This is a genomic window from Streptomyces sp. NPDC101110, assembly GCF_044759525.1.
Taxonomy (GTDB): domain Bacteria; phylum Actinomycetota; class Actinomycetes; order Streptomycetales; family Streptomycetaceae; genus Streptomyces.
Genome location: NZ_JBIVZM010000015.1, coordinates 227,558 through 268,438 on the forward strand (window position 1 = coordinate 227,558; position 40,881 = coordinate 268,438).

Here is a 40,881-nt window from a genome sequence, read left to right on the forward strand (position 1 = left end):
CGCCAGACCCACGCCAACCTCGAGATCATCATCAGCGACGACCATTCCACGGACGAGACCCCGGCGGTGGCCCAGCGGCTCGCGGCCCGGGACCCCCGTGTCCGGCACCTCCGTCTGGAGCGGAACAGCGGCGGCTGCAGCGCCCCGCGCAACCGTGCCCTGCAGATCGCGCGGGCGCCGTTCCTGATGTTCCTCGACAGCGACGACGAACTCCCCGCCAACGCCGTGGAGCTGCTGCTCGCCGCGCACCGGGAGCACGAGATCGACTTCGCGATGGGCGCGGTGCAGCGGATCCGGGTGGACAACGGCCGCCGCTCGACGTGGATGCCGCACCTGGTCGCCGAGCGGCGCACGCTCGACGGCATCGAGGCCGACCCGCGGCTGTTCTTCGAGCACCTGTCCACCAGCAAGATGTACGCCCGCGCCTTCCTCGACCGGCACGAGCTGCGCTTCCCCGAGGGCATCCACTACGAGGACCAGCTGTTCACGGCGCAGGCGTACTGCCTGGCCAAGAGCTTCACGATCGTCCCGGAACCGGTCTACCGCTGGTACGTGGCGCCCTTCGCGGCCTCCGAGGCGGCCTCGCTGTCGAACCAGCGGCACAAGCTCGCCAACGTGCGGGACCGGATCCACGTCCAGCACCTCATCGACGCGTTCCTGGCCGAGAGCGGGCACGAGTCGCTGCGCGAGGACAAGGACCACAAGTTCCTCAAGCACGACTTCCGGATGTACGCCGGTGACCTGCCCTACCGGGACGACGCCTGGCTGACGTCCTTCGCGGACCTCGTCACCCCCTACCTCGACACACTCACGCCGGCCGCGTTCGCCCGCCTCCCGCGCATCGAGCGCGTCGTCATCCAGCTGGTCCGGGACCGCCGCCTGGCGGAGGCGCGCCTGGCCGCCCGGGGTCTGGGCCACACGGTGGGCCCGAGGCGCGTGACCTCCGACGCGGCGGGCCGCACCTACTGGGGAGACCGGGTCCCCGAGTCGGAGTGGTCCCGCCGCGAACTGGACGTGTCCGATCTGGAGTTGGAGACCCGTCCCTTCCCCGACACGCAGTTCCGGCACGAGATCCAGGAAATCACCCGGGGGCCGGGCGCCTCGATCGACCTCACGATCCGCACCTACGACCCGGCGCTGCGCCTCCCCGTCGGCCCTCAGCGCGCGACGCTTCTCATCTCGCCCGGGGGCCGCCGCCTCCAGGTCCACTTCCGCCTCTCCCCCGTCCGCCCCGGCCTCTTCGAGGGCCACGTCCACCTGGACCTCGCAGCGGCCGCACTCCCCCTGCACGGCTTCGCGGGGATCCGCCACCCCCTGCTCCGCCTCCACCACCAGGGCCTGTCCCACACGGGCCTGCTGCTGGCCCCCCTGTCCTTCCCGACCCTGACGACACGCATCCCGTCCCACCACCTGACGGTGGAGCCGGAAGGCCACGGCCCGGGCCGCCTCCAGGTCCGCTGGGAGCCGACGGGAGTGACGGCCCGCCTGATCCGCCCGGCGGTACGCAGGGTGGCCGGCCCAAGGGTGAAGAGGGCCGCGCGCCTGGTCGCAAGCGCGCTCAGGTAGCCCCGCGTCCCGCCCCGGGGGCACCGGCGCACCCGGCTCCTCCTCCCCCGCCCGGGCCACCGGGTCCGCGTATACGAGGAAGCGCCCCGGGCCGGAGCCGGCCCGGGGCGCTGTCACGCCGTCGTCGCCTCGCCTACGAGTGCGTGCGCAGCAGCGTCCTCATCGTGCGCATCGCCACCGACAGGTTGGCGAGGTCGAACGCGTCGGACCCCTGGATCTCCTCCAGGGTGGAGCGGGCGCGGCCGAGGATCGCCGCGTTCTTCTGCTCCCACGCCTTGTAGCGCTGCTCGGGCGTCGAGGTGCCGTTGCCGACCGCCAGGACGTCGGCGGTCAGCGCCGCGTGCGCCGCGTACAGGTCCTCGCGGATCGCCGCGCGGGCCATGGACTGCCAGCGGTCGGCGCGGGGCAGCTCGATGATGCGGTCCATGAGCTGAGTGATGCGCAGCCGGTCGGCGAGGTCGTAGTAGACCTCGGCGACATCCATCGGCTCCCGGCCCATGCGGTCGGCGATGGAGACGATGTCGAGCGTCGGGAAGGCCGAGGAGAAGCCCGCCACCCGGGTGGCGAGGTCCTCCGGGACGCCCGCGCCCGTCAGCTCGTCGTAGATCTTCTGGTACCACTCGAGGTCGGCACCGCGCAGCAGCTTCGGCAGCTGCCCCCAGACCTGTTCGACCCGGTCGGCGAAGAAGTCGACCGTCCCGGCGAGCTCCAGCGGCTGCGGCCGGTTGTTGAGCAGCCAGCGCGTGCCGCGCTCCACCAGGCGACGCGCGTGCAGCCGGATGCGGGTCTGGACCTCGGCCTCGACCTTGTTGTCGAGCGCCTCGACCCCGTCCCACACCGGGGACTGCCGGAAGATCGCCCGGGCCGCGGTCTGCGCCCGCACGATCTCCTCCAGCGAGGCACCCGTCTCCTCGCGCAGCCGGTGCAGATACGTCGTACCGCCCGTGTTCACCGTGTCGTTGACCAGCACGGTCGTGGTGATCTCACGGCGCAGCGGGTGGCAGACGAGGTGGTCGGGGTACTGCTCGCGCAGCTCCTTCGGGAAGTACGCGTGCAGCAGGGTGCTCAGGTACGGGTCGTCCGGCAGCGAGGTGTGCAGCAGCTCCTCGGCGACCGTGATCTTCGTGTACGCCAGCAGTACGGCCGTCTCCGGGCCGGTCAGGCCCTGGCCCTGGGCGAGCCGCTCGCGGATCTGCCGGTCGGTGGGCAGGAACTCCAGCGCCCTGTCGAGGTGTCCCTCCCTGACCAGGTGCTTCATGAAGCGCTGCTGGGCGTGGAGCATGGCGCTGGACTGGGCGAGGGCGTTGGCGATCGCGGTGTTCTGCGCGTAGTTGTTGCGCAGCACCAGACGGCCGACCTCGTCGGTCATCTCGGCGAGCAGCTTGTTGCGCTGCTTGACGGTCATGTCGCCGTCCCTGACCAGGCCGTTGAGCAGGATCTTGATGTTCACCTCGTGGTCGGAGGTGTCCACGCCCGCGCTGTTGTCGATGGCGTCGGTGTTGATCCGGCCGCCCTGCAGTGCGAACTCGATCCGGCCGAGCTGGGTCAGTCCCAGGTTGCCGCCCTCGCCGACGACCTTGACGCGCAGGTCCTTTCCGTCGACGCGGATGGCGTCGTTGGCCTTGTCGCCGACGTCCGCGTTGGACTCGGCGGAGGACTTGACGTACGTGCCGATGCCGCCGTTCCACAGCAGGTCCACCGGCGCGTGGAGGATGGCCTTCATCAGGTCGGCCGGGGTCAGCTTGGTGACCTTGGCCTCGATGCCGAGGGCCTCGCGGATGTGCGCGTTGACGGGGATCGCCTTGGCCGTGCGCGGGAAGATACCGCCGCCGGCCGACAGCAGCTCGGTGTTGTAGTCCTCCCAGCTGGAGCGGGGCAGCTCGAACAGGCGGCGGCGCTCGGCGTAGGAGGTGGCGGCGTCCGGGTCCGGGTCGATGAAGATGTGCCGGTGGTCGAAGGCGGCGACCAGGCGGATGTGCTCGGAGAGCAGCATGCCGTTGCCGAACACGTCACCGGACATGTCTCCGATGCCGACGACCGTGAAGTCCTCGGTCTGGCAGTCGACGCCCATGTCACGGAAGTGCCGCTTGACCGACTCCCAGGCACCGCGGGCGGTGATGCCCATGCCCTTGTGGTCGTAACCGGCGGAGCCGCCGGAGGCGAAGGCGTCACCGAGCCAGAAGTTGTAGTTCTCGGCGACCCCGTTGGCGATGTCGGAGAACGTCGCCGTGCCCTTGTCGGCGGCGACGACCAGGTAGGTGTCGTCCTCGTCGTGCCGGACGACGTCCGCCGGGGGCACGACCTCGCCCGCGACCATGTTGTCGGTGATGTCGAGCAGCGCCGAGATGAACGTCTTGTAGCTGGCGACGCCCTCGGCCATCCACGCGTCGCGGTCCACGGACGGGTCCGGCAGCTGCTTGGCGACGAAGCCGCCCTTGGCGCCGACCGGCACGATGACGGTGTTCTTCACCATCTGCGCCTTGACCAGGCCGAGGATCTCCGTGCGGAAGTCCTCACGCCGGTCGGACCAGCGCAGGCCACCGCGCGCGACCTTGCCGAAGCGCAGGTGCACGCCCTCGACGCGCGGCGAGTACACCCAGATCTCGAACGCCGGGCGGGGCGCCGGCAGGTCGGGGATGGCCTGCGGGTCGAACTTCATGGAGACGTAGTCGTGCGGCTTGCCGCCCGCCGCCTCCTGGAAGAAGTTGGTCCGCAGCGTCGCCTTGATGACCGTCAGGAAGGACCGGAGGATCCGGTCCTCGTCGAGCGAGGCCACCTGGTCGAGGGCCGCGTCGACCTCCTCCAGCAGCGCGTCCACGATCTCGTGGCCCGCGCGCTGCCGGTCCGGCGACATCCGCGCCTCGAACAGGGAGACGAGCAGGCGGGTGGTGTGGACGTTGTTGCGGAGGGTGTCCTCCATGTAGTCCTGGCTGAACGTCGACGCCGCCTGGCGCAGGTACTTCGCGTACGCCCGCAGCACCATCGCCTGGCGCCAGGTCAGCCCGGCGCTCAGCACGAGGGCGTTGAAGCCGTCGTTCTCCGCCTTGCCGGTCCAGGTGGCGGCGAAGGCGTCCTGGAAGCGCTCGCGGGCGTCGTCGCCGAAGTAGTCCCCGCCGCCGTTGGCACGGGGCATGCGCAGACCGAAGTCGTAGATCCAGGCCACGCTGCGGTCCGAGCAGCGCAGCTCGTACGGCCGCTCGTCGACGACCTCGACGCCGAGCCGGTTGAGGACCGGCAGGACGGCCGAGAGGGAGATGGCGTCGCCCGTGCGGTAGATCTTGAAGCGGCGCTCCTGTGGGGCGGCGCCCACGGGCTCGTACAGGCTGAGCGCGAAGTCCTTGTCCGCCTCGGCGTTCAGCTGCTCGAGGTGGACGAGGTCGGCGACCGCGGCACGCGGGTTGTGGTCGGCCTTGTAGCCCTCGGGGAAGGCGTGCGCGTACCGGCGCATCGCCTCGGCCGCGTGCTCCTCGCCGAGCTCGGCGTTGAGAGCCTCGGCGAAGGCGTCCTCCCAGGAGCGGGCGGCCTCCACCAGCCGGGCCTCGATGCGCTCCTTGTCGGAGTCGGACAGCTCCGGCAGCTCGGTGCCCTGCGGGACCCGGACCACGAAGTGCAGACGGGACAGGATCGACTCGGTGTTCCAGGCGGTGAAGTCGACGCTGATGCCGCCGAGCTCCTCCTTCAGGATCTCGATGATCCGCAGGCGGACGGCCGTGGTGTAGCGGTCGCGCGGGAGGTAGACGAGGGCGGAGTAGTAGCGCCCGTACTCGTCCTGGCGCAGGTAGAGCCGCAGACGGCGGCGCTCCTGGAGGTACAGCACGGAGGTGACGATGGCGCGCAGCTCGTCGGCCGGGGTCTGGAACAGCTCGTCGCGCGGGTACGTCTCCAGGATCTGCAGCAGGTCGCGCCCGTCGTGGCTGTTGGGCGAGAACCCGGCCTGCTCCAGGACCTCCTCGACCTTGCGCCGGATGACCGGCACGCGGCGCACGGACTCGGTGTAGGCGGCGGACGAGAACAGCCCGAGGAAGCGCCGCTCGCCGATGACGTTGCCGTCCGCGTCGAACTTCTTGACGCCGATGTAGTCCAGGTACGACGGCCGGTGCACGGTCGCCCGGCTGTTCGCCTTGGTCAGCACGAGCAGCTTGTGCTCGCGCGCCTTGACCCGGGCGTCGGCGGGCAGCCGCTCGAACGACGGGCTGACCGGGTGGCTCTCCTCGGCCGCGTGGTGGGGGTCCGAGCGCAGTATGCCGAGCCCGGTGCCGGGGACGGCGGCCAGGGAGTCGTCGTCGCGCAGCTGGTACTCGCGGTAGCCGAGGAAGGTGAAGTGGTCGTCGGCCAGCCAGCGCAGCAGCTCACGGGCCTCCTCGACCTGGGGCCCGGGCAGGTCGCCGGGGATGGGCTCGTCCGGCAGCCCCTCCGCCAGCCGGGTCGCCGCGTCCCGCATCTTGCCCCAGTCCTCGACGGCCTCACGGGCGTCGGACAGCACACGCAGCAGGTCGGCGGTGATCTGCTTCAGATCGGCCCGGTCGGTCTCCCGGTCGATCTCGACGTGGATCCAGGACTCGACGTGCGCGTCGTGCGGAAGGTCTCCGGTCGCCCGGGTCGACAGCACCTCGATGAGCTTGCCGGTGACATCGCGCCGTACGACGAACTGCGGGTGGATGACGACGTGGATCCCGCGTCCCTGCCGGGTCAGCTCGTTGGTGACGGAGTCGACGAGGAAGGGCATGTCGTCGGTGACGACCTCGACCACGGAGTGGCTGCAGGTCCACCCGTTCTCTTCCACCGTGGGCGTGTGCACCCGGACGTTGGCGGTGCCCTGGGGGCGGTTCTCGGCCAGCCGGTAGTGCGATACGGCGGCTCCGAAGACGTCGACCGGGTCGCGGTCGGTCAGGTCCTCCGGGGCCGTGTGCAGGTAGTAACGCTGGAGGAACGTGAGGAGGGCCTCCCGGTCCGGTGCCTTCTGGGCGTCCGGGGTCTCCTCGCCCGTCGACCCGGTCGGTAGGTGCCCCCCGACCGGGCTGTTCTCAGCTACCCGGGCGGCCCTCTCGAGCAACTCGGCCTTGGCTTCGTCCAGCTTGGTCTGCATTGTCCTCTGGCTCCTGTCGCGCGCCGTTGCGTGACGTAGAAGGAAGTACGGCCTCTGCGCTCACGGCCTCACGTCCTGACACGGGGTATCCGGTCTGTTCCGACGCTATGCCGCGAGGCGAGATGAGCGGGGGTGTCTGAGCCATTCTTGAGCTGGGCCACCGGTGTGACGCTGCTCTCCGAGACGCCTGAATCCTGGTGGTGCTCGGCGTCCCGGGAGTCCTCGATGTCACGTCCCGCCCGCGAGGACCAGCGACTGCCGCCCGGTCACGGATGTCGTCCGTGCTCTCCGGGCGCAGGGCAGGGACGACGATGTCCCCGCGAACTATCGCGCTGATCACGCCACCAAGGCTATCGCTCATCACTGGGGCTCCGTCATGAGCCGTATGTGTACAAAACCAGCCCTGGAAGTTTGACGTTCTGCACAGTGCCGCTACGCGTTTCGGCCAGGCATGGGTCAGGCGGCGAGCCGCTCCGCCTCGGCGACCGCTTCCTCCAGCGTGTCCACGACCGGCACGCCGACGGCTTCCAGGCTCACCCTGCTGTGCGACCCGCCGGTGTACAGCACGGCCCGTGCCCCGACATGCAGAGCGGCCACCGCGTCGTCCGCGGCATCCCCGATCACCACGGTCCGCTCCGGCGCCACTCCGCTCAGCGACGCCAGGTGCCGCACCATGTGCTCGGCCTTGCTGCCCCCGGACGGCCCGGTGCGCCCGTCCACCCGTATGAAGTGCGGCTCGATGCCGAACCCCCGCACCAGCGGAACCAGCTCCTCGTGCACGTACATGCTCAGGAGCGACTGACTGCGCCCCGCAGAGCACCAGCCGGCCAGGAGCTCCACGGCCCCCGCCGTCAGCCCGCACGACGTCCGGTGCTCGGCGTAGTACCGGTGGAAGATGTCGTCCATCGTCTCCCACTCGGCCTCGGTCGGCAGCCTTCCCATGAGCCGCTCATAGAACTTCGGCACCGGGACGCAGTACAGCTCCCGGTACTTCTCCAGCGTCAGCGGCTCCAGGCCCAGCTCGGCGAAGGCCGCGTTGGTCGCTCCGATGATCGCGTCGATGTCGTGGAACAGCGTCCCGTTCCAGTCCCAGACGATGTGCGCGCCCGTCTTCATCCCCATGCCCGAAAACGTACCCGCCCCCACTGACAATCAAGAGAACGGCGCCGCAACGACGCCCCTCGCCGGTTCAGTCCCCGCGGCCCACCAGGTTGGCGATCTCCTGCGTGGCGAACCACAGCAGCTCGTGGTCCTCCGCCCCGTCCACGACGGACTGCGCGTTGTCGTCCCCGCCGTCCGCCGCCGCCAGCGCCTCGGCGGCGGCCGTCACATCGGCCTCCGCGTCCGCGGCGTCGACGTGCACCGACGCCGCCTTGCCCAGGGGCACCGGACCCGCGACCCGGACCTCGCCCGGCGCGGCCGGATCGAGTCCGCGGCCGGGATCCGCGCTCGCGGCCCGGTCGGCGACGTCGAGGGCGATCACCACCCGGCGCCGCGGCGCGTCGGGCTCGGCCGCCAGCAGGCGCAGCGAGGCGAGCGCGGCCCGGCCGAGCGCGGCGTACTCCAGCTCCTCGATGTCGTCGGAGACGTACCACTCGCGCAGCCCGGGCGTCACGGCGTAGGCGACGAACGGCCCGGTGCCCAGCTCACCCGTCTTGTACGCCTCGGCGAGACCGGGGAGGGTCAGGGGCACGTAGACACGCATGGCTGGCCGCTTTCGTGGTCGTGGACGGAGGGCTCGGCACGGCTCCGGAGGGTGTTCGGGAACGGCTCCGGAGGGTCTTCAGGATACGTGCGGGGCGTCCCCTTTCGAGTCCCGCCCCGTGCGCCCGGACCCGTCCACCCCCGTCCCGCGATTCACCCGGCACACCCGCGCACCCACGGGCCCCACGCGATCGACATCACCCGGATAGGTGAACATCCCCGCGCCCGCCACCCGCACCGCGCTTCCTTGCCGCCGCCCCCGTCGGCCCCGTACAAGATCAGCGACCCGAAGTTACTCCCCGGTACCCACCGGACCCACGAAACGGGGGCCCCATGCACAAGGTCATGACCAGGACCCGCCCGAACACGACCTCCACCACACCCGGCCGCACAGCACCCCGTCCGCCTCTGAGCGGCGAGCCCGGCACTCCGGGCAGCACGGCGGGCGCGCCCCCGCGTTCTCCCGGTGGCGGCCGTGCACGGCCTCCTGCTGCGGGCGGGCGGCCGCCCGCCTCCGTCCGTGCCAGGGCGTCCCGTACCCGCCCGGCGGACACCCGCCCGCCCTCCCTCCCGGCGACCCGCACAGCGCCGCGCCGGACCACGCAGGCACCCGGCTCCCCGGCCCGCCCGGACGCCTCCACCACGGCCATCCCACGCGTCCCGGCCCACCCGGACGCCTCCACCACGGCCATCCCCCGCGTCCCGGCCCACCCGGACGCCTCCACCACGGCCACCCCCCGCGTCCCGGCCCAGGAGCCCAGCCCCGCGCCGATCCGCCGGCCCCTGCCCACCGACGTCTTCGCCGACCTCCTCGTGGCCGTCCTGAGCGGCCACCGCCCCGTGCACTCGATGCTCCGCCACACCCGCGGCCGCGCCTACGACGAGCTGGCCTGGCTGGCCGAACGCGGCCCCTTGCGCACCCGCGGGGCCCGCCCCGTCGTCCGCGACATCGGCTGGTGCGAACCCCGGCCGGGCGCCATCGAGGCCTTCGCCCGCATCGGCGCCGGCGACCGGCTGCGGGCCATGGCCTTCCGCCTGGAACTGGGCCAGGACCTCCGCTGGCGCTGCACGGCGGTCGAACTCGGCGGCCCCCGCCCGCCCCGCCAGGAGACCGACTGAGGCCGATCGAGACCGGACCCGCCCGGAGTCCGATGAGGTCTGTCCAGACCGGGCTCGTCCGGTGCGCGGCTGAGCCTGACGAGACCGGACCGTCCAGAATCCGACTCATGCCGGTCGAGACCGGGCCCGTCCGAATCCGACTGGACCTGTCCGGGCCCCGCCCATGACGAAGGGCCGGACACCCGCAGGTGTCCGGCCCTCCTGCCGCTACGCGGCAACCGTCACTTCTTGCGGCGACCCCGGCCCCGCGCCTGCTTGCGCCGCTCGGCACGCGTCAGACCGTCGGCCTCGGAGCGCACCGGCTCGCCGTCCTCGGTGAAGTCGCCCTCGATGGTGCCGCCCTCACCGTCGACCGTCGGCGCGGAGAAGTGGAGGTTGCGCCGCTGCGGGACGTCGAGCCCCTTGGCGCGGATCTCCGGGCGGGAACCCGCCTGCGCCGGCACCGCGTCCTGCTTCTCCAGGTCGGCCACCGGCTTGGTGTCCTCGACCGGGACCTCCTCGACCTGCTGCTCGACCTGGACCTCCAGGTTGAACAGGTAGCCGACGGACTCCTCCTTGATGCCCTCCATCATCGCGGTGAACATGTCGAAGCCCTCGCGCTGGTACTCGACCAGCGGGTCCTTCTGGGCCATGGCACGCAGGCCGATGCCCTCCTGGAGGTAGTCCATCTCGTAGAGGTGCTCGCGCCACTTGCGGTCCAGGACCGACAGCACGACCCGGCGCTCCAGCTCCCGCATGATCTCGGAGCCGAGCTGGTCCTCACGCGCCTGGTACTGATCGTGGATGTCGTCCTTGATGGAGTCGCCGATGAACTCGGCGGTCAGCCCGGCACGGTCGCCGGCCGCCTCCTCCAGCTCCTCGATCGAGACGTTGCACGGGTAGAGCTGCTTGAAGGCGCCCCACAGCCGGTCGAGGTCCCAGTCCTCGGGGAAGCCCTCGGCGGTCTCGGCCTGGACGTAGGCGTCGATGGTGTCGTCCATGAAGTGCTGCACCTGCTCGTGCAGGTCCTCGCCCTCCAGGACGCGGCGCCGCTCGCCGTAGATGACCTCGCGCTGGCGGTTGAGGACCTCGTCGTACTTCAGGACGTTCTTACGCGTCTCGAAGTTCTGCTGCTCGACCTGCGACTGGGCGGAGGCGATCGCGCGGGTGACCATCTTGTTCTCGATCGGCACGTCGTCCGGGACGTTCGCCATCGACATCACGCGCTCGACCATCTGGGCCTTGAACAGGCGCATCAGGTCATCGCCGAGGGAGAGGTAGAAGCGGGACTCGCCCGGGTCTCCCTGACGGCCGGAACGACCGCGCAGCTGGTTGTCGATGCGCCGCGACTCGTGCCGCTCGGTGCCGAGCACGTAGAGCCCGCCGAGCTTCTCGACCTCGTCCTTCTCGTTCTTGACGGCCTTCTCGGCACGCTCGAGCGCCTCGGGCAGGGCGTGCGCCCACTCCTCGATGTGCTCCTCGGGGTCGAGGCCGCGCTGGCGCAGCTCCGCCTCTGCGAGGTCCTCGGGGTTGCCGCCGAGCTTGATGTCCGTACCACGGCCGGCCATGTTCGTGGCCACCGTGACGGCGCCCTTGCGGCCGGCCTGGGCGACGATCGTCGCCTCCCGGTCGTGCTGCTTGGCGTTCAGCACCTCGTGCTGGATGCCGCGCTTGCTGAGCTGCTGGGAGAGGTACTCGGACTTCTCGACGGAGGTCGTGCCGACGAGGATCGGCTGGCCCTTGCGGTGCTTGTCCTCGATGTCGTCGACGACCGCCTCGAACTTGGCGACCTCGGTCCGGTAGATCAGGTCCGACTGGTCCTTGCGGACCATCGGCCGGTTGGTCGGGATCGGCACCACGCCGAGCTTGTAGATCTGGTGGAACTCGGCGGCCTCGGTCATGGCCGTACCGGTCATGCCGCAGAGGCCGGGCTGTTCCTTGCCGTTGTGGTCGTGGCGCTTGTAGAGGCGGAAGAAGTTCTGCAGCGTGATCGTGGCGAGCGTCTGGTTCTCGTCCTTGATCGGCACCGCTTCCTTGGCCTCGATGGCCTGGTGCATGCCCTCGTTGTAACGGCGGCCCGCGAGGATACGTCCGGTGTGCTCGTCGACGATCATGACCTCGTCGTCGATGATGACGTAGTCCTTGTCCTTCTTGAAGAGCTCCTTGGCCTTGATGGCGTTGTTCAGGTAGCCCACCAGCGGGGTGTTCACCGACTCGTAGAGGTTGTCGATGCCCAGCCAGTCCTCGACCTTGGCGACACCGGACTCGTGGATGGCGACCGTGCGCTTCTTCTCGTCGACGTCGTAGTCGCCGGTCTCCTCGATGCCCTTGAGCGGCTGACCGGCCTCGCCGCGCTTGAGGCGCTTGACCAGCTTGGCGAAGTCTCCGTACCACTTGGTGGCCTGGTCGGCCGGGCCGGAGATGATCAGCGGCGTACGGGCCTCGTCGATGAGGATGGAGTCGACCTCGTCGACGATGGCGAAGTTGTGGCCGCGCTGGACGAGCTCGTCCTGGGACCACGCCATGTTGTCGCGCAGGTAGTCGAAGCCGAACTCGTTGTTCGTGCCGTAGGTGATGTCGCAGGCGTACTGCTCGCGGCGCTGAGCCGGCGTCATGTTGGCGAGGATGCAGCCGACCTCGAGCCCCAGGAACCGGTGGACGCGGCCCATCATCTCGGAGTCGCGCTCGGCCAGGTAGTCGTTGACCGTGATGATGTGGACGCCCTTGCCGGACAGCGCGTTCAGGTACGCCGGCAGCGTGCCGACGAGGGTCTTGCCCTCACCGGTCTTCATCTCGGCCACGTAGCCCATGTGCAGGGCCGCGCCACCCATCATCTGCACGTCGTAGTGACGCTGGCCGAGGACGCGCTTGGCGGCCTCCCGGACGGTGGCGAACGCCTCGGGCAGCAGGTCGTCCAGGGTCTCGCCGTCGGCGTAGCGCTGCTTGTACTCATCGGTGAGGGCGCGCAGCTCGGCGTCGGAGAGGTCGACGAAGTCCTCTTCGATGGAGTTGACCTGGTCCGCGATGCGGTGCAGCTTGCGCAGGATCTTGCCTTCGCCTGCACGCATGATCTTCGAGAGGACGGACACGGGGGTTGGTCTCCTTGCCGGTCGGGCCTGGGACGGTCGGTTACCACTTGACTTACTGAGCAACGGCCATCGTATGCGAGGACCCCGCCGCGCCGGGAGGGCCTGCCGCGACGGCGACCGTCCGCTGCTTCAAATCTGATTCACGTCTGCTTCAAAGGGGACAACGTGCGGCGCCCCCGGATAGTGCCGCACCTCCGAATCGAATTGCACAAAGCGTGACCACCCCCTCACGAGACGCAAACAGATGGCTCCGGGGCCCGCCGCCCAGCAGAATCGGCCGATGGACCCCGTCACCCTCATCACGGACCGCCTCGTGCTGCGCCCGGTGGGCGCGCAGGACACCGACGCGGTGTACGACGCCTGCCAGGACCCAGACATCCAGCGCTGGACCACGATCCCCTCCCCCTACCTGCGCGAGCACGCCAGGAGCTTCACGGAGCAACTCGCCCCCGACGGCTGGGCGGACGGCTCCATGTTCACCTTCGGCGTCTTCCTGCACTCCGGAGAGCTGGCGGGCATGCTCAGCATCACGATGCGCGCCCTGGGCATGGGCGAGATCGGCTTCTGGGCCGCGAAGCAGCACCGCGCCAACGGCTACGTCACCGAGGCCGCCCTCTCGGCCTGCCGGTGGGCCTTCACGCACGCCGCGATCGACCGCGTCGAATGGCGGGCGACCGTGGGCAACCGGGCGTCCCGCGCGGTGGCGGAGCGAGCGGGCTTCACGATCGAGGGCACGCTGCGCTCCGCGACCAACAACAAGGGAGTCCGCCAGGACACCTGGGTGGGATCCCTCCTCCCCTCGGACCTGGGCCTGCCGTCGACAGCCCCGTACCTGCCGGCCCGCTGACCGGCTCGGCCGCCCGGCAGACCCGCAGGTCACACCGCACTGTCAGTCCCGCGCCCTACTCTGCGACCATGACCACCCCGCGCCCCACCGCAGAACTCTCCGCAGACGAGGCCCGCAGGATCGCGCTCCGCGCCCAGGGCCTCCTCGGCGCTCCCGACCGGCGCTCCGGCGTTCGCGGAGTCCTCCGCCACCTGGGCGCGATACAGCTCGACACCATCTCGGTCCTGGCCCGCTCCCACGAACTCGTCCCGTACGCCCGCCTGGGCGCGGTGGGCCGCAGGACGGTGGAGGAGGCCTACTGGCGGGACACGCACTCCTTCGAGTACTGGTCGCACGCCGCGTGCATCCTGCCCATCGAGGAGTGGCCCCACTTCGCCTTCCGCCGCCGCGCCTACCGCAACCGCCCGCACTGGGGCCACGAACTGCCCGACGGCACCTACGACCAGGTCGTCAAGCAGCTCCGCTCCGAGGGCCCCCTCACGGCCACGGAACTGGGCGGCGCGAAGAAGACGAGCGACTGGTGGGACTGGTCCGGCTCCAAGGTCGCCGTCGAACGCGCCCTGATGTACGGCGAGGTGGTCTGCGTGGAGCGCCGCGGCTGGAAGCGCGTCTACGACCTCGCCGAGCGCGCCGTCCCGCGGGAGCTGCTGCACGACGAACTGGACGACACCGAGTGCCTGCGCCGCCTGGTGGGCCTGGCGGGCCGCTCCCTCGGAGTCGGTACGCGTGCGGACATCGCCGACTACCACCGCCTCAAGGGTGAGCAGGTCGACGCGGTGATCGCCGATTCGGGCCTGCTCCCGGTCCAGGTGGAGGGCTGGGGCAAGCCGGCCTGGGCCGACCCCGCGGCACTTCGGACACCCCCGCGCGGCCGCCACCGCACCACGCTCCTGTCACCCTTCGACTCCCTGATCTGGGAGCGGTCGCGCACGGAGCGGATCTTCGGCTTCACCCACCGCCTGGAGGCCTACGTCCCCAAACAGAAGCGCGTCCACGGGTACTTCGCGATGCCGGTGCTGGCCGGCGGGCGTCTCGTCGGCCGCGTGGACCCTGCCCGTGAGGGCCGCACGCTGGTGGCCAAGCAGGCCACGCTCGACGGTCCGAAGGCGGTCCCGGCCGTCGCCCAGGCCCTGGCCGAGGCGGCGACCTGGGTGGACTGCACGGACGTCCGCGTCGAGCGGGTCGACTCGCCGGACCTGCGCGAGCCCCTCGCCAGGGAAATCGCCCGCCTGCTCGACTGAGACCCCGCCTAGCGGATCTCGAGGATCTTTTCCCGCATCGCGTACACCACCGCTTCCATCCTGGAGTGCAGTTGCAGTTTCTCCAGGATGTTGCGGACGTGGTTCTTCACGGTGTTCTCGGAGATGAACAACTCCTTGGCGATGTCCCGGTTGTTCATTCCCGTGGCGACGAGCTTGAGCACTTCCAGTTCACGGTCGGTCAGGCGCGGCGCGGGCACCAGCCGCCGTTCGTCCGTGCGCTGGATCATCGACTTGAACTCCGTGAGGAGCTTCGACGCCATGGACGGACTGATCTGGGACTGCCCGTCGGCGACCGCGCGGATGGCGGTGGCGACCTCGTCCGTGGAGATCTCCTTGAGGAGATAGCCGGTCGCGCCCGCCTTGATGGCGTCGTACAGATCGGCTTCCTCGTCGCTGATCGTCAGCATGATGATCTTGGCGCTGGGTGCCACCTCCTTGATGGAGGTGCACGCCTCGATCCCGCCCCGCTTGGGCATCCGCACGTCCATCAGAACGATGTCGGGCAGCAGGTCGGCGGCCTTCTCCACGGCCTCGGCGCCGTCGCCCGCCTCCCCGACCACCTGGATGTCCTCCTCGGCGGCGAGCACGATCTCCAGGCCACGACGGAACAAGGCGTGATCGTCCACCACGAGGACTCTGATCGGTTCCTTGCGTGGAGTCCCCGAGTCCGGGCCCATGCCGACGACGCCGTCGTGGGCATCCTCGTCACGCATCGGTCCGAAGCTGTCCGCCATCGTTCCTCCCCCTGAAGGCTGTGGCCTGAGGTCCTGAGCCATCGCCAACCCAGAGCAACGACCCACCGGTTGGGCCGCGGCCACCATGATTTCATGCCCGCACGGCGCCGGGGTGCCGGAGCGGGGCGCGAAGTGGTCGCACGGGGGTGCCCCTGGGGGCGCACACGCGCTCCAGGGGCACCTGTTCCGCTGTCACCCGGCATGGTCAGCCGCCGAGCGCACCGCCCGCGTCGGGGGAGTGCGCCTGTGTGACCATCGTGTCCGTGCTGAGGTGGATCACGCCGTAGTCGTAGGCGTGCCGTCGGTAGACGACACTCGGTTCCTTGGTCTCGGAGTCGACGAACAGATAGAAGTCGTGCCCGACCAGCTCCATCTCGTAGAGAGCCTGGTCGAGGGTCATGGGGGCTGCGACGTGTGTCTTCTCGCGGACGACGATGGGACCGTCACCCTGCACTTCCAGCGAGCCGATCTTCTTCGTCGGTACTGCCTCTGGCTCCTCCTGGGAGGAGGGCACCAGCCCGTTGCCGTTGAGCGTCGCCACGCCCGGAACGTGGTCGGCGACCTCTGCGGCCGGGATCCGGCGCGCACCACGGCGCGAATACCGCTTGTCGTGCTGCCTGCGCAGCCGGGCCTCCAGCTTTTCCGCCGCCAGGTCGAGCGCCGCGTACGGATCGCTCGCTGCTGCCTCCGCCCGGATCACCGGGCCGCGGGAGCGGAGCGTGATCTCCACTCGGTCACAGCGGTCGGCCTGCCGGGGGTTGGGCTCCTTGGACACCTCGACGTCGAGGCTGATCACCTTGCCATCGAGCTTCTGGATCTTCTCCAGCTTCAGCTTCTCGGCCACGTGCTTCCGGAACCGCTCGGGCACCTCGGTCTTGCGGCCCTTGACGACGATGTCCACGCAGAACTCCGTTCCCGGATCGCTCCGCCTCGATGCGGAGCGCCTCCCTTTTGCACCAGGCTCCGGTGAGTCCCGGAACCTCGGACTCGCGGTGACTTCCACCTCCTCCCCCGAGAGCGAGATCTCCACTCCACCGTCGCGAGTGATGGAAAAACCCGCTGTACGGCATTCGGATTGAAGAGGTGTGGCCTGCGGCTTTCCCTCTCAACCGAACATATCTCGCCCGGCCGGATGTCGTCACCCTCTACTGCGGCGTACCTCCGTTCAGGTGAAAAGGCCCTCTCGTTACCTGCAACGACACAAGATCTCAATCAGTTCCGGTTTATTTCGAAAGAGTCCGGTGAGGCCGCGACAACCGCCGCGCACACCACGTCGACGACTCCGTCGACGTCGACCGCACCCGCATTCACCTGCCGGGCGGGCCGCCGGCCCGTCCTCTCTCGCCTTGATCCGACGTTCTGTTCCTCTCTGCTTTCCCACGTCTCTCCCCCGTACACGGCCGAAGTCCATGCATCGTTCCAAATCGGCCCCGTCGCCTCCGCGGACAGCCGCGGCCCGTGCGAGGTCGCCCGCACGGCTCGGGCGGCCTCCGCCAGGGACGCCCCCGTGGTCATCACGTCGTCGACGAGGACGACCGGCCGACCGCGGAGCAGCCGCGCCCCTCCGGGCGCCACCGCCAGCGCGCCCGCGAGATTGGCCAGTCGCTGCCGGGAGTTGAGCCCCGCCTGGTCGGACACGGCCCGTCGCTGGCGCAGCACGCCGGCCACCCGGGCCGCGAGCCCCCGCCGCCGCAACTCACCCGCCGCCGCCAGCGCGATCCGCCGCGCCGGATCATGTCCCCTGGCCCGCACGGCCCGCCGCCCGGACGGCACCGGCACGAGCAGCACGGGAACCCTGCCGCCCCGGGGCCGCGCCGCCGCGGCCCCCGCCGTGGACGAGGCGTCCCGGAGCCCCGCGTGCACGGCTCCCGCCAGAGCCGCCCCGAGCGGTCCTGCGAGCGCCAGGGCACCCCGCTCCTTGTGAGCCAGCAGCGTCGCCCGGACCTCGTCCGCGTACCGCGCAGCCGCGTGCACCCGAGGCAGCCCGGGCGGCTCCGGCACGGGCCGCACCCGATGCGCCGTCCTCCCGCCCAGCACCGCACGGCAGCGCGCGCACAGCACCGTACGGGGCGCCCCGCAGCCTCCGCACTCGCCCGGCAGCACCAGGTCGCTGAGGTCCTGCCACCACCTCCGCATGTCCACCACTGTGCCGCCCCGGCCCGGACCCGGCCACCCCTGTGGACAACCGCCTGTGGACAACCAGCCGCCCCGCCACCAGCGCATCCCCCACACGGGCGACGCCCTCAGGGCCCGGCCTCGCAGGAGCGGCCGCCCGCACCCGGCACACCCCGGCCGTACCTGCCGCAGGGCGCACCTGCCGCCAAGGGCGACGGCGCCTCACCCCGGATAGACCGGCGCCGTCCCCTCCGTCACCTTCTGCCACTGCTCGCCCGACGGCAGGCGGACGATGCCGTCCACCGAGTACGCCACCAGCGGCAGCTGGTCGTCCTCGGCGGCGGTGACCTCCTTGACCCCGGTCAGTGCCGCGGGGGCCGGCACGTCCGGCGTGGAGCCGTCGACCTGGACGTACCGCATCTGCTCCACCCCGCCGTGCTCGCGCCCGACCACCACGAGCCGGCTGTCCCCGGCCCACGACATGGTGGTGACCTCCTCCAACTCCGGCGTCGCGGAGCGCAGTTCGACGACCCTGACGGTCGGCTCCGCACCCGGCTTCTCGTCCCGCTCGATCAGCCCGACGAGCAGGGTCTTCTTGCCGCCCTTCTCCACGACCAGCGCGATCCGCACCCCGTCGGCGGCCACCCGCACGGACTGGATCCGTCCGTCCAGGTGCGGCATGCGCACCTGGACCGGGTCGCCCTTGCCCTCCTGGAAGAGGAGCAGCCGGGGGTCGTCGGGATCGCGGTCGGCCACCCACAGACCGTCGTCCGCGTCCCAGCTGGGCGTCGTCAGCCGGTCCTTCTCGGCCCGGCCCTGGCTGCGCAGCACCGGTTCGCCCAGCGAACCGCCGGAGACCAGTGAGCCCACGTACAGCGACTTGCCGTCGAGGCTGACGCCCGCCGCGGTGTGCTCGTCACGCGAGACCGCCGCCGACCGCAGCGCCGTCTCCCCGTCACCGAGCGCCCCGGGCGCCGGGTCCGGCTTCGTTCCGCTGCTGCCCGCGGGGATCCGGACGAGCCGGTGCTTGCCGTCCACGAAGTACAGGTAGTCGGGGTGGCGCGCCGAACTCCTGGCCGCCGCCGTGTCGGCCCCCGCCTGCGTGAGCGAACACAGCTCCGAACCGTCGGCCCGCAGCCCCACCTCGTCCACGGCCGGGCTGAGGTTGCGCAGCGTGAACAGGATCTGGGCGGCCATCTCCCGGCACCGGTTCGCGCCGATGCCGGCGGCCTTGTCGTTGAGCGGGACCGTCAGCCGGTTCCGGTCGTCCGGCGTCAGCGCTCCGGCGTCCTTTGCCAGCGCCGTACCGCTGGGGAAGCTCGACCTGACCACCGGTCCGAGCCACCGCGTGGGCCCCTTGAGCAGGGAACTCACCATCTGCGTCATGGGCTCCACGCGTCGGCGCACGTACACGGGGTCGGCGACCGCGGTGGGCTGGGCCTTCGACCCGGCCGCGGCGGTGTTCGAAGCGAAGTAGTACTTGCTGACCGACATGTAGTTGCGCTGGAAGTCCGACTCGCCCATGACGACGCCCTGCGGCAGCGCGTCGATCCGCCACTGCCGCTTGGCGTCCTGGGTCAGGTGCACGCTCCTGCCGTACGCCCCGGTCGCCGGCGCGTACGCCTGCTGGGCGTCGACGGTGGCGACCTTGGTACCGGTCAGCATGTACGAGATCTCGCCGGTGTCCTCGCCACCGGCGCCCGCCTCGGGCTTGGCGCCCGGCCCGTCGGTCAGGACCGTGGCGGACACCTCGGGCCGCCACGTCTTCGCGGCCTCGCCGGTGAGGTACTGACGCGCGGTCTTGTAGTGCGGGTCGTCGCTGGTGAGCGCCTCGAGAAAGCCCTGCACGATCTCCGAGGGCGGCGCGTCCTCCCCCGGCGGCACGGCGAACACCCGCACCTGGGTCTCCTGGCGCGGTGTGGACTCCACGCCGCGCAGATCCCCGCTGTCCGGCATCGAGGCACATCCCGCCAGCACCAGGACGCCACCGGCGGCGTACGCCATCACGCGCGCGGGCCTGCGCCGGCCGCGCCCCTCGCGGTCAGCGCCCACGAGATGCCTCCCCTTGCCTGTCCACGTTCCCCGGCCCGTTCCCACGGTTGCCGGGGCCCGCGGAACCGTCGTCCCCGTCCCGCGGGCCGTTCACCACCGGGTCCCGCCCGGTCCGGCCACCGGCACCCTCGTCGCGCCGGGCCCCCTCCCGGCCGTCGGCCGCCTCACCGGGGCCCGGCTCCTTCGCCCCGGCCGATTCGTCGGCCCGCCGCGTGCCCGAGGCGGGCCTGGGCACCACCCGCGAACCGTTGCCGGGCAGCGCCGTCGGGTCCGCCGTCGGAGCGACACGCGGCGGTATCGGGTCCCGCTTGGCCCCCTGCGGCACCGACCCGCTCACCGGCTGCGCCGGTACGGTTGCCCGCTTCTCGCCGTCCCCGCCGCACGGCAGACCGGCGTCGTCGAGCCCCCGGTTGCGCCGTGAGTCCTTGGGCTCCAGCGGTATCGGGGATCCGCGCAGCGGCTCGTCGGCGGTCCTGGGCAGCGTCAGCCGGAACTGGGATCCGCCGCCCGGCTCGCCCCACGCCTGCAGCCAGCCGCCGTGCAGCCGCGCGTCCTCCAGGGCGATGGACAGCCCCAGGCCCGTGCCCCCGGTGGTACGCGCGCGTGCCGGGTCCGCCCGCCAGAAGCGGCTGAACACGCGGGTCGCCTCGCCCGGCTTGAGCCCGACGCCGTAGTCCCGCACCGCCACGGCGACCGCACCGCCCGCCGCGGCCAGCCTGACGACGACGTCCTTGCCCTCGCCGTGCTCGACGGCGTTGACGACGAGGTTGCGCAGCACCCGCTCCACGCGCCGGGCATCGGCCTCGGCGACGACGGGCTGCTGGTCGCCCACGATCCGGATCTGCGTGCCCTTGCGCTCCGCGAGCGGCTCGGCCCCGCTGACCACCCGCCGTACGACGTTCCTGAGGTCTGTCGGCTCCGCCTCCAGCGCCGCGGCGCCTGCGTCGAAACGGCTGATCTCCAGCAGGTCCGCGAGCAGCGACTCGAACCGGTCCAGCTGGTCGGCGAGCAACTCCGCCGATCGCGCGGTCACCGGGTCGAAGTCCACACGCGCCTCGTGGATGACGTCAGCGGCCATCCGTACGGTCGTCAGCGGCGTACGCAGCTCGTGCGACACGTCGGAGACGAACCGGCGCTGCATCCGCGACAGGTCCTCCAGCTGGCTGATCTTCAACTGGAGGTTCTGCGCCATCTTGTTGAAGGCCTCACCGAGTCGCGCGATGTCGTCCTCGCCGGTGACCTTCATGCGTTCCTGGAGCCGCCCGGCCGACAGCCGCTCGGCGATCCCCGCCGCCATCCGCACCGGCGTGACGACCTGCCGCACGACGAGCCACGCGATGGCCCCGAGCAGCACGACGACGAACAGCCCGGCCGTCGCCAGCGTGCCCTTGACCAGGCTCAGCGACTTCTCCTCCTGGGTGAGCGGGAAGAGGTAGTACAGCTGGTAGGGGTTGCCGTTGGGGTCGTTGACCTGCTTGCCGATGACGAGGCCCGGCTGGGAGTCCTGGGTAGTGTTGTTGTAGACGATGCGCGTGTAGCTCTGCGCGGCCGTCGTGCTGCTGCCGATCCGCTCCCGCAGATCGGCGGGCACGCTCTTGCTCCAGTTCACCTCACCCGAGGCACGCGGTCCGCGCCCGCCGGTGCCGTCGGTGTCCGAGGCCGGGAGCGTTACCACGTCGAAAGCGCCCTGGCCGCCGCTGGACAGCGACGAGACGAGGTCGCTCATCCACTGGATGACGTTCTGCGCGGGCCTGCCGTCCGCAGTGGCGACATCGTCGCCCGTGCCGCTCGCCGCCTCGTCGGCCCGCTGCTTGGCCACCGCGAAACCGCCTGTGGCCTGGCTCTGCGAGGCCTTCACCTTGGCGTCCAGCAGGCCGTTGCGCACCTGCCCGATGACGACGAAGCCCAGCAGCAGCACCACGCCCAGCGACATCAGCAGGGTCGTGGCGACGACCTTGAGCTGGATGTTGCGCCGCCACAGCCGCATGACGGGCAGCAGCGGCCGGCGCACCCACCGCATGAACAGGCGGATGACCGGGCTGCCCTGCACTCCGCCCTGGAGCAGCAGCCCGCTCTCCAGGAACCGCCCCCAGCGGGAGCCGGACCTCTTCCGCCCGACAGGCCGCTCCGGGCGGGCCCCGGACCGGCCGGGCGCCGAAGCGGCACTGTCGCCGGTCATGTCAGCTCGGCCCTGCCTTGTATCCGACACCGCGGACGGTCACCACGATCTCCGGCTTTTCCGGGTCCTTCTCGACCTTGGAGCGCAGCCGCTGCACATGGACGTTGACCAGCCGCGTGTCCGCCGCGTGCCGGTAGCCCCAGACCTGCTCCAGCAGCACCTCGCGCGTGAACACCTGCCACGGCTTGCGCGCGAGCGCGACCAGCAGGTCGAATTCCAGCGGCGTCAGCGCGATCGACTGCCCGTCCCGCTTCACGGAGTGCCCCGCCACGTCGATAACCAGGTCACCGATGGCGAGCTGCTCCGGAGCGGGCTCCTCCGACCTCCTGAGCCGCGCCCGGATCCGGGCCACCAGCTCCTTCGGCTTGAACGGCTTCACGATGTAGTCGTCGGCGCCCGACTCCAGACCCACGACCACGTCGACGGTGTCGCTCTTCGCCGTCAGCATCACGATCGGCACACCCGACTCCGCCCTGATCAGACGGCACACCTCGATGCCGTCCCGGCCGGGCAGCATCAGATCGAGCAGCACCAGATCGGGCTTGGCCTCACGGAACGCGGCCAGCGCCTTGTCACCGTCAGCCACGAACGACGGCTCGAAACCCTCACCACGCAGCACAATGCCGAGCATCTCGGCCAGTGCGGTGTCGTCGTCGACGACCAGGACTCGTCCCTTCATAAACGACATCATCCCATTCTCATAACGGCAGCGAAGGTGGTGGTGAGGCAGGTCACTGACCAGTGACGATAGTCGTACTGAGCCGTAACTGTCTGCCCCTGTCCGCCGCTGTTGATGTCAGCAGCGGATGTCAGGCCAGTTGGTGGTTGCTGGGCAACAGAATGGCCCGGCGTCCATACGCCGGGCCTGGCATCGCTGCCATACAGTGATCAGCAAGCCACCAACGGGACATCTTGGGAGATCTTCCCCGAGTCTCGGGCCATGAGCATGTCGGCCAAGGTCGAGTCCTCCGTCAGTCCAGCATCGCTGAGTGACGACCAATCTCCATCTGAGCGCTTGAGGGCATACCCAAAGGGCATCTCGATGATCGGCTTGCCTCCGCCGAGCCACTCGTCCGCGAAGCTAGTGACGAGCGAGGCGACCTCGCCCGGGAGGAGCTGCTCCGACAGCCAACGAACGGTGTCACTCGGCACCGCGCAAATGAACAAGCGCTCCCCGGTGGCCAGCTTCGGACCAGCCATGATTTGCGCCCTCTGACCGGCGTCCTTCAGAACACCAGTGAGGCGCATCCCGGCTTCAAAACGATCAAACTCGTACTCATCGTTCGCAAAGCGCACAATGCACGCCTCATCGCTGCCCGGCACGACAACGTACATCTGGCGGTGGACGACCACCTGCGCGCCCTCAGGTGCACCCCCGAAGGCCACAATGTCCTTCAGATCGTCACGAATCTCCTGGTAGGAGTCACGCCCGCCAATCAGCTCGGGAAGCTGAGGGCTCGTGATGCCCCACCCGTACTGGCCGTAGTCAGTCAGCAAGACGTGGACGACCTGATCAGCCATTGCCTACCGCCCTCCTGGCTTCCGGCAGGGTCAATCCTGCCTGGTTAACCAACACGTTACGGACTTCGATCGGGGAAAGCTCCCGCTTGTGGAACGCCCAGCGGATGCGAGGTCTTCCTTCCGCCTCCAACCAGGTATGACTTCCCTTGCCGCTGTCGGCTACCTCTCGGTAGCCCAGTCCTTCCAAGATCCGACGCAACTTATTGGCCGTCATCGCTGGAAAGCCAGGGACTGGACTCAACGAAACCTCCGCTCCGGCGCGAGCTACTGACAGCGTACCCACCTGACGGGGGCTGTCGTAGGCCAAGGCCGGCGGAGCTAAGACCCAGCCATGCGCCACTGCGCAAGCCAGGCAGCACGAGCTTGGAAGATCGCGCAACCGGATGCGGTCTGAACTCGTGACGGCGGGGGCGACAGCTTCCGCAAGCGGTACGGCGAGATGGACATCCTGCTCGTCGACGACATCAAGTTCCTCGCGGACAAGGAGTCGACGCATGAGGAGTTCTTCCACACCTTCAACACGCTCCACCGTCATGCACGAGGACGGCAAGATCCACTATCTGATGGCCGAACGTCGCTCCATCTGCAACCAGGTCACGGAGCTGACCAACCGCATCAAGAACAAGGGCGAGCTGCACAAGATCTAGGCGTTCAGCAACCACAGGGGGTTGTGGCGGACGGGGCCCCTTGCCAGCTATTACCTGAAAACGCCGTAGCCGACGAGGGTGGCGGTGGGGCCTCGCCTGTCCTTATAAGACGTCTCGCTCACGGCGGCAGAAGCTCAACCTCGTGACCCTGCGCCTGAGGGCTCTACCCCGCGCCCGTGGGGGGGTGCCCTTGATCGGCCTCACCCCCGAAAGGCACCTACTGTCAGTGCCGTGCGTCAAACTAGACCCGCGGCCGACAGGGCCTCCACCGGAAACGGCGGCGGCCCCCTGGTCCTACGCAGGAGGCCGCCAACACCGTCAGGAACATCAACCAGGGGAGGCTGAGATTCCCAGCAAAAGGAAGTGTAGGCGCCGGGTCGGACATCGACCGACAGCAAAGATCACCCAGACGTCGCGAGAGCGCGGCCCAAGGCACGTCCACCTCGCGGAGCGGTCCGCCCGGCGGCACTTCCGCCGACTCCTTCACTCTGCCGGCGACGAGCTGGTGCGCATCGCAGTCAAGGCGAGCGTGAGTGGGATCGGAGTGCTCGCGTTGTACTGGTGGAATCACCACCACTGAGCCGTGTCAAGGAGTGTGCCGACCGGCCTGCTAACGGCACACTCCGCACTGCCTGAGTAACCCACTACAACCCCAGCTCCCATCCCGTACGCCGTCGACCCACACACCGTGGAGCAGGCGTGGTTCATGGCGTCCAGGTGGAGCGCGCCACTGTACGAACGACCTGGACGCCATGGGCCGCGTCTGCTCGGCTCTGCCTGGGTCGATGGCGTACGGGATGGGAGCCTCCCGCGCACGCCACTACGGACCCGCAGTCGGGGACGGCGCCCCCTCCATCCCGGTGCCGGCCGATCCCCCGCCGGAGGCACTGTTCTAACCGCGGACGTTAAGTGCGGTGTTCGACGCATGGCTACCGGCCCTATCCACGCGTGGGCGCGCGTCGGCGCAGCCCGCCGGAGCGGGCCGAAGGCAGGAGCGGCGGCGGAGCGGAGCCGGGAAGCGCGCCCGGCGGAGCGGAGCGCAGCCGGGTGCCTTGATGAAGTAGGGAAAGTTCTACCGCGCGTGGTGATCGCGGAGACGGCATTCACTTACGACTTTCGTACCTGGTCGCTACGCTTGCTCCCGTCGCAGTCACTCAAGCTTCAGGGAGCGTGCTCACCGGATGGGACCGAAGTCGGAGCGGGTCTACCGCACGATCCGCGAGTGGATCTCGACGGGGAAGTACCTGCCTGGCTCCAAGATTCCATCAGAGCGAACCCTGTCCGATGAGCTGGGCATCGGCCGCACGGCTCTCCGCCAGGTACTGGCCAAGCTCGTTGCTGAAGGCGCCATCGAAGTCCATGGTCGCAGCTCCTATCGCGTGCCGGATCGGTCTGTGACTACTCAGGCTCCGGGGGACGTCGAACCGTGGCAGATCCATGGCGAGCGGACCCTGTACGACAACCGTTGGGTGAAGCTGAGCCTCGTCGACGTTGAGCCGCCGGGAGTCGACCGCTTCGAGCACCACGTAGTGAAGCTGCACCACGTCGCCATCGCGGCCGTCATCGACGACCAGGACCGCGTCCTCATGATGTGGCGCTATCGCTTCGTGCCTCAGTCGTTCGGCTGGGAGCTCCCGGGAGGCATCGTCGACGCGGGGGAGGACCCCTTGCAGACGGCGTTGCGTGAGGTCGAGGAAGAGACTGGCTGGAGGCCGGATTCCCTCGAGCACGTGGTCACGTATCAGCCCATGGTGGGCATGGTTGACTCGCCGCACGACATCTTCGTGGGCACGGGCGCCAAGCTCGTAGGTGAGCCGACGGATCTGGAAGAGGCCGGGCACATCGCGTGGGTGCCGCTCTCCGACATTCCTGGTCTCATGGCCCGAGGTGAACTCATGGGATCGGGCACGCTGGTTGCCCTGCTGCACGTCTTGTCCTCGCGGTCCGCCGGCACTTCTCCTACAACCGCTGCGTGAGCTGCTCGACTCTCCGTCGATGCCGCACTGATCCCGTACGGCTGGCTATCAAGCGGGCCTGGCGTAGGTGCTCGTGCGCCTGGTCGTGCTCGCCACGAGCCATGTGCGCCTGGGCTAGGTCGCAGCGCAGTCCGGCGGATGCCCGTATGAAGGTTGGGTCTGCCGTGTCGAGTGCTGTGTAGAGGCTCCCCACTGCCTCGTCGTCACCTATCAGGGCGAGAGCGCTTCCGCGCCAACGAGTGAGGTGCCCTTCGTTCAGGAAGATGCTCAACATGTCCGGGTCGCGGGCCGCATCTCCTGGAGGCAGGCTGCGTGCGGCCCGATCGAGTGCCCGTTGGCAGTCCTCCGGCAGTCCTGCGCGAGCGCAGATCTCGGCTTCGGCCGCGTGGAGCCAAGCCGTTAGCCGCGGGGACATGGCTGATCCTCCGAGTCGCTGAGCATCCCGTATCAGTTGGACGGCCATGGATGCTCGCCCCGCATCACAGAGCACGTACGCCTGCTCGGCTGTGGCGTGCGCGAGGTACATCGGCTCTTCGGCTTCCTTGGCGGCCCGCTTCCCCAGCTCGTAGTGGCGCCAGGCTCGTTCGACCGCACCCACATCTAGTGCCTGCCATGCGGCCAGCGTCGCCGCTCCGGCCAGTGCTCGCGCGACCGGGCGTCGGGTTTCGGGAAGGACCGCGAAGGTCAGGGCCTCTTCCAGCCTCGTCAGGTGAGCCGTCATCTCGTCGACCAGCCCGGCCGCGCCCATCTGCCGGTCCATGGTCCTGAGCAACTCCGTCTGATCCATGAACGTGTCGACCATGGTCAGGCTGAGGCTGCGGGCCGCATCGATCCGGCCCATCAATTCGTCGTATCCATCTGCGGCGACTGGCTGGCCCGACTCCGCCGGCACTCCGGTCAGTTCGGCGTCTGTAACGCCGAGCAGCGCGCGAAGGATCTTCGCGTAGCGGGCCGAGATCTGGCGTCGGCCGTTCTCCCACTCGGAGACGTACACGCGCAAGCTGGCCGTTGATGCGACATCCAACAGGTGCTGGCGGGCGTGTCGTTCGATCTCTCGAACCAGCCGCTCTTGCGACCACTCCCGTACGTTCCTCGCCGCCCTGAGTCCGTTCGTCACGTCACGCCATCCTGCTCGGGTTCCGGGGACCTAATAGCAGCATGCCTCACATCTCCGCAGGTCGGCAGGGGTTAACGGGTCAGCTGTTAACCCCTGTTGGCTACCGAGGCGTTGGCAGAAACGGTTCCCTAGAACCATCGCAGCAAGGCGAGTTGAGAAGCCGAAGCAGCGACAGCGCTTGACATCTGGTGCGCACCAGATGCAACCTACTGGTGCGCACCAGTTGGGGCGCGATCTCGCAGCTTTGCTGCACTCATCTGTCAACGCACGAGAGCGGCGACCCACCGCCAAGCAAGTACGCCGCTCCCGGCCCCTCTCAAGGGAGTTCCATCATGCGTCAGATCCCCGTCGAGACGTCCGGCGCCACCGTGATGGTCGCCAAGGCCCCGCAGCCCAAGGTCCGTGACCGTAGGACCGGCGAGATCGCTATCGACGCCGACGGCGTCAAGCTGATGACCGTGGACGTGATGTTCGCGGCGAACGACGAAGTCGAGATCCTTTCCATCACCGTCCCGGAGCCCGGTATCTCCAGCGACCTGGCGATGGGCACCCCGGTCGCGCTGACGGGCTTGATTGCCCGGCCGTGGGAGAACGAGTTCAACGGCCAGAAGCGCCACGGCATCGCCTTCCGCGCGGTCGCGGTCACCTCGCTGGCCGCCACCGGTTCGGCATCCGAGGCGGCCTGATCATGACCTGGTTCATGGTCGCTGTGGTTGTGGTCGTCGCCGCTGCGGGTCTCCTGCGGTGGCGGCGCCCCGCCTGGTACTGGCTGACCTTCGGCGTCCTCCTCGCCACGGTGCGGGTCCTGGTCCGCTACGCCTCGGTCATGGATGCCTGCGGCCTGACGGTCCCTCCCTCGCGCTGGCGGCTGGCTCTGGCCCGGGTGGCCAACCGTCCGGTGCCGGAGTCCCGTGTGCCGCGCATCCTGCGGTTACGGCCGACCCGGACCGGCCTGGTCCTGCGTCTCAAGCTCCGTCCCGGTCAGGACGCCTTCGACGTGTCGGCGGCCACGGACCGGCTGCGCCACTCCTTCGGGATGTACGGCGTGACCTCCCGCGAAGTCCGCTCCGGCGTCGTTGAGGTGCGGATGACCGGATACGACGTGCTCAAGCAGGTCCAGATGCCCGCCAAGACCGACACGCGCCCGATGCGGGTTCCGGTCGCGCTGCGGGAAGACGGCTCGGTGCACTACCGCGACTACCGCGCCGTCCCCCACGGCCTGACTCTCGGGGCCACGGAGTCCGGCAAGTCCGTCTACCAGCGCAACCTGGTCGCCGGGCTCGCCCCGCAGCACGTCGCCCTGGTCGGCATCGACTGCAAGCAAGGCGTCGAGCTGTTCCCGCTGGCCCGTAGGTTCTCCGCTCTGGCCGACAACCCGGACTCCGCCCTGGAACTGCTGGAAGCCCTGGTGTCTCACATGGGGGAGGTCTACCAACTGATCCGGGCTGAGCAGCGCATCAGTGTCGCGGTGCCGGATGCGGAGATAGCTGCCGACATCTGGGACCTGCCCGACGACATCCGCCCGGTGCCGGTCGTGGTCCTGGTCGACGAGGTCGCCGAACTCGCCCTGTTCGCCAGCAGGGAGGAGGAGAAGCGCCGCGATCGAATCATCACCGCGCTGGTCCGTCTCGCCCAGCTCGGCCGTGCGGCCGGCATCTATCTGGAGATCTGTGGGCAGCGCTTCGGTTCCGAACTCGGCAAGGGCATCACCATGCTCCGTGCCCAGCTCACCGGCCGCACCGCCCACCGCGTCAACGACGAAACGAGCGCCAACATGGCCTTCGGCGACATCTCCCCGGACGCCGTCCTGGCCGCCATCCAGATCCCCGCCGAGACACGCGGCATCGCGATCGCCGGTGACTCCACCGGTGGCTGGCACCGCATCCGCGCCCCGCACACCTCGCTGCGCCAGGCCGTGAACCTCTGCAACAAGTACGCCGACCGCACCCCCGACGTTCCCGCCCTGGCCGCCTACCGGCCCGCGGCTGGCCCGTTGCCCTCGGCCCGGGTGCCGCTGTCCAAGACAGCCCCCGCCACCGCCTGACCCTCCCCCTCTCCACGGTCGGCGTGACCACTTCGCGCCAGGTCCCTACCCCTCCCATGCCTCACGACAGGAAGGAACTGTGATGGCCCGCCCTGCTCTCCGCGTCGACGCCGTCCTGGTCCAGGCCGCCATCGCCGGGGCGCTGTCCTTCGCCCACCTCCACGACCTGGCCGCCGCTGCCGGACAGGACGGCTGGAAAGCCTGGGCCTACCCGATCAGCGTCGACCTGCTCCTGGTCGCCTCCTGACGGCGGCTCCGCAACGACGGGCCGTCCCGGCTGGCCTGGTGCTGGTTCGTCATCGCCCTGGTCGCCTCGCTCGGCGCCAACGTCGCCACCGCCGGACTCCTCAACCTGACCGACGTCCCGGCATGGCTGCGCATCCTCATCGCCGCCTGGCCAGCCCTGGCCTTCATGGGCGGCACCCTCCTCGCCCACTCCGCCACAGACCCGGTGCCGGAACCGCCGGCACCCACAGCCCCGGCCACCGAACCGCACCCCGAGCCGGTCACCGAGACCGAACCAGAAAGTGAGCCCGAGCTGGTCCCGGCGGTCGACGACACTCCGGCCCTTCCGGCCGCTGAGCCTGCGCCGGTCGCTGCTGCTCCGGCTGTGCCGGTCCCGGCCGCGCTGGTCGACCACGCCCGCAAGGTCGCCGACGACCACCACGCCCGCACCGGCTCGCCGATCGACACCGACACCCTGCGCGCCCGGCTCGGCGTCCCGCCCCAGCTGGCCGACGCCATCGCCGCCCAACTCGCCTGACCCGAAGGGAGACACCGTCATGCCCGCTCGTGACCACTTCCACTCCGTGATGCGGATCGGCCCGGTGCAGATCGGCACCCACCGCGACCGCCACGGCCAGACCAAGTACGCCGCCGTGTGCACCGCTAACCGCTGCGGCTGGTCCTCCGACTACTCCAGCCAGTCCGCCGCCCAACTCGCCGCCCGCACCCACCGCTGCCGCGTCCGCTAGGAGGCCCTCCGCCATGGAAGTACCGCTCTGGCTCGCGCTCCTCGTCGTCGGCTACCTCGGCGTCAAGCTCATCCGCCCGCCCGCCTGGCTCATCGCCGTCCTGCTGCTCGGCGGCTTCCTCCTCGCCGACAGCGTCCTGGCCCCCGCGATCGACACCGTCGTCAAGTAGCCGAAGGAGACCGCTGATGTTCCGTCCGAAGATCCCGACCATGCCCACACCGACCGGCCACGTCACACCGCCCGCCGTGGTCGAGCCGACCACCATCGCCCCGGCCGCTCAGGTCTCGCAGCCCGCCCCGGTGGCCCCGGCCCCCGCGCTCTCTCGGCCGACGGTGCAGCTCACCCCCGGCACCGCGCTTGCCCTCGTCGGCGGCGGTACCGCCGTGGTCCTGGTCGTCGGCGCCGTCCTGATCTCCATGCTCTTGGCGGTCGCCATCACCGGCGCCTCGGTCGCCGTCTGCGCCGTCGTCCTGCGCTCGCTGCTCGCCTCGGAGAGGAAGCGACGCTGACCGGCCCCCCGGGCGGCTCCGATACCGCCAAGCATCCGCCGCCCGGGCGCCGTCCCTGTCCGATCCACTGAACCGGAAGGAACCCCCAGCATGCCGCACCCCACCACCACTCCGACGCCCCGCATCTGCCCGAACTGCGACGGCTTCGCCACCGCCGCCATCACCACCGGCAACCGTGACCAGCACGGCCACCGGCAGACGCTCATCATCGACTGCCGCGCCTGCCACGGCCAGGGCACCATCCCCGCCCGCCGCGTCCGGGAGGCTGCGCGTGCCTGACCTGCTCGACCCGACCACCCTCGGCGACCTGCTGAGGGTGGCTTCGGCCTCTGACTACGACCGCTGGCACGAGCAGATCCGCCGCACCGGCGGCTGCGCCGACCCCATCCACCTCACCGGCTGGACCCTGCACAAGGACAAGACCACCGGCGAAACCCTCCACCACTACTCCACCGCCAACGAGCCGGGCGGCCGCCTCCGCGTCGCCTGCGGCAACCGCCGCGCCTCCCGCTGCCCGTCCTGCGCCTGGACCTACGCCGGGGACACCTACCACCTCATCCGCGCGGGACTCGCCGGAGACGACAGGCGCGACATCCCCGTCACCGTCCGCGACCACCCGCGCGTCTTCGCCACCCTTACCGCCCCCTCCTTCGGCCCGGTCCACAACCGGCCCGACCGGGGCGTCTGCCGCTGCGGAACTCGTCACGGCGCAGAGGCCTCAGAACTGGGCACCGCCCTGGACCCGGCTACCTATGACTACGCGGGCGCGGTGCTGTTCAACAACCACGCCGGGCAGCTCTGGCAGCGCTTCACCAACCGGCTCCGCCGCGAGATCGCCGCCCGCGCCGGCATCACCCAGCGGGAGCTGAAGGAGTGTGCCCGCCTCTCCTACGGCAAGGTTGCCGAGTTCCAGAAGCGCGGGGCCCTGCACTTCCACGCTGTGATCCGCATCGACGGCCCCGACGGACCCGAGACCGCCCCGCCCTCCTGGGCCACTGTCGACCTCCTCGCCGACGCAATTCGAGCAGCTGCCGCGCACTCCTACACGTCGGTCTCCGTCCCGGCCGCCGAGGACCAGCCCGCGCGCACCTTCCGCTGGGGCACCCAGCTCGACGTCCGGCCCGTGAAGGCCTTCGGCGACGGCTCCGACATCACCGAACAGGCCGTCGCCTCCTACGTCGCCAAGTACGCCACCAAAGCCGCCGAGAACACCGGAACCCTCGACCGCCGCATCGGCGAACTCTCCGAACTCGACCGCCACCAAGTCCCCGACCACACCCGCCGCCTCATCCAGGCCTGCAAGCAGCTCGACCCGCTCTACCCGGAACGGCGCCTGTGGGCCTGGGCACACATGCTCGGCTTCCGCGGCCACTTCTCCTCCAAGTCGCGCCGCTACTCCACCACCCTCGGCACCCTGCGCCAGGCACGCGCCGACTATCGCGCCGCCCAGGAACACGCCGCCCTCGGCCTGGACGACCGCGAGCCGGACACCGTCCTGGTGCTGGCCGACTGGCAGTACGCCGGACACGGCCACACCCCCGGCGAATCAGCGCTCGCGGCCACCATTGCCCGCGACCTCCAGCTCAACCGCGAAACCGCCCGCGAGGCCCTACGCGACCAACTCGCCCAGGAAGGAGCCGCAGCGTGACCACGTCTTCTGTCGAGTTGCTGACCGTGCCCGAAGTCATGGCACGGCTCAAATACGGCCGCTCCAAGGTCTACGACCTCATCCGCACGAATCGCCTTCGCTCGATCACTGAGGGGCGTTGCCGACGGATTCCGGAGAGCGCGGTTGCGGAGTACATCCGAGCGCGGTTGGAGGAGGCCGCATAATGCCTCGACGCAAGCGCAACCCGAACGGCTCGGGCACGGTCACAAAGCGCGCTGACGGTCGCTATCAGGCTGCCGTGTACGTCCCACAGCCGGACGGGACTGTAAAGCGCAAGTACGCGTACGGGCGGACCTACGACGAGTGCGACAGCAAGCGCCGTGAGTTGATCGACCGTGCCAACGGCGGCATCCCGACCCCGACCCGTGACATGACCTTGGGGCAGTGGTTCGACTACTGGCTTGAGGTCATCGTCAAGCCGAACCTGGCGCACAACAGCTACCGAACCTACGAGGCGGCCGTACGGCTCCACCTCCGTCCCCGGCTGGGTTCCAAGGTCATGGTCAAGTTGGGCGTGAAGGAGCTTCGCGGGGTCATCCAGCGCCTTGCTGAGGACGAAGGGGCCAAGACCGCCAAGCGGGTGCTCCGGGCGCTCTCAGCGGCTCTCACGGCCGCGATGGTCGAAGACATCGGGGTGACTCGGAACGTGGCCAAGCTCGTCCACGTGCGAGCCACCACGGACAGCGGCAAGAGCTGGGATGCCGTGAGCGTGCTGCGCTTCCTGGCCACTGCCCGGCGCCGCACCCCGTACTACCCGGCATTCCTGGTGGTGTGCCTTCTCGGCCTGCGGCGTGCCGAGGTGTGCGGGCTTCGCTGGAAAGACATCGATCTGGACAACCGGATCATCCTGGTCGAGAAACAGCGACAGCGAACCAGCGCCGGCACGGTCGACGTGGATCTCAAAACCGAGACCTCGAAGGCTGCTCTGCCCCTGCCCGCTCAGTGCATCGCCCCGTTGCGCTGGGCCCGTATGCGCACAGCCTGGCTGCGGGAACGAGCGATCAGCAGGGGACGTCCTTGGTTCGATGATCCCGACGGGCATGTGTTCGTCACGCGCACCGGACGTCCGCTTCAGGCGGCGCACTTCTACCTGGTCATGCAGCGGATCATCGAGGCGGAGGGGCTCGACAAGATGAACCCCAAGGGCCTCCGCAAGTCCTGCGGAACGCTCCTGGTCCACCTGCGAGTGCATCCGAGGATCGTCAAGGCTGTTCTTCGGCACAGCCGGATTGCAACCACCATGGACATCTACGCTGAGGCCCTGGACCCGGATGTCATTGAGGCTGTCGCGCAGCTCGATCGCCTTCTTCGGCAGCCCGCCCGGATCCGTGAGCTGGAGGTGGCGCACTCGGTTTCAGAAGCCGCTTGATGTCACCGTTGGATGTCACGGCCCCCTCTTCCCGCGCATCGTCGCAGGTAGGGGGGCCGTTTCTGTTGATCAGGGTGAGAGCATCCCATTCTCATAACAGCGGCGAAGGCAGTGGTGAGGTAGGTCACCGGCCAGTGACCATAGTCGCAGCAAGCGCCACTGTCTGCCCTCGCCCGCCCCCAGATGATCCCCCCGGGGCGCCACGCGCCGGAATCCCGGGCCCGGAACCGGGTGAGGAGGGTGCCGGAGCCCACCTACGGCCCGGCCACCCTCCGTGACTCCCGCACCGCTCGGCTCAGCCCGCCGCCACCCCGCGGGACCGCGCACACACCTGCGCGAGCGCCTCGGCCGTCACCGGCGACACGACGCCCTCCTCCGTGACGATCGCCGTCACCAGCTCGGGCGGCGTCACGTCGAACGCCGGGTTGTACGCCTGCGTCCCCAGCGGCGCCACCGGAATCCCCCCGCCCGCCTCCGCACCGACCACCGGCACCTGCGGCGCCGTCACCTCGGTCACCTCGTGCCCGGGCCGCTGCTCGACCTCGACGGACGCCCCGTCCGGCGTGTCCAGGTCCACCGTCGTCACCGGTGCCACCACGATGAACGGCACATGGTGGTACCGCGCCAGCACCGCCAGCGGATAACTCCCGACCTTGTTGGCCACCGAGCCGTCCGCCGTGATGCGGTCCGCCCCGATCAGCACGGCGTCCACCTCCCCCGCGGCGAACAACGACCCCGCCGCGTTGTCGGTGAGCAACGTGTACGCCATTCCGCTGCGAGCCGCCTCGTACGCCGTCAGGCGGGCGCCCTGCAGCAACGGCCGCGTCTCGTCCACCCACAGCCGCCGCAGCCGCCCCGTCCGGTGCGCCGCGAGCGCCACCGCGAACGCCGTCCCCTCCCCGCCCGACACCAGCGAACCGGTGTTGCAGTGGGTGAGGACCCGATGCCCGCCGCCGGGCAGCAGCTCGTCGAGCAGCGCCAGCCCGTGCTCGGCCATCCGGCCACTGGCCTCGGCGTCCTCCCGGTGCAGCTGCCGCGCCGCCGCCAGCGCCGCAGCGGCCGCATGCCGCACGTCACCGCCCTTGGCGAGCGCCGCCTCGTGTGCCGACTGCGCCCGGCGCACCCCCACGGCCAGGTTCACCGCGGTCGGCCGGGCACCCGCCAGCGCGGCCGCCGCCTCGTCCACGTCGAAGCCCCGCACGGCGGCGAGCGCGACACCGTACGCCCCCGCGATGCCGAGCAGCGGCGCCCCGCGCACCGCAAGCGAGCGGATCGCCTCCACGAGCGCCGACGCATCCGTACAGACCAGTTCGACCTCCTCGGCCGGCAGCCTCGTCTGGTCCAGCAGGACCAGAACAGGACCTTCCGGTGGCTCTTCCCAGCGGATCGCCGGGATCTCGGTCGGCCGCTTGTCATCGCCGCTGTGCGCGTACTGATCAGCCATGCCGTCAGTCTGCCCCTAATCGAGCGGACAATTGAAGGTACGCAGCCCATACCGCGGCCGGTCACTCGAAGACCACCCCATGGCACGATGGCTGCCAACCTGCCGCCGCGACCGCGGACGGGCACCGTGAAGGAGCGACGATGAACGACACTCCGGGCTGGGCCTCGCCCGGATCCGCCCCGTCCGACGGACAGAAGCCGGACCAGTCCGGCCCTGCCCAGCCCACCGACCGCCCCGCCCCCGCGCAGCCCGCGGACCAGCCGGCCCAGGCCCCGCAGAGCCAGAGCCCGCAGTGGTCCAAGGAACAGCCACCCCCGGCCCAGTGGTCCGCCCCCAGCGGCCCGAGGGCCCCCGGCCAGGCACCGCCGCCCCCGCCCCCCGGCCCGGGCTGGGGCCAGAGGCCCCCCGGCGGATACGGCCCCGCGGGCCCCGGAGGCTACGGCGCCCCCGCAGGCCACGGCTGGGGAAGCGGCTGGGGCGGCCCCCCGCCCGCCGCCAAACCCGGCGTCATCCCGCTCCGCCCGCTCGGCGTGGGCGAGATCCTCGACGGCGCGGTCTCCACCATGCGCACCTACTGGCGCACGGTCCTGGGCATCTCGCTGACCGTCGCCGTCCTCACCGAGGTCATCGTCGTCCTGTTCCAGGGCCTCGTCCTGGACGACACCAGCACCGACGCCCTCAACGACCCCAGCGCCAGCCTCAGCGAGCTGAGCCGCGCCATGGGCGACGCCCTGCTCAACTCCACCGTCGTCTTCGTGATCTCCCTGGTCGGCACCGTCATCGCGACCGCGCTGCTCACCACCGTCACCAGCCGCGCCGTGCTCGGCAAGCCCGTGACCATCGGCGAGGCCTGGCGGGACGCCCGGCCCCAGGTCCTCAAACTGTTCGGCCTGATCTGCCTGTTGCTGCTCATCACCGCCGGCATCGTCACCGTCGGCACCCTGCCCGGCATCCTCGTCGGCATCACCGTGAACGGCGGGGCGGGCGTCGGCCTCACCGTCCTGGGCGTCATCGGCGCCGGCATCGTCGCCCTGTGGCTGATGATCCGCTTCTCCCTCGCCTCGCCCGCCCTCATGCTGGAGAAGCAGGGCATCAAGAAGGCCCTGAGCCGCTCCGCGAAGCTCGTGCAGGGCACCTGGTGGCGGATCTTCGGCATCCAGCTGCTCGCCACGCTCATCGCGAACGTCGTCGCCTCGATCATCGTCATCCCCTTCACCCTCCTCGCCGCGGCCCTCAGCGGCGACGGTCTCACCGGCTGGCTCAACACCGGTGTCGGCAGCCTGGGCTGGACGTTCCTCATCGTCAGCGGCATCGGGTCGGTGATCGGCTCCATGATCACGTTCCCGATCACGGCGGGTGTCACCGTGCTCCTCTACATCGACCAGCGCATCCGCCGCGAGGCCCTCGACCTCGAACTGGCCCGCGCCGCCGGCGTCCAGGGCTACGGCTCCACCGCCCCCGGCGCCACCCCGGGGAGCTGATGCGGTGATCCTGGCGGGGGAACCTCTCACCACGGCGCTGCCACGCGCCGGCATACGGACGCTGCTGAGCGCCCACGACAGCGCACTGCTGTCCGCGGCCCGCTCCGCCGACGAGCCGCCCCTCACCACGCCGCGCGACCCCGCGCGCGAGGCGGCCCGGCGCGAACTGTCCAAGCGGATGTACCACGAGAACGACCCCAGCCTGTTCCAGCGCGCCCTCGACGCCTTCTGGGAGTGGCTCGGCAAACTCCTCAACGCCGCCTCGGACGCCGCCCCCGGCGGCACACTCGGCCTGGTCGTCATCGTCGTCGCCGTCGTCGCCGTCCTGGCCGCCCTGTGGTGGCGCCTGGGCACCCCACGCCGCCAACCCACGTCGTCGGCAACCCTGTTCGACGACCGCCCCCGCAGCGCCGCCGAACACCGCGCCGCCGCCGAGGCACACGCCGCCCAGGGCCACTGGAGCCAAGCCGTCCAGGAACGCATGCGGGCCGTCGTCCGCGCCCTCGAAGAACGCGCCCTCCTCGACATCCGCCCCGGCCGCACCGCCGACGAGGCCGCAGCCGAAGCCGGCCGCGCCCTGCCCGCCCACACCGACCGACTGCGCACCGCCGCCCGCGACTTCGACGACGTCACATACGGCGGCCGCTCCGCGACCGAAGAGTCGTACCACCGCACCGCCGAACTCGACCGCGAACTGGAACGCACCAGACCCCAACTCGCGACGAGCAGCGCCGCCACGGCCCCCCACACCCGCCAGGGAGCCGCCGAATGACCACCGAGGCCACCCTCACGTCCACCTCGGCCTCGCCCACCGCCCGCCAGGTGTGGACCCGCGCGCGCGGCATCGCCCTCGCCCTCGTGGTGCTCCTCGCAGGAGCCGTCGCCATCGCCGTCATCCGCTCCGACGCCCGGCACGGCGAACTCGACCCCCGCTCCGCCGACCCCGGCGGCAGCCGCGCCATCGCCGAACTCCTCGCCGACCGGGGGGTGGACACCCGCGTGGTCACCACCCTCGACGAAGCGGCAGCCGCGGCCGGCCCGGACACGACCCTCCTGGTCGCCGTCCCCGACTTGTTGACGCCCGGTCAACAGACGCGGCTCCACGCCGCGTTCGCCGAATCCCACGGCCGCACCGTCCTGGTCGCCTCCGGCAGCGCCTCCATCGAACGGCTCGCCCCCGGCGTCACCGCCGACCCCGCCACCAGCCTCGACTCGACGCTCGCCCCCGACTGCGCCCTGCCCGCCGCCCGGCGCGCCGGCACGGCCGACACCGGCGGCGTCCGCTACAGCACCACCCACCTCGGCGCCGACACCTGCTACCCCAGCGAACGCCTGGCCACCCTGCTGCGCATCCCCGACAAGAGGGGGACCGGCGACACCATCGCCCTCGGCGCGCCCGACATCCTCCAGAACGACCGCCTCGACGAGCAGGGCAACGCCTCCCTCGCCCTCCAACTCCTCGGCTCCCGCCCCCATCTGGTCTGGTACCTCCCCTCACTTTCGGACACGCCGGCCACCGGCCCCGACGACGAACGCAGCTTCTTCGACCTGCTCCCCTCGGGCTGGCTCTGGGGCACCCTGCAGCTCTTCATCGCCGCAGCCCTCGCCGCCCTCTGGCGGGCACGCCGACTCGGCCCCCTGGTGCCCGAAAAACTCCCCGTAGCGATCCGCGCCTCCGAAACCGCCGAAGGCCGCGCCCGCCTCTACCGCAAGACCGACGCCCGCGACCGCGCGGCCACCGCTCTCCGCTCGACGACCCGCACCCGCCTCGCCCCCCTCACCGGTGTCCCCGTCGCCCAGGCGCACACGCCCGAGGCTCTGCTCCCCGCCCTGTCCGCCCACCTCCACGGCGACGGCCAGGACATGCACACCCTTCTCTTCGGACCACCGCCCAGCGACGACGCAGCACTCATCGCACTCGCCGACCGACTCGACGCCCTCGAAAGAGAGGTACGCCGTCCATGATGGACCCGACCACTGACAACGCCGGGCAGACCGGGGACCCGGGCACCGCCCGAGACGCCCTGGAGGCCCTGCGCGCCGAGATCGCCAAGGCCGTGGTCGGCCAGGACCCCGCCGTCACCGGTCTCGTCGTCGCCCTGCTCTGCCGCGGCCACGTCCTCCTCGAAGGCGTCCCCGGCGTCGCCAAGACCCTCCTGGTCCGCGCCCTCGCCTCCGCCCTCGAACTCGACACCAAGCGCGTCCAGTTCACCCCCGACCTCATGCCGAGCGACGTGACCGGCTCCCTGGTCTACGACACCCGCAGCGCCGAGTTCTCCTTCCAGCCCGGCCCCGTCTTCACCAACCTCCTCCTCGCCGACGAGATCAACCGCACGCCCCCCAAGACCCAGTCGTCCCTCCTCGAAGCCATGGAGGAACGCCAGGTCACCGTGGACGGCACCCCCCGCCTCCTGCCCGACCCGTTCCTGGTCGCAGCGACCCAGAACCCGGTCGAGTACGAGGGCACCTACCCCCTCCCGGAAGCCCAGCTGGACCGCTTCCTCCTCAAGCTCACCATCCCCCTCCCCTCCCGCCAGGACGAGATCGACGTCCTCACCCGCCACGCCGAGGGCTTCAACCCACGCGACCTCCACGCCGCCGGCGTACGCCCCGTAGCGGGCCCGGCCGACCTGGAAGCGGCCCGCGCGGCGGTCGCCAAGACGATCGTCTCCCCAGAGATCACCGCCTACGTCGTCGACATCTGCCGCGCCACCCGCGAGTCGCCGTCCCTGACCCTCGGTGTCTCCCCACGAGGCGCCACGGCCCTCCTCGCCACCGCCCGCGCCTGGGCCTGGCTGACCGGCCGCGACTACGTCATCCCCGACGACGTGAAGGCCCTGGCCCTCCCCACCCTCCGCCACCGCGTACAACTGCGCCCGGAGGCCGAGATGGAAGGCGTGACAGCCGACTCCGTCATCAACGCGATCCTCGCCCACGTCCCCGTCCCCCGCTGATGGCACTCACCGGACGCGCCGCCCTCCTCGCGGCACTGGGCTCCCTCCCCGTCGGCATCTGGGAGCCCAGCTGGACGGGCATCCTGGCGGTCAACGCACCCCTGGCCGTGGCCTGCGCATGCGACTTCGCGCTGGCCGCCCCCGTACGCCGACTGGGACTGACCCGCTCCGGCGACACCTCGGTGCGCCTCGGCGACACGGCAAACGTGACCCTCACCATCACCAACCCGTCCCGCCGTCCCCTCCGCGCCCGGCTGCGCGACGCCTGGCCTCCCAGCAGCTGGCAGCCCGGCACGGAGACAGCGGGCTCCCGCCACCGCCTCACGGTCCCACCGGGCGAACGCCGCCGCGTGACCACACGCCTGCGCCCCACCCGCCGGGGCGACCGCCAGGCCGACCGCGTCACCATCCGCTCGTACGGCCCCCTCGGTCTCTTCTCCCGCCAGGGCACCCACAAGGCCCCTTGGACCGTGCGTGTCCTGCCTCCGTTCACCAGCCGCAAGCACCTGCCCTCGAAACTGGCCCGCCTGCGCGAACTGGACGGCCGCACCAGCGTCCTCACCCGCGGGGAGGGCACGGAGTTCGACAGCCTGCGGGAGTACGTCCCAGGCGACGACACCCGCTCCATCGACTGGCGCGCCACAGCCCGCCAGACCACGGTCGCCGTGCGCACCTGGCGCCCCGAGCGGGACCGCCACATCCTCCTGGTCCTCGACACCGGCCGCACCTCGGCGGGCCGCGTGGGCGACGAGCCCCGCCTCGACGCCTCCATGGACGCGGCCCTCCTCCTCGCAGCCCTCGCCTCCCGTGCCGGCGACCGCGTGGATCTCCTCGCCTACGACCGGAAAGTCCGCGCTCTCGTCCAGGGCCGAACCGCGAGCGACGTCCTTCCCGCTCTGGTCAACGCGATGGCCACCCTCGAACCGGAGCTCGTCGAGACGAATGCCCGGGGTCTGACGGCGACTGCCCTGCGTGCGTCTCCCCGCCGTTCGCTGATCGTCCTGCTCACGACTCTGGACGCGGCTCCCATCGAAGAGGGTCTGCTTCCGGTTCTCTCTCAGCTCACACAACGCCACACGGTCCTGTTGGCTTCGGTGGCGGATCCGCACATCGGCGAGATGGCCAAGGAACGCGGAAACGTCGATGCCGTTTATGAGGCCGCCGCGGCCGCCCAGGCCCAGTCGGAACGTCACCGCACCGCGGAGCAACTCCGCCGCCACGGCGTCACGGTCGTCGACGCCACACCGGACGATCTGGCGCCGGCCTTGGCGGACGCGTACTTGGCTTTGAAAGCAGCCGGACGCCTGTAGTTATCAACGAGCTCCCCGAGAGGGGAGCTCTTACAAGGTGGCCCTGAACGCAGAAAACCCCGCATCCGAAGATGCGGGGTTTTCCCAAAAATTGTTCGGCGGCGTCCTACTCTCCCACAGGGTCCCCCCTGCAG

Annotated in this window: 33 protein-coding genes and 2 pseudogenes (1 of these 35 running past the window's edge); 22 read left to right on the forward strand and 13 right to left on the reverse strand. The window is 70.4% G+C overall.

Going from position 1 to position 40,881, the window contains the following annotated elements; all coding sequences use genetic code 11:
- On the forward strand, positions 1 to 1,566 hold the 3' portion of the coding sequence (locus ACIQU3_RS30820) for a glycosyltransferase family 2 protein (protein WP_403727134.1). It extends 81 nt beyond the left edge of the window; only the last 1,566 of its 1,647 coding nucleotides appear in the window; the start codon falls outside the window, past its left edge; the stop codon is at positions 1,564 to 1,566.
- 133 nt (positions 1,567 to 1,699) lie between these two features.
- Here the strand turns inward: ACIQU3_RS30820 and ACIQU3_RS30825 are convergent, their stop codons facing one another.
- The 3 genes from ACIQU3_RS30825 to ACIQU3_RS30835 all read right to left on the reverse strand — a co-directional run bounded on the left by ACIQU3_RS30825 (position 1,700) and on the right by ACIQU3_RS30835 (position 8,357).
- A complete protein-coding gene (locus ACIQU3_RS30825) occupies positions 1,700 to 6,652 on the reverse strand; it encodes an NAD-glutamate dehydrogenase (RefSeq protein WP_403928818.1) in 4,953 nt (1,650 codons plus the stop codon).
- A gap of 456 nt (positions 6,653 to 7,108) precedes the next feature.
- Positions 7,109 to 7,774 (reverse strand): HAD family hydrolase, encoded by a 666-nt coding sequence (locus ACIQU3_RS30830; protein WP_403928821.1) that lies wholly within the window; start codon positions 7,772 to 7,774, stop codon positions 7,109 to 7,111.
- A gap of 67 nt (positions 7,775 to 7,841) precedes the next feature.
- Positions 7,842 to 8,357 carry a DUF6912 family protein gene (locus tag ACIQU3_RS30835; protein WP_403727140.1) on the reverse strand — a complete coding sequence of 172 codons (516 nt, stop codon included), beginning with the start codon at positions 8,355 to 8,357 and terminating at the stop codon, positions 7,842 to 7,844.
- Positions 8,358 to 8,689: 332 nt separating this feature from the next.
- On the opposite strand from ACIQU3_RS30835, the gene ACIQU3_RS30840 reads away from it, so the two are divergent.
- Positions 8,690 to 9,475: an Rv3235 family protein gene (locus ACIQU3_RS30840; protein ID WP_403928824.1), complete on the forward strand. Its 786-nt coding sequence runs from the start codon at positions 8,690 to 8,692 to the stop codon at positions 9,473 to 9,475.
- A gap of 221 nt (positions 9,476 to 9,696) precedes the next feature.
- On the opposite strand, the gene secA is transcribed toward ACIQU3_RS30840, so the two are convergent.
- Positions 9,697 to 12,543, reverse strand: coding sequence for a preprotein translocase subunit SecA (gene secA / locus ACIQU3_RS30845; RefSeq protein WP_403727145.1), 2,847 nt, complete (start codon positions 12,541 to 12,543; stop codon positions 9,697 to 9,699).
- A gap of 280 nt (positions 12,544 to 12,823) precedes the next feature.
- Between secA and ACIQU3_RS30850 the strand changes: the two genes are divergently transcribed.
- Together ACIQU3_RS30850 and ACIQU3_RS30855 are read left to right on the forward strand one after the other, a co-directional pair.
- Positions 12,824 to 13,390 carry a GNAT family N-acetyltransferase gene (locus ACIQU3_RS30850; protein WP_403928827.1) on the forward strand — a complete coding sequence of 189 codons (567 nt, stop codon included), beginning with the start codon at positions 12,824 to 12,826 and terminating at the stop codon, positions 13,388 to 13,390.
- 68 nt (positions 13,391 to 13,458) lie between these two features.
- Positions 13,459 to 14,631: a winged helix-turn-helix domain-containing protein gene (locus ACIQU3_RS30855; RefSeq protein ID WP_403727149.1), complete on the forward strand. Its 1,173-nt coding sequence runs from the start codon at positions 13,459 to 13,461 to the stop codon at positions 14,629 to 14,631.
- Positions 14,632 to 14,639: 8 nt separating this feature from the next.
- Here the strand turns inward: ACIQU3_RS30855 and ACIQU3_RS30860 are convergent, their stop codons facing one another.
- From ACIQU3_RS30860 to ACIQU3_RS30890, 7 genes are all read right to left on the reverse strand, one after another.
- Positions 14,640 to 15,386, reverse strand: coding sequence for a response regulator (locus tag ACIQU3_RS30860; protein ID WP_391002962.1), 747 nt, complete (start codon positions 15,384 to 15,386; stop codon positions 14,640 to 14,642).
- 205 nt (positions 15,387 to 15,591) lie between these two features.
- Positions 15,592 to 16,287 carry a ribosome hibernation-promoting factor, HPF/YfiA family gene (hpf, locus tag ACIQU3_RS30865; protein ID WP_403727152.1) on the reverse strand — a complete coding sequence of 232 codons (696 nt, stop codon included), beginning with the start codon at positions 16,285 to 16,287 and terminating at the stop codon, positions 15,592 to 15,594.
- A 311-nt stretch (positions 16,288 to 16,598) separates the two neighbouring features.
- Positions 16,599 to 17,522, reverse strand: a complete 924-nt coding sequence (locus ACIQU3_RS30870; RefSeq protein ID WP_403727154.1) for a ComF family protein — start codon at positions 17,520 to 17,522, stop codon at positions 16,599 to 16,601.
- A gap of 201 nt (positions 17,523 to 17,723) precedes the next feature.
- Complete coding sequence (locus ACIQU3_RS30875) at positions 17,724 to 19,553, reverse strand: LpqB family beta-propeller domain-containing protein (RefSeq protein WP_403928830.1); 1,830 nt, start codon at positions 19,551 to 19,553, stop codon at positions 17,724 to 17,726.
- Positions 19,543 to 21,732, reverse strand: coding sequence for an MtrAB system histidine kinase MtrB (gene mtrB, locus ACIQU3_RS30880; protein WP_403727159.1), 2,190 nt, complete (start codon positions 21,730 to 21,732; stop codon positions 19,543 to 19,545). Before mtrB ends, ACIQU3_RS30875 begins: the two co-directional genes overlap by 11 nt.
- Before the next feature lies 1 nt (position 21,733).
- Positions 21,734 to 22,423: a two-component system response regulator MtrA gene (gene mtrA, locus ACIQU3_RS30885; RefSeq protein WP_009188938.1), complete on the reverse strand. Its 690-nt coding sequence runs from the start codon at positions 22,421 to 22,423 to the stop codon at positions 21,734 to 21,736.
- A 197-nt stretch (positions 22,424 to 22,620) separates the two neighbouring features.
- A complete protein-coding gene (locus ACIQU3_RS30890; RefSeq protein ID WP_403928833.1) occupies positions 22,621 to 23,253 on the reverse strand; it encodes a hypothetical protein in 633 nt (210 codons plus the stop codon).
- Between the two features lie 397 nt (positions 23,254 to 23,650).
- Between ACIQU3_RS30890 and ACIQU3_RS30895 the strand changes: the two are divergent.
- From ACIQU3_RS30895 to ACIQU3_RS30905, 3 genes and pseudogenes are all read left to right on the forward strand, one after another.
- Positions 23,651 to 23,782: pseudogene (locus ACIQU3_RS30895) on the forward strand (DnaA ATPase domain-containing protein); the annotation flags it as partial.
- The gene (locus ACIQU3_RS30900) at positions 23,748 to 23,900 is read left to right on the forward strand and encodes a hypothetical protein (RefSeq protein ID WP_403928881.1); all 153 of its coding nucleotides are present in this window, start codon (positions 23,748 to 23,750) and stop codon (positions 23,898 to 23,900) included. The pseudogene ACIQU3_RS30895 and the gene ACIQU3_RS30900, both read left to right, overlap by 35 nt.
- 1,181 nt (positions 23,901 to 25,081) lie before the next feature.
- Positions 25,082 to 25,876, forward strand: a complete 795-nt coding sequence (locus tag ACIQU3_RS30905) for an NUDIX domain-containing protein (protein ID WP_358437317.1) — start codon at positions 25,082 to 25,084, stop codon at positions 25,874 to 25,876.
- On the opposite strand, the gene ACIQU3_RS30910 is transcribed toward ACIQU3_RS30905, so the two are convergent.
- Positions 25,860 to 26,993 (reverse strand): XRE family transcriptional regulator, encoded by a 1,134-nt coding sequence (locus ACIQU3_RS30910; protein ID WP_403928836.1) that lies wholly within the window; start codon positions 26,991 to 26,993, stop codon positions 25,860 to 25,862. The two genes, ACIQU3_RS30905 and ACIQU3_RS30910, sit on opposite strands and share 17 nt — an antisense overlap.
- Positions 26,994 to 27,325: 332 nt before the next feature.
- Here ACIQU3_RS30910 and ACIQU3_RS30915 point away from each other — a divergent pair, with 332 nt between their 5' ends.
- From ACIQU3_RS30915 to ACIQU3_RS30960, 10 genes and pseudogenes are all read left to right on the forward strand, one after another.
- On the forward strand, positions 27,326 to 27,679 hold the full coding sequence (locus tag ACIQU3_RS30915) for a hypothetical protein (protein ID WP_030835946.1): 354 nt from the start codon (positions 27,326 to 27,328) through the stop codon (positions 27,677 to 27,679).
- 2 nt (positions 27,680 to 27,681) lie between these two features.
- On the forward strand, positions 27,682 to 29,037 hold the full coding sequence (locus ACIQU3_RS30920; protein WP_403928839.1) for an FtsK/SpoIIIE domain-containing protein: 1,356 nt from the start codon (positions 27,682 to 27,684) through the stop codon (positions 29,035 to 29,037).
- Between the two features lie 82 nt (positions 29,038 to 29,119).
- Positions 29,120 to 29,800: pseudogene (locus tag ACIQU3_RS30925) on the forward strand (DUF2637 domain-containing protein).
- Between the two features lie 19 nt (positions 29,801 to 29,819).
- Entirely contained in the window at positions 29,820 to 30,011 is a 192-nt protein-coding gene (locus ACIQU3_RS30930; protein WP_403928841.1) for a mobile element transfer protein, read from the forward strand.
- Positions 30,012 to 30,024: 13 nt separating this feature from the next.
- Positions 30,025 to 30,180: a hypothetical protein gene (locus ACIQU3_RS30935; protein WP_107057846.1), complete on the forward strand. Its 156-nt coding sequence runs from the start codon at positions 30,025 to 30,027 to the stop codon at positions 30,178 to 30,180.
- Positions 30,181 to 30,196: 16 nt separating this feature from the next.
- Entirely contained in the window at positions 30,197 to 30,520 is a 324-nt protein-coding gene (locus tag ACIQU3_RS30940) for a SpdD-like protein (RefSeq protein WP_403928845.1), read from the forward strand.
- Between the two features lie 90 nt (positions 30,521 to 30,610).
- Positions 30,611 to 30,799, forward strand: coding sequence for a hypothetical protein (locus ACIQU3_RS30945; RefSeq protein WP_391294152.1), 189 nt, complete (start codon positions 30,611 to 30,613; stop codon positions 30,797 to 30,799).
- A complete protein-coding gene (repSA, locus tag ACIQU3_RS30950; RefSeq protein ID WP_403928848.1) occupies positions 30,792 to 32,168 on the forward strand; it encodes a replication initiator protein RepSA in 1,377 nt (458 codons plus the stop codon). Before ACIQU3_RS30945 ends, repSA begins: the two co-directional genes overlap by 8 nt.
- Positions 32,165 to 32,353 carry a helix-turn-helix domain-containing protein gene (locus ACIQU3_RS30955; RefSeq protein ID WP_403928851.1) on the forward strand — a complete coding sequence of 63 codons (189 nt, stop codon included), beginning with the start codon at positions 32,165 to 32,167 and terminating at the stop codon, positions 32,351 to 32,353. The genes repSA and ACIQU3_RS30955 overlap by 4 nt, the downstream gene beginning before the upstream one ends.
- Positions 32,353 to 33,558, forward strand: a complete 1,206-nt coding sequence (locus tag ACIQU3_RS30960; RefSeq protein ID WP_403928854.1) for a tyrosine-type recombinase/integrase — start codon at positions 32,353 to 32,355, stop codon at positions 33,556 to 33,558. Before ACIQU3_RS30955 ends, ACIQU3_RS30960 begins: the two co-directional genes overlap by 1 nt.
- A 295-nt stretch (positions 33,559 to 33,853) precedes the next feature.
- Here the strand turns inward: ACIQU3_RS30960 and mtnA are convergent, their stop codons facing one another.
- Entirely contained in the window at positions 33,854 to 35,002 is a 1,149-nt protein-coding gene (gene mtnA / locus ACIQU3_RS30965) for an S-methyl-5-thioribose-1-phosphate isomerase (RefSeq protein WP_403744445.1), read from the reverse strand.
- Between the two features lie 140 nt (positions 35,003 to 35,142).
- Between mtnA and ACIQU3_RS30970 the strand changes: the two genes are divergently transcribed.
- From ACIQU3_RS30970 to ACIQU3_RS30990, 5 genes are read left to right on the forward strand one after another with little or no spacing between them, the layout of a single operon-like run.
- Positions 35,143 to 36,483 (forward strand): glycerophosphoryl diester phosphodiesterase membrane domain-containing protein, encoded by a 1,341-nt coding sequence (locus tag ACIQU3_RS30970; protein ID WP_403744448.1) that lies wholly within the window; start codon positions 35,143 to 35,145, stop codon positions 36,481 to 36,483.
- Positions 36,484 to 36,487: 4 nt separating this feature from the next.
- Entirely contained in the window at positions 36,488 to 37,255 is a 768-nt protein-coding gene (locus ACIQU3_RS30975; protein WP_403928857.1) for a DUF4129 domain-containing protein, read from the forward strand.
- Entirely contained in the window at positions 37,252 to 38,448 is a 1,197-nt protein-coding gene (locus ACIQU3_RS30980) for a DUF4350 domain-containing protein (protein ID WP_403928859.1), read from the forward strand. Before ACIQU3_RS30975 ends, ACIQU3_RS30980 begins: the two co-directional genes overlap by 4 nt.
- The gene (locus tag ACIQU3_RS30985; protein ID WP_403928863.1) at positions 38,448 to 39,437 is read left to right on the forward strand and encodes an AAA family ATPase; all 990 of its coding nucleotides are present in this window, start codon (positions 38,448 to 38,450) and stop codon (positions 39,435 to 39,437) included. Before ACIQU3_RS30980 ends, ACIQU3_RS30985 begins: the two co-directional genes overlap by 1 nt.
- Complete coding sequence (locus tag ACIQU3_RS30990; protein WP_403928865.1) at positions 39,437 to 40,747, forward strand: DUF58 domain-containing protein; 1,311 nt, start codon at positions 39,437 to 39,439, stop codon at positions 40,745 to 40,747. The genes ACIQU3_RS30985 and ACIQU3_RS30990 overlap by 1 nt, the downstream gene beginning before the upstream one ends.
- Positions 40,748 to 40,881 lie beyond the last annotated feature (134 nt).

Coding starts and splice junctions, on each gene's coding strand:
- ACIQU3_RS30935 (WP_107057846.1), top strand. CDS start 30,025: ATGGAAGTACCGCTCTGGCTCGCGCTCCTCGTCGTCGGCTACCTCGGC.
- ACIQU3_RS30940 (WP_403928845.1), top strand. CDS start 30,197: ATGTTCCGTCCGAAGATCCCGACCATGCCCACACCGACCGGCCACGTC.
- ACIQU3_RS30960 (WP_403928854.1), top strand. CDS start 32,353: ATGCCTCGACGCAAGCGCAACCCGAACGGCTCGGGCACGGTCACAAAG.
- ACIQU3_RS30840 (WP_403928824.1), top strand. CDS start 8,690: ATGCACAAGGTCATGACCAGGACCCGCCCGAACACGACCTCCACCACA.
- ACIQU3_RS30990 (WP_403928865.1), top strand. CDS start 39,437: ATGGCACTCACCGGACGCGCCGCCCTCCTCGCGGCACTGGGCTCCCTC.
- mtrA (WP_009188938.1), bottom strand. CDS start 22,423: ATGATGTCGTTTATGAAGGGACGAGTCCTGGTCGTCGACGACGACACC.
- ACIQU3_RS30855 (WP_403727149.1), top strand. CDS start 13,459: ATGACCACCCCGCGCCCCACCGCAGAACTCTCCGCAGACGAGGCCCGC.
- mtnA (WP_403744445.1), bottom strand. CDS start 35,002: ATGGCTGATCAGTACGCGCACAGCGGCGATGACAAGCGGCCGACCGAG.
- ACIQU3_RS30980 (WP_403928859.1), top strand. CDS start 37,252: ATGACCACCGAGGCCACCCTCACGTCCACCTCGGCCTCGCCCACCGCC.
- ACIQU3_RS30985 (WP_403928863.1), top strand. CDS start 38,448: ATGGACCCGACCACTGACAACGCCGGGCAGACCGGGGACCCGGGCACC.
- ACIQU3_RS30915 (WP_030835946.1), top strand. CDS start 27,326: ATGCGTCAGATCCCCGTCGAGACGTCCGGCGCCACCGTGATGGTCGCC.
- ACIQU3_RS30830 (WP_403928821.1), bottom strand. CDS start 7,774: ATGGGGATGAAGACGGGCGCGCACATCGTCTGGGACTGGAACGGGACG.
- ACIQU3_RS30850 (WP_403928827.1), top strand. CDS start 12,824: ATGGACCCCGTCACCCTCATCACGGACCGCCTCGTGCTGCGCCCGGTG.
- ACIQU3_RS30930 (WP_403928841.1), top strand. CDS start 29,820: ATGCCCGCTCGTGACCACTTCCACTCCGTGATGCGGATCGGCCCGGTG.
- ACIQU3_RS30920 (WP_403928839.1), top strand. CDS start 27,682: ATGACCTGGTTCATGGTCGCTGTGGTTGTGGTCGTCGCCGCTGCGGGT.
- ACIQU3_RS30905 (WP_358437317.1), top strand. CDS start 25,082: ATGGGACCGAAGTCGGAGCGGGTCTACCGCACGATCCGCGAGTGGATC.
- ACIQU3_RS30890 (WP_403928833.1), bottom strand. CDS start 23,253: ATGGCTGATCAGGTCGTCCACGTCTTGCTGACTGACTACGGCCAGTAC.
- ACIQU3_RS30900 (WP_403928881.1), top strand. CDS start 23,748: ATGAGGAGTTCTTCCACACCTTCAACACGCTCCACCGTCATGCACGAG.
- mtrB (WP_403727159.1), bottom strand. CDS start 21,732: ATGACCGGCGACAGTGCCGCTTCGGCGCCCGGCCGGTCCGGGGCCCGC.
- ACIQU3_RS30970 (WP_403744448.1), top strand. CDS start 35,143: ATGAACGACACTCCGGGCTGGGCCTCGCCCGGATCCGCCCCGTCCGAC.
- ACIQU3_RS30945 (WP_391294152.1), top strand. CDS start 30,611: ATGCCGCACCCCACCACCACTCCGACGCCCCGCATCTGCCCGAACTGC.
- ACIQU3_RS30870 (WP_403727154.1), bottom strand. CDS start 17,522: ATGCGGAGGTGGTGGCAGGACCTCAGCGACCTGGTGCTGCCGGGCGAG.
- ACIQU3_RS30825 (WP_403928818.1), bottom strand. CDS start 6,652: ATGCAGACCAAGCTGGACGAAGCCAAGGCCGAGTTGCTCGAGAGGGCC.
- ACIQU3_RS30860 (WP_391002962.1), bottom strand. CDS start 15,386: ATGGCGGACAGCTTCGGACCGATGCGTGACGAGGATGCCCACGACGGC.
- ACIQU3_RS30835 (WP_403727140.1), bottom strand. CDS start 8,357: ATGCGTGTCTACGTGCCCCTGACCCTCCCCGGTCTCGCCGAGGCGTAC.